The following is a 57671-nucleotide window of genomic DNA, read 5'->3' as shown; positions in this document are numbered from 1 at the left end:
GACGCCGGCAGCCAGTTCGAGCTTCATCAGCGCGTCCACGGTCTTGTCATTCGGGTCAACGATATCGAGCACGCGCTTGTGCGTGCGGGTCTCGTACTGGTCACGCGCGTCCTTGTCGACGTGCGGGGAGACGAGGATGGTGTAACGCTCGATCTTGGTCGGCAGCGGGATCGGGCCACGCACTTGCGCGCCGGTCCGCTTGGCCGTCTCAACGATCTCGCTGGCCGAACGGTCGATCAGACGATGATCGAACGCTTTCAGCCGGATCCGGATCTTTTGGTCCGCCATGGCGGTAGGTTCCTTCGTTAAAAGAGCGACAGACAAAGCCTCTGGGTTGCTTTGCCCCATGAAATCCCTGAATGCAGACGGCCCGCACTCCCGCAGGCCGACAAGGTCAATCCGTAGACCCCAAAAACGTAGGCAGACCCGTTACCCAGGCCTGCCCAGACGGAGAAGCATAATGGCACGCAAGGCAGCTGTCAACAGTCTCCTGTTGACGCCGCCTGAATGGCATTGACCCTTCCTGGTCCGGGGAACACAAGGTACATCCTGTACCTACTTTCCCGTTTTGATACGCCCCGATGCCCTACCCAGGCAACATCGGGGCGCAGAGTCTAGCAGATTACTCGAGGATGGTGGCAACCACGCCAGCACCGACGGTACGGCCGCCTTCGCGGATCGCGAAGCGCAGGCCGGCGTCCATGGCGACCGGGTTGATCAGGGTGACAACCATCTTGATGTTGTCGCCCGGCATCACCATCTCGACACCTTCCGGCAGCTCGACCGCACCGGTGATATCGGTGGTACGGAAGTAGAACTGCGGACGGTAGCCCTTGAAGAACGGGGTGTGACGGCCGCCCTCGTCCTTCGACAGCACGTACACTTCGGCGTCGAACTTGGTGTGCGGCTTGATCGAACCCGGCTTGGCCAGGACCTGGCCACGCTCGACGTCGTCACGCTTGGTGCCGCGCAGCAGCAGACCGGCGTTGTCGCCTGCCTGACCCTGGTCGAGCAGCTTGCGGAACATTTCCACGCCGGTCACGGTGGTCTTCTGCACCGGACGGATGCCGACGATTTCGATTTCTTCGCCGACCTTGATCACGCCGCGCTCGATACGACCGGTCACCACGGTGCCGCGGCCCGAGATCGAGAACACGTCTTCGACCGGCATCAGGAATGCCTTGTCGACGTCACGCTCCGGGGTCGGGATCCAGGTGTCCAGCGCCTCGACCAGCTTGATGACAGCCGGCACGCCGATGTCGCTCTGGTCGCCTTCCAGCGCCAGGCGGGCCGAACCCGAGATGATCGGGGTGTCGTCGCCCGGGAAGTCGTACTTGCTCAGCAGCTCACGGACTTCCATTTCGACCAGTTCCAGCAGCTCGGCATCGTCAACCATGTCGGCCTTGTTCAGGAACACGACGATGTACGGCACGCCGACCTGACGCGACAGCAGGATGTGCTCGCGGGTCTGCGGCATCGGGCCATCAGCGGCCGAGCACACCAGGATCGCGCCGTCCATCTGGGCAGCACCGGTGATCATGTTCTTGACGTAGTCAGCATGGCCCGGGCAATCGACGTGAGCGTAGTGACGAACGGTGGATTCGTATTCGACGTGCGCGGTCGAGATCGTGATGCCACGCGCCTTTTCTTCCGGCGCGGCGTCGATCGCGGAGTAATCCTTGAACTCGCCACCGAAGCGCTCTGCACCGATCTTGGTCAGTGCAGCGGTCAGCGTGGTCTTGCCGTGATCGACGTGACCGATGGTGCCGACGTTGACGTGCGGCTTGGTGCGCTCGAACTTACCCTTTGCCATTTCGTTCTACCTTTTAGTTCGTAAGTGGTTTGGAGGACCTGAGCGTTACGCTCAGGCCTTCTTCATGACTTCGTCGGCGATGTTGTTCGGCGCCGGCTCGTAGTGGTCGAATTCCATCGTGAAGGTGGCGCGGCCCTGGGTCTGCGAACGCAGCGAGGTCGCGTAGCCAAACATTTCGCCCAGCGGGATCATCGCGTTGATGATGCTGGCCGAACCGTCACCGGTGGTATCAGAACCCTGCAGAACGCCGCGACGACGGCTGACGTCGCCCATCACGTCACCCTGGTAATCCTCCGGGGTCACGATCTCGACCTTCATGATTGGCTCCAGCAGGACCGGCTTGGCCTTGCGGAAGCCTTCCTTGAAGGCCATCGAGGAAGCGAGCTTGAACGCCATTTCCGAGGAGTCGACGTCGTGGTACGAGCCGAACACCAGCTTCACCTTGACGTCCACGACCGGGAAGCCAGCCAGCGGACCGCTGGTGATGGTTTCGCGCAGGCCCTTTTCGATCGACGGAATGAATTCCTTCGGAATCACGCCACCGGTGATGTCGTTGATGAACAGGAAGTCATCCTTGATGCCCGGGGCGATCTTCGGATCCGCACGATCGGCATCGGTGATCGGCGACAGCTCGATCACGACGTGACCGTACTGACCCTTACCACCGGACTGCTTGGCGTGCTTGTAGTCCGACTTCACGTCGGCCAGGGTGATCGTTTCGCGGTAAGCCACCTGCGGCTTGCCCACGTTGGCTTCAACGTTGAACTCGCGCTTCATGCGGTCAACGATGATGTCCAGGTGCAGCTCACCCATGCCCGAGATGATGGTCTGGCCGGATTCTTCGTCGGTCTTGACGCGGAACGACGGATCTTCCTGCGCCAGACGGCCCAGTGCCAGACCCATCTTTTCCTGGTCGGACTTGGTCTTCGGCTCGACGGCCATCGAGATGACCGGCTCCGGGAACACCATGCGCTCGAGGATGATCGGCTGATCCATGGAGCACAGGGTGTCACCAGTGGTGGTGTCCTTCAGGCCCACGGCGGCAGCGATATCGCCCGCCAGCACTTCCTTGATTTCTTCGCGGTTGTTGGAGTGCATCTGCAGGATGCGGCCGATGCGCTCCTTCTTGCCCTTCACCGAGTTCAGCAGCTGGTCGCCAGCATTCAACGTGCCCGAGTAGACACGGAAGAAGGTCAGCGCGCCGACGAACGGATCGGTGATGATCTTGAAGGCCAGGGCCGAGAAGGGAGCCTTGTCGTCGGACTTGCGGCTCATTTCCACGGTTTCGTCGTCAACGTCGGTACCGGTCACGTCCGGCACGTCGATCGGCGACGGCAGCAGCTGGATCACGCCGTCCAGCATGGCCTGCACGCCCTTGTTCTTGAACGCCGAGCCGCAGTACATCGGCACGATGTCAGTGGCCAGGGTGCGCACGCGCAGGGCTTCGATGATCTCGGCCTCGGTCAGCTCATCGCCGCCCAGGTACTTGTCCATCAGCTCTTCGCTGGCTTCGGCAGCCGCTTCGATCATGAAGGTACGGGCTTCGGTCGCTTCGGCGAGCAGGTCGGCCGGCACATCGCTGTACTCGAACTTCATGCCCTGCGAGGCTTCATCCCAATGGATGGCCTTCATCTTCAGCAGATCGACGACGCCCTTGAAGCCTTCCTCAGCGCCGATCGGCAGCTGCATCGGGACGGCCTTGGCACCCAGCTTCGCCTTCAGCTGGCCGACAACCTTGGTGAAGTTGGCGCCGGTGCGGTCCATCTTGTTGACGAACGCGATGCGCGGCACCTTGTAACGGTTGGCCTGGCGCCACACGGTTTCCGACTGCGGCTGCACGCCACCGACGGCACACAGCACGAACACCGCACCGTCGAGCACGCGCAGCGAGCGCTCCACTTCGATGGTGAAGTCGACGTGCCCGGGGGTGTCGATGATGTTGAAGCGGTGCTCCGGCAGGGACTTGTCCATGCCCTTCCAGAACGCGGTGGTCGCAGCGGACTGGATCGTGATGCCACGCTCCTGCTCCTGCTCCATCCAGTCCATGGTGGCGGCGCCATCATGCACTTCACCGATCTTGTGGCTCTTGCCGGTGTAGAACAGGATGCGCTCGGACGTGGTGGTCTTGCCGGCATCGATGTGAGCCATGATGCCGAAGTTGCGGTAACGCTCGATGGGAGTGGAACGGGCCACGGGGAGCCTCTCAGATTTCTTGGATTTCGGATGGCCGAACGCCGCCTTTCGGCGGCCTTCGGATTGGCGCAGCCCTTCTGGGGCCGCGAGGCAGCACCGAGATGGTGCTGCCCTGCCTGTTTTACAAGGCCGTCAAACTCACCAGCGGTAGTGGGCGAATGCCTTGTTGGCTTCGGCCATGCGGTGGGTTTCTTCGCGCTTCTTGATGGCGCCGCCACGGTTTTCCGAGGCATCGATCAGTTCAGCAGCCAGCTTCTTCGGCATGGTGTTCTCACCACGCTTGCGCGCGGAGTCGATCAGCCAACGCATGGCCAGGGCCATCTTGCGCGATGCACGCACTTCGACCGGCACCTGGTAGGTGGCGCCGCCGACGCGACGCGACTTGACTTCGACCGACGGAGCCACGTTTTCCAGAGCCTTCTGAACCAGCTCGACGGAATTCGGGTTCTTCTCACCGATCACGTCCATGGCGCCATAGACGATCTTTTCAGCGACCGACTTCTTGCCGCTCAGCATCACCATGTTGATGAAACGGGCGATGGTTTCGCTTCCGTGCTTCGGATCCGGCAGGACTGCGCGCTGCGGCGTATTACCTTTACGAGACATGTGTACTTTTCCTTAGCTCTTCGGACGCTTGGCGCCGTACTTGGAACGGCCCTGGCGACGCTTGGCAACGCCCGAGGCGTCCAGCGAACCACGAACGGTGTGGTAACGCACACCCGGCAGATCCTTGACGCGACCGCCACGGATCAGGACCACGGAGTGCTCCTGCAGGTTGTGGCCTTCACCGCCGATGTAGGAAATCACTTCTTCCTGGTTGGTCAGGCGAACCTTGGCAACCTTGCGAAGCGCGGAGTTCGGCTTCTTCGGAGTAGTGGTGTACACGCGCGTGCAGACGCCACGGCGCTGGGGGCACTTTTCGAGAGCCGGCGAGGCGCTCTTATAAGTGGTTGCCTGCCGCGGCTTGCGGACAAGCTGATTGATCGTCGCCATCAGTATGTTCTTCTGAGAGAGGCCGAAAAAACCGGCCATGAATGCGGATATGTGCGAGCAGGCGAAAAACCGGCCTGCTGAGACAGACGATTGTAGCAACTTGACGAAAACGCGGTCAAATGCGCACGCGCCAAGCCAGCCCTGATCCTGGGCCGTTACAGGGGAGCCTTCTCCATGCCCCCCGTTCAGGTTGTCGTCCGACCCATTGCTGGGCCGGGCGGCATCCTACCTCATCGAGGGCGAACAGGCCAGCGGCCCGTGCCTCGATCGCAGAAGCCAGCGAACCCGCTGGCCCCTGCCCGACCAGGTCCGGCCTGCGGCCGGACCCGTCGATCACTCGTCGGCCTGCTCGGCCTCGGTCGACTCCACCACCACTTCCGGTGCCGCAACGGCGGCGACCGGGGTGCCCGCCAGCGTCTGCATTTCCGAGTCGGTCAGACCCGAAGCGCCACGACGACGGTTGCTGTGGTACGACAGACCGGTACCGGCCGGGATCAGGCGGCCGACGATCACGTTTTCCTTCAGGCCACGCAGGTTGTCCTTGGTGCCGCGGACGGCAGCCTCGGTCAGCACGCGGGTGGTCTCCTGGAACGACGCCGCCGAGATGAACGACTCGGTTGCCAGCGAAGCCTTGGTGATGCCCAGCAGGACCGGATCGAAGCGGGCGATCAGCTCGTTGCGTGCCACCAGGCGCGCATTTTCCTCGATCACGCGCTGGCGTTCGACCTGCTCACCGTTCAGGAACTTGCTGCTGCCCTGATCGGTGATCTCGACCTTGCGCAGCATCTGGCGGGTGATCACCTCGATGTGCTTGTCGTTGATCTTCACGCCCTGCAGGCGGTACACGTCCTGGATTTCCTTGACCAGGTAGGCGGCCAGCGGCTCGACACCCAGCAGACGCAGGATGTCCTGCGGGCTCGGCTCGCCGTCGACGATGGTTTCGCCCTTGGTCACGTGCTCGCCTTCGAAGACGATCACCTGGCGGTACTTCGGGATCAGCTCTTCGTGTTCCGAACCATCGGTGTCCTTGATGATCAGGCGCTGCTTGCCCTTGGTGTCCTTGCCGAAGCTGATGATGCCCGAACGCTCGGCCAGCACCGCCGGATCCTTCGGCTTGCGCGCTTCGAACAGATCGGCAACGCGCGGCAGACCACCGGTGATGTCACGGGTCTTGGACGCTTCCTGCGGGATCTTGGCGACGACGTCGCCCACGCCGACAGCGGCGCCATCCTGCAGGTTGACGATCGAACGCGGCGGCAGCAGGTACTGCGCCGGCAGATCGGTACCCGGAATCGTCAGGTCGTTGCCCTTGGCATCGACGATGCGGACGATCGGGCGCAGATCCTTGGCCTGGGCGCCGCGGCGCTTCGGGTCGGTGATCTCGCGCGACGCCAGGCCGGTCAGCTCATCGGTCTTCTCGATGACGGTGACGCCGTCGATGAAGTCGATGAAGCGGATGAAGCCGGCCACTTCCGAAACGATCGGGTGGTTATGCGGATCCCAGTTGGCCACGGTCTGGCCAGCCTTCACTGCATCGCCGTCCTTGGAGGCAATCATCGAGCCGTACGGCAGCTTGTAGCGCTCACGCTCACGGCCGTGTGCGTCGAGCACCGAGATTTCGCCCGAGCGCGACACTGCCACCAGCGAGCCATTGGCATGCTCGACCGACTTGAGGTTGCTGAACTTGACCGAGCCGGTGGTCTTGACGGTGATGTTGTCGACCGCAGCCGCACGCGACGCCGCACCACCGATGTGGAACGTACGCATGGTCAGCTGGGTACCCGGCTCACCGATGGACTGTGCGGCGATGACGCCGACCGCTTCACCGATGTTGACGATGTGGCCACGGGCCAGATCGCGACCGTAGCAGCGACCGCAGACGCCGAAGGCCGATTCGCAGGAGATCGTCGAACGGACCTTGATGGTCTGCACGCCGGCATCTTCCAGCTTGGCCACCCAGGCTTCGTCGAGCAGGGTGTTGCGGGTGACGATGGGATCTTCGTCGTTGCCCGGCAGGAACACGTCCTCGGCAACCACGCGACCCAGCACACGATCCTTCAACGGCTCGACCACGTCGCCGCCTTCAACGATCGGAGTCATGATCAGGCCTTCGGTGGTACCGCAATCCACCTCGGTGATCACCACGTCCTGCGCCACGTCGACCAGACGACGGGTCAGGTAACCCGAGTTCGCGGTCTTCAGTGCGGTATCGGCCAGACCCTTACGGGCACCGTGGGTGGAGTTGAAGTACTCCTGCACGTTCAGGCCTTCGCGGAAGTTCGCCTTGATGGGCGTCTCGATGATCGAGCCATCGGGACGTGCCATCAGGCCGCGCATACCGGCCAGCTGACGGATCTGCGCCTGGCTACCACGGGCACCAGAGTCGGCCATGATGTACAGCGAGTTCATCGACTTCTGGTCGATGGTCTCGCCCTTGGCATTGATGACCTTCTCGGTACCGATGGTGTCCATCATCGCCTTGGCGATGCGTTCATTGGTACGCGACCAGATGTCGACCACCTTGTTGTAGCGCTCGCCGGCGGTGACCAGGCCCGACTGGTACTGCTCCTGGATTTCCAGCACTTCGGCTTCCGCCTCGGTGAGGATGCCCTTCTTCTCATCCGGGATCAGCATGTCATCGATGCCGATGGAGACGCCGGCGCGGGTCGCGTAGGCGAAGCCGGTGTACATCAGCTTGTCGGCGAACACGACCGTGTCCTTCAGACCCAGCTGGCGGTAGCTGGAGTTGATCAGGCGGCTGATGTTCTTCTTGGTCAGTTCGGTGTTGGCCAGCGCGAACGGCAGGCCTTCCGGCAGGATTTCAGCCAGCAGGGCGCGACCGATCGTGGTGTCCACGATCGAGGTCTTGTTCTGCTTGTTGCCTTCCTCGTCGGTCACCACCTCGGTGATGCGGACCTTGACGCGCGCGTGCAGTTCCACCACGCGGTTGTCGTAGGCACGCTTGACTTCGGCGATGTTGGCGAAGGCCATGCCCTCGCCCTTCTTGTTTTCCAGCGAGCGGGTCATGTAGTACAGACCCAGCACGACGTCCTGCGACGGCACGATGATCGGCTCGCCGTTGGCCGGCGACAGGATGTTGTTGGTCGACATCATCAGCGCACGCGCTTCCAGCTGGGCTTCCAGCGAGAGCGGCACGTGGACGGCCATCTGGTCACCGTCGAAGTCGGCGTTGAACGCGGTGCAGACCAGCGGGTGCAGCTGGATGGCCTTGCCTTCGATCAGCACCGGCTCGAACGCCTGGATGCCCAGGCGGTGCAGGGTCGGCGCACGGTTCAGCATCACCGGATGCTCGCGGATGACCTCTTCCAGGATGTCCCAGACTTCGGCTTCTTCGCGCTCGACCAGCTTCTTGGCGGCCTTGATGGTGGTGGCCAGGCCACGACGCTGCAGCTTGGCGAACACGAACGGCTTGAACAGTTCGAGTGCCATCTTCTTCGGCAGGCCGCACTGGTGCAGGCGCAGGTACGGACCGACCACGATGACCGAACGGCCCGAGTAGTCGACGCGCTTGCCGAGCAGGTTCTGACGGAAGCGACCCTGCTTGCCCTTGATCATGTCGGCCAGCGACTTCAGCGGGCGCTTGTTGGTGCCGGTGATGGCACGGCCGCGACGGCCGTTGTCCAGCAGCGCATCGACCGATTCCTGCAGCATGCGCTTTTCATTGCGCACGATGATGTCCGGCGCGCTCAGTTCGAGCAGGCGGCGCAGGCGGTTGTTGCGGTTGATGACGCGGCGGTACAGGTCGTTCAGGTCGGAGGTCGCAAAGCGGCCGCCATCCAGCGGGACCAGCGGACGCAGGTCCGGCGGCAGCACCGGCAGCACGGTCATGACCATCCATTCCGGACGGTTGCCCGATTCCAGGAAGGCTTCGATCAGCTTGATGCGCTTGGTGAGGCGCTTGAGCTTGGTTTCCGAGCCGGTGCTGGCGATCTCTTCGCGCAGACGGGTCATTTCCGACTGCAGGTCGATGGTGCGCAGCAGCTCGTACACGGCCTCGGCGCCCATGGCGGCGTCGAAGTCGTCACCGTGCTCCTGGCGGGCCTGCAGGTACTGTTCTTCGGTCAGCAGCTGGCGGCGCTCCAGGGCGGTCAGGCCCGGCTCGGTCACCACGTAGGCTTCGAAGTACAGCACGCGCTCGATGTCGCGCAGGGTCATGTCCAGCATCAGGCCGATGCGCGACGGCAGCGACTTCAGGAACCAGATGTGCGCGACCGGCGATGCCAGGTCGATGTGGCCCATGCGCTCGCGACGCACCTTGGCCAGGGTCACTTCGGTGCCGCACTTCTCGCACACGACACCACGGTGCTTCATGCGCTTGTACTTGCCGCACAGGCACTCGTAGTCCTTCACCGGGCCGAAGATGGCGGCGCAGAACAGGCCGTCACGTTCCGGCTTGAAGGTACGGTAGTTGATGGTTTCCGGCTTCTTCACTTCGCCGAAGGACCACGAACGGATCAGGTCCGGCGAGGCCAGCGCGATCTTGATCGCGTCGAAGTCCAGCGTCTGGCGCTGCTGGTTGAAGAGGTTGAGCAGGTCTTTCATGGTGTTCTCCAGAAGGAGGAATGCTGTGTCGATGGGCTTTCAGTTGACTGCCAGCGGCGCGGTGGCATTGACCGCAGCGCCGGCATGGATCAGTTGTCTTCCAGTTCCATGTTGATGGCCAGCGAGCGGATTTCCTTCACAAGGACGTTGAAGGATTCCGGCATACCCGCGACCATCTCGTGCTCACCGTCGACGATGTTCTTGTACATCTGGTTGCGGCCCTGCACGTCATCGGACTTCACCGTCAGCATTTCCTGCAGGGTGTAGGCCGCGCCGTAGGCTTCCAGCGCCCAGACTTCCATTTCACCGAAGCGCTGGCCGCCGAACTGCGCCTTGCCGCCCAGCGGCTGCTGGGTGACGAGCGAGTACGGACCAGTCGAACGGGCGTGCATCTTGTCGTCGACCAGGTGGTTCAGCTTCAGGTAGTGCATGTAGCCAACGGTGGTGTGGCGATCGAACGCTTCACCGGTGCGGCCGTCGTACAGCTGGGTCTGGCCACTGCTCGGCAGGTCGGCCAGTTCCAGCATGCGCTTGATTTCCGCTTCGGTGGCGCCGTCGAACACCGGGGTGGCCATCGGCACGCCGTCGAACAGGTTGCGGGCCAGGCGCAGCAGTTCCTCGTCGCTGAACTGCGACAGGTCGACACGGTTGGCCACGTTGGTATCGTCGTGGTTGTAGATGTCGTCCAGGAACTTGCGCAGGTCGGCAACCGCGGCCTGGGCTTCCAGCATCGCCTGGATCTTGCGACCCAGGCCCTTGGCTGCCCAGCCCAGGTGCACTTCCAGGATCTGGCCGATGTTCATACGCGACGGCACGCCCAGCGGGTTCAGCACGATGTCCACGGTTTCGCCCGAGGCCATGTACGGCATGTCCTCGACCGGCACCACGTTGGACACCACACCCTTGTTGCCGTGGCGGCCTGCCATCTTGTCGCCCGGCTGGATGCGGCGCTTCACGGCCAGGAACACCTTGACCATCTTCAGCACGCCCGGGGCGAGGTCGTCGCCAGCGGTGATCTTGCCGCGCTTGTCGGCGAAACGACGCTCGAATTCCTTCTCGTGCGCCTGGATCTGCTTCTGGGCGCGTTCGATGGCTTCGGCAGCGTCCTCGTCCTTCATGCGCAGCACGAACCAGTCAGCCTTCTTCAGGCCGTCCAGGTAGGCGTCGGTGATGGTGTCGCCCTTCTTCAGGTTGGCACCACCATTGACCACCTTGCCCACGATCTGCGAACGCAGACGCATGTAGATGGCCGCTTCCAGGATGCGGAACTGATCGTCGAAGTCCTTCTTGACGCGCTTGATTTCAGACTCTTCGATCTGACGGGCGCGCTTGTCCTTCTCGATGCCGTCGCGGGTGAAGACCTGCACGTCGATGACGGTGCCGTCCATGCCCGGCGGCACGCGCAGCGAGCTGTCCTTCACGTCCGAAGCCTTCTCGCCGAAGATCGCGCGCAGCAGCTTCTCTTCCGGAGTCAGCTGGCTTTCGCCCTTCGGGGTGACCTTGCCGACCATGATGTCGCCGGCGCGGACTTCGGCACCGATGTACACCACGCCGCTCTCGTCAAGGCGGTTCAGCGCCTGCTCGGAGACGTTCGGGATGTCAGCGGAGATTTCCTCCGGCCCCAGCTTGGTGTCACGTGCGACGCAGGTCAGCTCTTCGATGTGGATCGTGGTGTAACGATCCTCTTCCACCACGCGCTCGGAGAGCAGGATGGAGTCTTCGAAGTTGTAGCCGTTCCACGGCATGAACGCGATCAGCATGTTCTGGCCCAGGGCCAGTTCGCCGATGTCGGTGGACGGACCATCAGCCAGCACGTCGCCACGCGCCACCACGTTGCCCACTTCCACCAGCGGACGCTGGTTGATGCAGGTGTTCTGGTTGGAGCGGGTGTACTTGATCAGGTTGTAGATGTCGACGCCGGCGTCGGTCGCGTCGGTGATCTCGGCCTCGTTGACCTTGACCACGATGCGGGCGGCATCGATCTGCACGATCTCGCCACCACGACGGGCGTTCACGGTCACACCCGAGTCACGCGCCACGGCGCGTTCGATACCGGTACCCACCAGCGGCTTCTGTGCACGCAGGGTCGGCACGGCCTGGCGCTGCATGTTCGCGCCCATCAGTGCGCGGTTTGCGTCATCGTGCTCCAGGAACGGAACCAGCGCAGCCGCGATCGACACGGTCTGCATCGGCGAGACGTCCATGAAGTGGACTTCCGCCGGCGGCTTCAGCAGCGATTCGCCCTGGTAACGGCAGGGAACGAACTGCTCGGTCAGCACGCTGTTGGCATCGGTCAGGGCGTTGGCCTGGGCGATGACGTACTCGTTTTCTTCGATGGCCGACAGGAACTCGACTTCGTCGAAGACCTTGCCGTCCACGACCTTGCGGTACGGGGTCTCGAGGAAACCGTACTGGTTGGTGCGGGCGTACACGGCCAGCGAGTTGATCAGGCCGATGTTCGGGCCTTCCGGCGTTTCGATGGTGCAGACGCGGCCGTAATGGGTCGGGTGCACGTCGCGCACTTCGAAGCCGGCGCGCTCACGGGTCAGGCCGCCCGGGCCCAGGGCCGAGACGCGACGCTTGTGGGTCACTTCCGACAGCGGGTTGTTCTGATCCATGAACTGCGACAGCTGCGAGGAGCCGAAGAATTCCTTGATCGCCGCAGCCACCGGCTTGGCGTTGATCAGTTCCTGCGGGGTCAGGCCTTCCGACTCTGCCATCGACAGGCGTTCCTTGACCGCGCGCTCGACGCGGACCAGGCCGACGCGGAACACGTTCTCGGCCATTTCACCGACCGAACGCACGCGACGGTTGCCCAGGTGATCGATGTCATCGACCACGCCACGACCATTGCGGATCTCGGTCAGGACCTTGATCACGTCCAGGATGTCGGAGCTGTCGCCGTGGGCGGCGACCAGGCGCTTGGACTCTTCGTCGTTGCGCTCACCGTAGTACTTGCGGTCGTACAGCACCGCTTCACCGGTGGTTTCCTTGCGGCCCACGCGACGGTTGAACTTCATGCGGCCGACCGCGGACAGGTCGTAGCGCTCGAAGGTGAAGAACAGGTTGTGGAACAGGTTCTGCGCGGCATCCTTGGTCGGCGGCTCGCCCGGACGCATCATGCGGTAGATCTCGACCAGGGCTTCCAGCTGGGTCTTGGTCGGATCGATGCGCAGGGTGTTGGACAGGTACGGGCCACGATCCAGGTCGTTCACCCACAGGGTGCCCACTGCATCGACGCCGGCCTTGCGGAAGTTCTGCAGCTGCTCGTCGCTGATTTCGTCGTTGGCCTGGGCCAGCAGTTCGCCGGTCGAGGCATCGACCACGTCGTGCGACAGGATGCGGCCGACGATGTAGTCGTCCGGCACGGCCAGGGCGGCAATGCCCGAGGCTTCCAGCTGCTTGATGTGGCGCGCGGTGATGCGCTTGCCGGCTTCCACGATGACCTTGTCGCCGTCGGCGAGGTCGAAGCCCAGGGTTTCGCCACGCAGGCGCTCGGGCACCAGCTCCAGCTGGACGCCTTCATCCGGGTTGATGTGGAAGGTATTGATCTCGAAGAACTCGGCCAGCATCTCTTCGTTGCTGTAGCCAAGCGCGCGCAGCAGGATCGACACCGGCAGCTTGCGGCGACGGTCGATACGGGTGAACAGCGCGTCCTTCGGATCGAACTCGAAGTCCAGCCAGGAACCGCGGTAAGGAATGATGCGGGCGCTGTACAGCAGCTTGCCCGAGCTGTGGGTCTTGCCACGGTCGTGGTCGAAGAACACGCCCGGCGAGCGGTGCAGCTGCGAGACGATGACGCGCTCGGTGCCGTTGACGATGAAGGTGCCGTTGTCGGTCATCAGCGGGATTTCGCCCAGATAGACCTCCTGCTCCTTCACGTACTTGATGGCCTTGGTCGACGACTCGCGGTCGTAGATCACCAGGCGCACGGTCACGCGCAGCGGCGCGCCGTAGCTCATGCCGCGCTGGCGGCACTCACGCTCGTCGAAGACCGGATCGCCCAGCTTGTAGCCGACGTATTCCAGGGCGGCATTGCCGCTGTAGCTGGCGATCGGGAAGACCGACTTCAGCGCGGCATGCAGGCCGTGGTCCGTGCGCTTGGCCGGATCGACATTTTCCTGCAGGAATTCACGGTAGGAATCCACCTGGATGGCGAGCAGGAACGGCACTTCGAGAATCGAACGCTGCTTGCCGAAATCCTTGCGGATACGCTTTTTTTCGGTGAACGAATAGGACGTCATGAGGTCTTCCACCTTGTTGTGCGAGTCGTGCGCCCACGACCCGAAGGGAACTTGAAATTGTCAGTTGGAAGTCGCTGGTATTGCCGGCACCAGCACGCCTTCTTTTGCTACTTCCAACTGCCAACTCGTCTGCATCCACTCCCCCGCCGCCGCGCGAAGCGCTGGCCGGCCAGGGTTTGACCGCAGCCCGTGTTGGGCTTTTTTCACATACGTCATCCAGGCATGGCCCGGATTTACGACAACCGCATGAAACGACCAAAGGCCGGGGGCTTACGCCCCCAGCCTTGGCTGCATCGCCGGGTATCGATGGCGACGCAAAGGAAGTGCTTACTTGACTTCGACAGTCGCGCCAGCAGCTTCCAGGTCCTTCTTCATCTTCTCGGCTTCGTCCTTCGAAGCGTTGTCCTTCAGGACGCCGCCGGCTTCGGCCAGGTCCTTCGCTTCCTTCAGGCCCAGGCCGGTGATGGCGCGGACGGCCTTGATGACTTCAACCTTCTTGTCGCCAGCGGTCTTCAGGGTGACGACGAATTCGGTCTGCTCTTCGACCGGAGCGGCCGGGCCGGCCGGGCCAGCGATGGCAACCGGAGCAGCGGCGGAGACGCCGAACTTCTCTTCGATGGCCTTGACCAGCTCCATCACTTCCATCAGGGACTTCTCGGCGATGGCGTCGACGATCTGTTCGTTGGTAAGGGACATGATAATTACCTTTGGATGTTTTTCTGGATTGAGGTTCCGTCAGGAACCACGATTAGTCGAAACTCAGGCGGTCTCGGCGGCCGGTTCAGCAGCGTCAGCGGCGACGTCGCCACCATTCTGCTTGTCACCGATTGCCTTGATGGCGCGGGCGAACATCGTGACCGGCTCGGTCAGGACGCGGGCCAGCATTGCCAGAGCCTGGTCACGGGTCGGCAGCGAGGCCAACACGTCGACATGGCTTGCCGGGAACACTTCGCCACCGATGGCGACGACCTTGGCCTGCAGCTTGTCGTTGCCCTTGGCGGCATCCTTGATCAGGCGACCGGCTGCGCCGGGCTCCTCAAGCGAGAACGCATACAGCAGCGGACCAACCAGCTTGTCCTGCGCACATGCGAACTCGGTGCCTTCAACGGCACGCGAAGCCAGGGTGTTCTTGACAACTTTCAAGAAAACGCCGGTTTCACGCGCCTGCTTACGCATCGCGGTCATCTGGGCGACCGTGGTGCCAGCGTATTCGGCTGCGATCAAGGAGTGTGCCTTGCCAGCAATTTCTGCCAGCTCCGCGACTACTTCTTGCTTCTGGGACAGATTGAGAGCCATTGCACTCCTCCAATTGAACTCCGCTTACGGCTCCTGCCGTGTGCGGTCCTGTGCGGCATCCGTCCTGGACGCCGGGAACATCGGAATGATGTTCCGGGGGTGGGCCGTTCCAGACCTGGAGTGCAATCGGGGAAAACCCAGACATGCGTGAACCAGAAAAACTCCAGAAGGGCACCATCTACGCAGGGTGATTCCGGGGAATCGATTAAGCACTCATGGCTGCTTCGGCGGCGACTCCCTGCCAATTCGAGCTTCCGTGCCCGTCGCCGACATGCCATGACCGCACCTGCGGTCTTTGACGGCTACCACCGGCGATGGGTTGCCGGTGATGCCTTCAAATTTCGCGACGACCGGACCCGAAGGACCGGAGGCCGCTTGAAACAATTACTTCAGGCTCAGCGACGACTGGTCGACGGTGACGCCCGGGCCCATCGTCGAGCTGACCGAAACCTTCTGCAGGTACAGGCCCTTCGAGGTAGCCGGCTTGGCCTTGATCAGGTCCAGCAGCAGAGCGGTCAGGTTCGACTTCAGCGCGTCTTCGGCGAAGTCGGCCTTGCCGATGGTGCAGTGGATGATGCCGGCCTTGTCGGTGCGGTAACGCACCTGACCCGACTTGGCATTCTTCACAGCCTCACCCGGGTTCGGGGAGACGGTGCCGACCTTCGGGTTCGGCATCAGGCCGCGCGGGCCCAGCACGGTGCCGAGCTTACCGACAACGCGCATGGCGTCCGGGGTCGCGATCACGACGTCGTAGTTCAGGTCGCCGGCCTGCATCTTCTCGGCCAGGTCGTCCATACCGACGGCTTCGGCGCCTGCAGCCAGGGCTTCATCAGCCTTGGCACCGGCCGGAGCGAAGACAGCGACGCGGACCGACTTGCCGGTACCTGCCGGCAGCACGGTGGAGCCACGGACCTGCTGGTCGGACTTCTTCGCGTCGACGCCCAGGCGCACAGCAACGTCGATCGACTCGACGAACTTGGCCTTGGTGGCGGTCTTCAGGATGTTGATTGCGTCCTCGAAGGCGTACGACTTGCCCGGGACAACGGCGGCCTTGATGGCCTTCTCACGCTTGTTCTGTGCCATCTGATTAACCCTCCACCACGAGGCCCATGGAACGGGCAGAGCCAGCGATGGTACGCACGGCGGCGTCCAGATCGGCGGCAGTCAGATCCGGTTCCTTCGCCTTGGCGATCTCTTCCAGCTGCTTACGGGTGACCTTGCCGACCTTCTCGGTGTTCGGGCGCTTGGAGCCCGACGAGATGCCAGCGGCCTTCTTCAGCAGGGTGGTGGCCGGGGTGCTCTTGGTGATGAAGGTGAACGTACGGTCCGAATAGGCCGTGATGATCACCGGAACCGGCAGACCCGGCTCGAGCTTCTGCGTGGCGGCATTGAAGGCCTTGCAGAATTCCATGATGTTCAGGCCGCGCTGACCCAGCGCAGGACCGACCGGCGGCGAGGGGTTGGCCTGACCGGCCTTCACCTGCAGCTTGATATAACCGACAACTTTCTTTGCCATGAGTATGCTCTCCGGGTGCTAGCGCCTTGCGACAACAGGCTCCCCATCGGACCGGGAATCACGCGTCCCGGCATCGCGTTTTGAAATCATGCCGAAGGCCACCTTTCGGCGGCTTCGTCCTGCTGGCTTCCCAGCGGGGAGCCGCGCACTATATCAGGTTTTTTCTTCACATGCCTGAAGCGGCATATAAACGAAGGAAACCGGGCTGAGCCCGGTTTCTGGTCCTGCAGCGGTCGAGCCTGCTCGACCCTGCAGACAGATCAGACGGCCTTTTCGACCTGGCCGAACTCGAGCTCGACCGGGGTGGCACGACCGAAGATCAGCACCGAGACGCGCAGACGGCTCTTCTCGTAGTTGACCTCTTCGACGACGCCATTGAAGTCGTTGAACGGACCGTCGGTGACGCGGACCATCTGGCCCGGCTCGAACAGGACCTTCGGACGCGGCTTCTCGACGCCTTCCTGGACACGGTTGAGGATGGCTTCGGCTTCGGAATCGGCAATCGGCAGCGGGCGGTCGGCAGTTCCGCCGATGAAACCCATCACGCGCGGGGTTTCCTTGACCAGATGCCAGCTTTCGTTGTCGATGCGCGGAATGCCGGCTTCCTCGTGGGTCTCGATCTGGACCAGCACGTAACCCGGGAAGAACTTGCGCTCGGAACGGCGCTTCTGGCCGGCGCGCATCTCGATCACTTCCTCGGTCGGAACCAGGACGTCGCCGAAGCGCTCTTCCATGCCGTCACGGACGATGCGATCGCGCAGAGCCTGCGCCACCGACTTCTCGAAGCCCGAATAGGCGTGAACGACGTACCAACGCTTCATGCATTTCTCCTTAGCGGCTCAGGAACCACTGAGTCAGTTTCTGGATGAAGAAGTCGAACCCACCCAGCAGCAGGCTGAGAATGAGAACAACGACGATCACCACCCAGGTCATGCGAATGGCTTCCTGACGGGTCGGCCAAACTACCTTGCGCAGTTCGAAACGCGACTCGGACAGGAATTCGCGGGTATCGCGCCCCTTGCCGGTCAACATGAACACGCCAATGCCGCCAACCAGGCCAACCACCACCGCCAACGCACGCAACTGACCCGTCCACGAACCCAGCTGGGTTGCGCGACCGGAATCAGCGGAGAACCAGAACCAGACGAACAGTCCAGCCAGCACCAGCAGCGATGCAAGGACGTACTTGACGATATCCCCGCCTTGCGCGGAGGTGTCCTTGGAATGTTCGATCTTGCTATTCATCAGGCTGTGTCTGCTTTAGCGGCAAGGCCGCTGGATAAGGTGGGCAGATGGCACGCCAGGAGGGACTCGAACCCCCAACCTGCGGTTTTGGAGACCGCTGCTCTGCCAATTGAGCTACTGGCGTACGTAGAAAACTTGCCTTCCCTTAGACGGCGAAGGCGGACCGAGGTTCCCGGCCCGCCACTCGCCCGACCGGCAGCGCTATGCGACCGCCGGCATGCAGGCTTACTCGAGGATGGTGGCAACCACGCCAGCACCGACGGTACGGCCGCCTTCGCGGATCGCGAAGCGCAGGCCGGCGTCCATGGCGACCGGGTTGATCAGGGTGACAACCATCTTGATGTTGTCGCCCGGCATCACCATCTCGACACCTTCCGGCAGCTCGACCGCACCGGTGATATCGGTGGTACGGAAGTAGAACTGCGGACGGTAGCCCTTGAAGAACGGGGTGTGACGGCCGCCCTCGTCCTTCGACAGCACGTACACTTCGGCGTCGAACTTGGTGTGCGGCTTGATCGAACCCGGCTTGGCCAGGACCTGGCCACGCTCGACGTCGTCACGCTTGGTGCCGCGCAGCAGCAGACCGGCGTTGTCGCCTGCCTGACCCTGGTCGAGCAGCTTGCGGAACATTTCCACGCCGGTCACGGTGGTCTTCTGCACCGGACGGATGCCGACGATTTCGATTTCTTCGCCGACCTTGATCACGCCGCGCTCGATACGACCGGTCACCACGGTGCCGCGGCCCGAGATCGAGAACACGTCTTCGACCGGCATCAGGAATGCCTTGTCGACGTCACGCTCCGGGGTCGGGATCCAGGTGTCCAGCGCCTCGACCAGCTTGATGACAGCCGGCACGCCGATGTCGCTCTGGTCGCCTTCCAGCGCCAGGCGGGCCGAACCCGAGATGATCGGGGTGTCGTCGCCCGGGAAGTCGTACTTGCTCAGCAGCTCACGGACTTCCATTTCGACCAGTTCCAGCAGCTCGGCATCGTCAACCATGTCGGCCTTGTTCAGGAACACGACGATGTACGGCACGCCGACCTGACGCGACAGCAGGATGTGCTCGCGGGTCTGCGGCATCGGGCCATCAGCGGCCGAGCACACCAGGATCGCGCCGTCCATCTGGGCAGCACCGGTGATCATGTTCTTGACGTAGTCAGCATGACCCGGGCAATCGACGTGAGCGTAGTGACGAACGGTGGATTCGTATTCGACGTGCGCGGTCGAGATCGTGATGCCACGCGCCTTTTCTTCCGGCGCAGCGTCGATCGCGGAGTAATCCTTGAACTCGCCACCGAAGCGCTCTGCACCGATCTTGGTCAGTGCGGCGGTCAGCGTGGTCTTGCCGTGGTCGACGTGACCGATGGTGCCGACGTTGACGTGCGGCTTGGTGCGCTCGAACTTACCCTTGGCCATGGCTGCTTATCTCGAATTCGTCTGGTGTGGTGCTGAAGATGGTGCTCACAAAAGGAATCGAACCTTCGACCTCTTCCTTACCAAGGAAGTGCTCTACCGACTGAGCTATGTGAGCGAGTTTTGCATTATGGCATGAACTCGATAATATTCAAAGTTCACTCAATGGAGCGGGAGACGGGGATCGAACCCGCACCATCAGCTTGGAAGGCTGAGGTTCTACCATTGAACTACTCCCGCACCGGGAATGTGCCACAACGTGAAGCTGGTGGAGGGAGGTGGATTCGAACCACCGAAGGCGTAAGCCAGCAGATTTACAGTCTGCCCCCGTTGGCCGCTTGGGTATCCCTCCTTACCACCCCATTCCGTGCCGCCGAAGCGTTGCGGTGTGTGGTGGTGAGCCCGCAATTCTGGAGATGAAGCGGGGGTCTGTCAACGCTTTTTTTCACTTTTTTTCACATGCGTCGCAAACCCCTTGATACGAAAGGCTATCGCTCCGGCAGTGCCAGTGGCTCGTCAGCGAAGATGGCTACGTGGGCCACGCCATCGGCACCAATCCAGCCCCGGTACATGCCCTGGGTGTTGAACGGGGTGGCCGCTTTTCCGTCTGCCGAGAGCACGATCGCCCCGCCGTCGCCGCCCATCTGCGGGATCGCCTCATTGATGACGCCCTTGCCGGCCTGCTCCGGCGACTGCCCCAGATAGCGCATGCGCGCGCAGATCTCGTGCGCTGCGGCGGTACGTATGTAGTACTCGCCCCAGCCGGTGCCTGATACCGCGCAGCGCGCATCGGCCCAGGTGCCGGCGCCGATGATCGGCGAATCGCCGACGCGGCCGTAACGCTTGTTGGTCATGCCACCGGTGGAGGTGCCGGCAGCCAGATGTCCCTGCGCATCGAGCGCCACCGCGCCGACGGTGCCGAAGTGCTTTGCGGTTTCCAGGTCGGCATGTGCCTGGCCACTGGCTTCTTCCTTCAGCGCGCGTTGCAGCTGCTGCCAGCGCTTGTCGGTGCGGAACCAGGACGGGTCGACCAGGGAGATGCCCTGCTCCACCGCGAAGGCCTCGGCGCCCTGCCCGACCATCATCACGTGCCTGGACTTCTGCATCACCGTCTGCGCGAGCAGGATGGGATTGCGCACCCGCTGCACGCCGGCCACTGCGCCTGCGGCCTGGGTAGCGCCATCCATGACCGCTGCATCGAGCTCGTTGCGGCCGTCATGGGTGAAGACCGCGCCCCTGCCGGCATTGAAGGTCGGGTCATCCTCAAGCACGGTGATGGCTGCGGTGACCGCCGCCAGTGCCGGGCGCCCGGCCGCCAGTTCGGCGTGCCCCTTCAGCAGCGCGGCCTTCAATGCGTCGCGGGCTGCCTTCTCTTCGGCCGCCGTCAGATCCTTGCGCTCGACCCCGGCGCCGCCGTGGATGACCAGCAGCGGTGACGTGGAGGGGGCGGCCTGCGCGAGCAGGGGCAGCGACAGCAGCGCAGACAGCGCCAGACGCAGTTTCATCGGGTGGATCTCCAGGGAAATACGAAAAGGGGGAAGCCGGTAGCGCGGGGCCACGCCCGGCGCGCGCAGCGCGGCAAGGCCGGAGGGCGTTGCCCGACACTAGCGGGTCAGCTCGATCTGGCCGTCATCGATATCGGCCATTGCCTGGTAGGCGGCGTCGGCCTGCAGGTCATCCAGCCGCATGCGGCTGCCGCTGGCGACCACGGTGACCGGCACCGCATGGAATCGTAGCGGCTCGCCTTCCACCAGCCGGTCGGCATCGCGGCCGGGGCTGACCACCCAGACCTTGCCCTCGCCGTCGGCGCTGTAGACCTGGGCCTGGCCATCGGGTTCCACGCACAGGGCGGTGTCCTCATCGATGCCGATACCGACCATGTCCGTGTCACCACTGTCCTGTGCGGCGCGGGCAACGAACACGATCAGGCGACCGAGACGGTCGCGCTTGTCGAAATGGGTATCGGTGACCACCCGCTGCAGGAAGGGCAGCTGCAGGAAGCCGCGGTCCAGGGTGACGGCCGCGCCCATCGGGTCGGCCATCGCACTGGCCGAATCGATGCTGCCACCATCGAGCGCGCCATAGGCGTAGCCGCCGAGGATGGCCAGGCCGGCGCTGGTGCCGGCAATCGGCTTGCCGGCGCGCACATGGGCATTGAGCGCCCGATTGAGCGCGGTGCCCTTCCAGAAGCGGATGTAGCGCGACTGGTCGCCGCCGGCAATGAAGATGGCGTCGGCAGCAGCCACCACGCGCAGCACGGCCGGATCATCGGCACCGCGGCGGTTGTCGAACACCAGGGTCTGCACGGCGGTGGTGCCACCGATGTCGCGGTACAGGCGCTCCTGCAGCTCGTCGGTACCGGAGGCACGCAGGATCAGCACCCGGCCATTGCCGGCCTGCCGCAACCACCACTGGAAGGCTTCAGGCACCCACTCGCCGCCGCCCATCAGCATCATCGCCGGTGCGCGCGGCCCGGGCCGTGGCGCGTCCAGATCACCCACTTCGTAGTACGCGAAGCCGGGCTCCATCAGCGCCTGCGCGGGGGCGGCCAGCGGCCAGCCAAGAACCAGCAGGGCCAAGGCCATGAGCGGGGCGCGCAGCATGTGATGAAGGCGTCGCATCTTGATCTCCCTGAACGAAATCGACTTGCAACCGTTTTCACTCTTTGCCAGACCTGTCACCAGTAGTCAAGGACATAAAAAAGGCGTTAAATGCGCGCGCCCGTTCCGGAAATGTGAATGGGGGACAGGGCCCCTCCTCTGCGGGCCGGCATCATTTCGAGAATTTCTCATGCGTAGACAGGCGATGGCATGGTCGATCCAGCTGGCGTTGATGGGTGTTGCTGCTTCGGCGGCGGCACAGGCTCCGGCTTCCTCTCCGGTGCAACAGCTCGATTCGGTACAGGTGACCGGCTCGCGCATCCCGCGCGCCCAGGTTGAAGGTCCCGCCCCGATCACCGTGATCAACGCAGACCAGATCCGCTCGAGCGGCTTCACCACCGTGCCGGACGTGCTGCGCGCGATGACCCAGAACGGCGGTGAGACGCAGAGCCAGCAGTCCTCCGGGGGTGCCGACTTCTCGCCGGGTGCGCAGCAGGTCGACCTGCGTGGCCTGGGGCCGAACCACACCCTGGTGCTGGTCAACGGCCGCCGCATCGCCGACTTCCCGATGCCGTTCAAGGGCCGCAGCAACTTCACCGACGTGTCCAACATCCCGCTGGGCATGATCGAGCGCATCGAAGTGCTGACCGGCAGTGCATCGGCCATCTACGGTTCGGACGCGATCGCCGGCGTGGTCAACTTCATCCTGAAGAAGAAGGCCGATGGCACCACCGTCGACATGCGCATGGGCACCACCACCGAAGGCGGTGGCGAGTCGTTCGACATGAGCCTGTCCAGTGGCTTCAGCCGCGGCAACTTCAATGCGGTGTACAGCGTCGAGCTGCAGTCGCAGGCTCCGCTGTGGGCCTATGAGCGCGAGCTGCAGGATTCGACCCAGGACGGTCCTACCGAAGGCTCGCGCATTGCGCGCCGCGCCTACCTGCGCACCGATTACAACGACGATTACCTGGACCCGGGCGCAGCCACCTGCGAGGCGCTGGCCGGGCAGAACCAGGGCAGCACCTACCGCGCCTTCCGTCCGCGCTACGGCTACTACTGCGGCAGCGACAGCTCGATCGCCTACGGCACCATCCTCAGCAAGCGCCGCGGCGCCAACGGCTATGCCTCGCTGAGCTACGACTTCGACAACGGCCAGCAGTGGTTTGCCGACGTGCAGCTGGGCTACCACACGATGGCGCTGATGCGCGATGTCACCTCGTGGGGACGCATGGCCGCCGACGGCGACGAGTCGGGCTACTTCAACAACGAAGCCACCGGCGAGATCGAGTTCTGGCAGCGGCAGTTCTCGCCCGAGGAAATGGGCGGGCTGGACAATGCGATGGTGCGCAGCACGCAGAAGACCTTCAGCGTGACCACCGGCTTCAAGGGCAACCTGACCGGCAACTGGGACTACGAGGCTGCACTGAGCCATTCGCAGTATCAGTCGCGGATCAGCTGGGCACAGATCATCGCATCCAAGGCCAACGATCTGTTCCTGGGCCCGCAGCTGGGTGAGGACGAGGACGGTTTCCCGATCTACAACGCCGATCCGTCGCGCCTGTACCGGCCGCTGACCCGCGCCGAGTACGATTCGATCGCCGCACGCACCACCTACACCCCGAAGTCGCGTACCGAGACGGCGGCGCTGACCCTGACCAACGGTTCGCTGTTCACCCTGCCCGGTGGTGACGCCGGCTTCGCTGCAACGGTGGAAGTGGGCCAGCAGGCGTATTCGCTGAATCCCGATCCGCTGGCGACGCAGTACTACTACTACAGCTGGAAGGATTCGAACGGCAAGGGCTCGCGCAACCGCTGGGCCACTGCCGCCGAGCTGCGCATGCCGCTGCACGAGACGGTCAACCTGAGCGTGGCCGGCCGCTACGACCAGTACCGCTACTCGGGCCACACCATCGGCAAGGCCACCTGGAGCGGCGGCCTGGAATGGCGTCCGATCGACAGCCTGCTGGTGCGCGGCTCCTATGGCACCGCGTTCCGCGCACCGGACCTGCACTATGTGTTCGCCGGCCCCGGCAACGACGAGACCAGTGCCGAGGACCTGTACAACTGCCGCGCCGATGCGGCCGAGGACTGCGCCGATTACGAGCGCAACGTGATCCGCAGCCGCAGCGGCAACCGCCAGCTTGAGCCGGAAACCAGCACCTCGTGGAGTGCCGGCTTCGTGTGGTCGCCGGCAGCGGGCCTGGACCTGTCGGTGGACTGGTTCGACATCGACATGCGCGACCAGGTGCAGGACATGGACGTGCGTTCGATCCTGGCCGATGAGGCGAACTGCCGCCTCGGCGATGCCGACGTCAGCTCGCCGACCTGCGTGGATGCGCTGGCGCGCGTCACCCGCACCGACGATGGCCGCCTGTACGGCGTGCACGTGAATCCGATCAACGTGGCCCGCGAGTCCACCTCGGGCATCGACGTGGGCCTGCGTTACCGTCTGCAGACCGGCATCGGCGACTTCATCTTCAATGGCACCCACACCTGGGTGAAGAAGCATGATTTCCAGCGTTATGCCGGCGACCCGACCGAAGACCAGTTCGCGGTCAACAGCGGCTTCGACATCCCGCGCACCAAGACCGGCCTGAGCGTGACCTGGGAGAAGGCTGCCTGGTCGGCAACGGTTTACGGTTCGCGGCTGGGCAAGCTGCCGACCTCGGACAGCTACGACCAGGTGTTCGACTGGGACAGCGGCGACAGCCCTTACATCAAGGCGACCTACCGCTACAACGCCTCGCTGCAGTACCGCTTCGACGATCATTCGCGCCTGTCGCTGTCGGTGGTCAACGTGTTCAACAAGATGCCGCCGAAGGACAGGACCTATACGTCCTATCCGTACTACGACGTGTCCTGGTTCGACAGCGTGGGACGCACGGTCAACCTGCAGTACACGCACAAGTTCGGTGGTGGCGCGCTGTAACGCCGCCACGGGCAGCACACCGGTCACGGCCCCCGCTTCGGCGGGGGCTTTTTTTTTGCCAGCGCCTTCTGCCAGGCCCGCTGCCTGCCTGAACGGCAGCCACGCGCAGCATGCCGACGGATGTGGCCTGGCCGTTTTTTAGGACGCAGCTGATTCCGGCAGGGCGCAGGCCGTCCCTAGGATTGGGGCATGTTCCGGTTCCCACGCCCTTCCCTGCCCCTGGCCGCGCCGCCGACCACCGCCTCGATGCTGCTGCGCTGGCTGACGGTGTGCGTGTTCCTGTGCCTGATGGCGGCAACCGGCTTCTACCTGATGGCCGCGTTGACCGCGGACATTTCCACCCATCGCCGCGACATGAACGCCGCCGCGTACAGGGCGCAGATCTACTTCGACCAGCGCGAGGCCCTGCTGCGCTACCTGGGCGACTCGGTGGTGATCGGCGATCCGGCGGTTACCGCCAGTGAGGCGGTGCGGCAGCTGCCGCTGGACGGCCCCGGAGGCAGCGCCGGCCAGCGCCTGCTGCTGTCACCGCGTGCCGAACATACCCTGCAGGTGCTGCAGACCCATCTGCTGCTGGTCGATGCCAGCGGCACGCACTGGCTGGCCGGCGGCCAGGCCGACGTGGACATCGCCGGCCTGCCCTCGCTGCGGGACCTGCAGGCACGTAGTGGCACGCTGCCTGGCAAGGATCCGGTGTACTGGCTGCGCCCCGGCGATACCGGCGTCGCCCTGGCGCAACCGGTGCACGCCGGCGCGCGCCCTGCGCAGTGGCTGCTACTGCTGCTGGACAGCGCCGCAGCGGCCGGGATGATTGATGGCCAGGGCATCGGCGGCTACGCGCTGCTCGACCGTGACGGGCAACCCGCGCTGTCCAGCCTCGCACCGCGCCTGGACAACGCCGGCTGGAAGACCCTGCAGCACCGGCAGGACGACAGCTTCGGTGCGTTGTGGAGCGCCGGACTTCCGCGTGGCGTGGCACTGGTGAAGAGTGTCGGCAATGATGGCTGGCGGCTGGTCTACCACCTGCCGCCGCGCCTGCTGCTGGGCGACCTTGCGATGCCGCTGCTGACCGGCAGCCTGCTGCTGATACTTGCCGGACTTGCGTTGCGCCTGCTGCGCCAGCGCGTGGACCGGCAGTTGATCCAACCTGCACTGCTGCAGCATCGACGGCTGCTGGAGAGCCTGGATTTCAGCTCCACGGTGATCGATCTGGCGCCGGTCGGCATCTGCGTCCTGCGCCGCAGCGACCGCCAGCTGCTGTTGTCCAACCAGCTGCTGCGCGACTGGCTGGGCGAGGAGGAGCGGGAGGGCGATTGGCAGGCACCGTGGCGCGGCCACGCCGGCGAACGCGGACGCGGCCTGGAGTTCACCGCACGCGACGGCCGCCAGCTGCAGGTGCTGCATGCGGCCTGCCGTTACCAGGATGACGACGTGCTGCTGTGCGTGTTCCATGACATCTCACGCCATCGCCAGGCGCAGGCGGCGCTGTCCTCGGCGCGGCAGGCAGCCGACGCCGCCAACCAGGCCAAGAGCGCGTTCCTGGCGACCATGAGCCATGAGATCCGCACGCCGCTGTATGGCGTGCTGGGAACGCTGGAACTGCTCGGGCATACCGCGCTGGACCCCCGCCAGTCGCAGTACCTGCGCACCATCGAGAGCTCCTCGTCGGTGCTGTTGCAGCTGATCAGCGACGTGCTGGATGTGTCCAAGATCGAATCGGGCCAGCTGAGCCTGGAGCCGGCATCGTTCTCGCCGCGCGAGCTGACCGAGAGCGTGCTGCGCAGCTTCGCCGCTGCGGCGACGCGCAAGGGCCTGCAGGTACTGGTCTGCACCGATCCCCGGTTGCCGACACGGGTGCTCGGTGATGCCGACCGGATCCGCCAGGTGCTGGGCAACCTGCTCAGCAATGCCATCAAGTTCACCGACCATGGGCGGGTCGTGCTTCGGGTACGGCTGGTGCAGCGCGAAGGCGAATCGAGCGTGCTGGCCTGGCAGGTCACCGACACCGGTGCGGGCATCGCTGCAGAGGAACAGGCGCGCCTGTTCGAACCGTTCCGCCAGGTGCGCGGCACCGCCAGCGCGCAGGGCACCGGCCTGGGCCTGTCGATCAGCGACCGTCTGGTGCGGTTGATGAGCGGCGAACTGCGGGTGGTCAGCGAGCCGGGCCTGGGCAGCAGCTTCACCGTGCGCCTGCCGCTGCCGGTGGTGGCCGCCGCCGAGGACGGCCCGGCGCTGCTGCCCGAGCCGCTGGTGTATGTGCGTGGCCGCGACCGCGAACTGGTCGACAGCGCCTGCGGTTGGTTGCGGCGCTGGGGCGGCAGTGCGCAGCCATTGCAGGGCGACCCGCGCCTGCTCGACCAGGCCGGTGCCATCCTGATGGATGGCGAAGCGGAACTGCCGCTGGCATGGGACGGGCCGCGGGTGCTGGCCTCGATCGATGGCGGCGATCAACCTGCACCGACGGCCGATGGTGCCCTGCTGGTCACCCTGCACGGGATGACCGCGATCGGCCTGGCCATTGCCCGCCAGCAGCAGCGCGGCACGCTGCTGCCGGTGTCCGCGCGCGATGTGCAACCGGTCCCGTTGGGGCTGCGGGTGCTGGCCGTGGAGGACAATCCGATCAACCGGGTGATCCTGGCCGAACAGCTGCAGTCGCTGGGCTGCGAGGTGGAACTGGCGCAGGACGGCATCGAAGCGCTGCAGTGCTGCCAGAGCCACGACTTCGACCTGATCGTGACCGACATCAACATGCCCCGCATGGATGGCCACGCGCTGGCCCGACGCCTGCGCGCCGATGGCATTTCCCTGCCCGTGATCGGCGCCACCGCAAACGCTACCGCCGAGGAACGCGAGCGCTGCCTGGCCAGCGGCATGCAGGGCTACCTGAGCAAGCCCATCGACATCGCACGCCTGCGCCAGGCGCTTTCCGCCGTTCGCCAAGGAGACCCCGCATGACCCAGCGCGTCCTGATCCTGGAAGACCAGCCGTTCCAACGTGGCTACCTCGTCAATCTGTTCAGCGCGCGCGCCGACGTGCAGGTCGATGCCTGCGAGGACGTCGATGCGGCGATCGCGCTGTGTGCCTGCCAGGTCTACGACCTGGTGGTGAGCGACCTGCTGATGCCTGGCCAGGATGGCATCCAGTTCATCCAGGCCCTGGCCGCACAGCCGCGACCACCACGACTGGCGGTGGTCAGCGCGGCTTCACGGCGGATGATGAGTTCGGCGCGGTTGATGGCCGAATCACTGGGGCTTGAAGTGGTCGGCCTGCTGTCCAAGCCGGTCGCTGCCAGCGATGTTGACGCGCTGTTCGGCGTGCTGGCCCAGGCGCGCCCGGCGCCGCGTGCGTGCCCGACGGCCGTGGCCCCCGAACCGGACCAAGCACAACTGCGCCAGGCACTGGCCGATGGCAGCCTGACCGCCTGGTTCCAGCCCAAGAAGTCGCTGCAGACCGGCCGCGTGGTGGCCGCCGAAGCACTGGTGCGCTGGCGCCACCCACACCTGGGTACGCTGGCGCCGGGCAGCTTCCTGCCGGCACTGTGCCGCCACGGACTGGAGGGCGAGCTGCTGCGCACGATGCTCAAGGCAAGCATCCAGGCACAGGCACGCTGGCGTTCGCAGGGCTTCCGCGTACCGGTGTCGATCAACCTGCCGCCGCATCTGCTGGAGCAGTCCGACCTGCCCGACGAACTGCTGGCGTTGACGCTCGCTGCAGGCGGGCAGCCCGGCGACCTGTGCTTTGAACTGATGGAAAACAGCACCACCCGCCATGTCAGCGACTTCTACGCCGGTGCATGCCGGTTGCGGATGAAAGGCTTCGGCCTGGCCCAGGATGATTTCGGCCAGGGCCTGAGCTCGGTGCACAACCTGGTCAATACCCCTTTTACCGAGGTCAAGATCGATCGCGCACTGGTCAGCGGTTGCGCACGCGACCCCGCGCTGCACCTGACCTTGTCCACGGTGATCGCATTGGCCAACCAGCTCGGCCTGACCATCGTTGCCGAGGGCGTGGAAAGTGATGCCGACCTGGCCGCGCTGCGTCAGCTGGGCTGCAACCAGGTGCAGGGCTTCCTGATCTCGCAGGCGCTGCCGTCGGATGATTTCACCCGATTGCTGGATGAAGACCTCGCCCATCCGCTCGGCGCCGGTGCCCGCGCCGCATCGCGCTGACACACCAGGCGGAAAAGCTTCACAGTCCCGTCAAGAGGCATTGACGATTCTGTCTTTGCAGCCGCCCGCGCTGCACTCCGGGGCTTCCACCCGCCATCGACGACTCCTGCTCCGAGACCTGCCATGCCGGCCGAGGCCGCCCCCGTACGCCGACTCGCCCGCCGTTCCCTGCGCGTACATGCCCTGCTGATCGGCGTGGTGGTGCTGGCAACGCTGCAGGCCGGGCTGCTGCTCTCTACCGGCAGCCAGCTGTTCAACGAAGAACAGAGCAAGATCCGCTATCACTTCCGCCGGCTCGACGGCACCTTGCAGGAGCAGGAACGTTTCCTGCGGCAGTGGCGGCTTCACGACGTGGGTAGCCGTGGGCAGCCGGTAGCCGACAGCAGTACGCCGCAACGTGGCCCGCTGTTCGCCAATTTCGCGCAGATCGGCACAGACGACACCGCAAGCGCGGCGCCGGCCGAGCTGGGGGACCGCTTCCTGCGCTTCCATGGCACGTTCTGGGCCGCATCGCGCTTCCCACCACCGCAATGCCTGCTGGTTGACGGCCAGGGCAAACGTGGCCTGCTTGCCCCGCTGCAGACCTCGGCCAGCGATGCCGGCCAGAGCAGCCCGCACCACCTGCAGCCGGCGCTGGCCGCCATCCACCAGGTGATGCGCGAACGTCCGGCATTGCGACGCGGCAACATCGTGTGGGCGCCGGTCGCCTGGCGCGATGGGCAGACCCGTCTGCTGGCCATCGCGCATGCGCCGCAGGATGCACGGCTGTGGGGCGAGCGCAGCGAAGACTCGCTGGCCGCACTGGCCTGCCTGCTCGACCCGGGCCGCGTCGACGATTACCGGCAGGTGATGGGAACGGCGGTGTTCGAGCGCCTGTCGCTGTTCGACGGCAATGGCCGCCTGCTGCTGGGCGACGCCGAGGATGGCGCCCGCAGCGGCCCGGCCTGGCAGATGGGTCGCGATGGCCTGGTGTTCCGCATGTACAGCGAGCGTGGCTGGCTGGCGGTGTATCACGTTGGCTGGCAGCAGGTGTTCCAGCATCCGCGTGGCCCCCTGCTCGGCAGCGTGCTGGTGGCACTGCTGCTGGCCATCGGCGGCGTGCTCATCCTTCGTGCCTACCGGCGTTCGGTGATCGAGCCGTTACGCAGCAACCATGCGCGCCTGCTGGAAAGCGAGGCATTCAGCCGCACCATTCTCGACAACGCGCCCATTGGCCTGTGCCTGCTGCGGCGCACCGACGGGCGCGTGCTGCTGGACAACGCGCTGGCCCGGCGCTGGCTGGGCGAAGACCACGACGAAGGGGGCTGGCATGGCCCATGGCGGCGCAGCGTGCTTGCTGCAGGCCGTACACCGGTTGGTGATGGACTGGCCTACACCACGCCGGACAACCGCCACCTGCTGATCACGGCCACGGCGGCGCGCTATCGCGGCGAGCCTGCCGTGCTGTGCCTGTTCATCGATCTCAGCAGCCAGCACGAGGCAGAGCAGGTGCTGCAACAGGCGCGACGTGCGGCCGACCAGGCCAACCGGGCCAAGAGCCAGTTCCTGGCCACCATGAGCCACGAGATCCGCACACCGCTGTACGGCGTGCTCGGCACGCTGGAGCTGCTCGGCCTGACACCGCTGGATGCGCGCCAGCAGGATTACCTGGGCACGATCCAGCGCTCATCGTCGACGCTGATGCAGCTGATCAGCGACATCCTGGACGTCAGCAAGGCCGAAGCCGGCCAACTGAGCCTGGAACCGGGGCCGTTCGATCCGGTGCGTCTGACCGAGGACGCGCTCGATTCCTACGCTGCCGCAGCGGCGCACAAGGGCCTGCAGTTCTACGCGTGCATCGACGCGGATGTGCCATCGGCCGTCAGCGGCGATGCGGCCCGCATCCGCCAGATCCTCAACAACCTGATCAGCAACGCGCTGAAGTTCACCGACAGCGGGCGCGTGGTCGTGCGCCTTGCCCTGCAGGATGCCGAGGGACACGGCGGCCTGCGCTGGCAGGTTGCCGATACCGGCATCGGCATTGCCAGTGAACACCAGGCGCATCTGTTCGAACCGTTCTTCCAGGCCAACCCGGGCACCGATGCGATGCGCGGCACCGGACTGGGGCTGGCCATCTGCGCGCATCTGGTGGCACTGATGCAGGGCCAGCTGCGGGTGGTCAGTGAAAGTGGCCTGGGCAGCAGCTTCAGCGTTGAACTGCCCCTGCCGGCGGCGACGCCGGATCCGTTGCAGGCGCCGGTGCCACGGTTGCCGACGGCGGTGTCGGTACAGGTCCGCGGCAGCGTCCGCGAGTTCGCCCAGTCGGTGTGCGAGCGACTGCAGCAACGCGGTGCGCAGGCCAGCCTTCATCGCGAGGACGCGGTGGGGCTTTCCGACCCGGCGGCGGTGATGCTCGATCTGATACTGGATGAGGGAGTGCCCACCTGGGACGGCCCACAGGTGGTTGCCTGCCGCGAAGGCGGAATGCAGCCGCTGCAGGTGCAGGGCCACTGGCAGGTTGGCCTGCACCGGCTGGATGCCATCGTGGCCGCGCTGGCCGCTGCCAGCGGACAAACTCTCCCGGCGCATGCCGGCGGACACCTGCCGACGCCGCGCAGGTTCGGCCTGCATGTACTGGTGGCCGAAGACAATCCGATCAACCAGGCGATCCTGCGCGGCCAGCTCGAGCAGCTCGGCTGCCACGCCGTGGTCGCCAGTGACGGCAACGAAGCGCTCGGCTACTGGCAGCAGCGGCCCTTCGCGCTGGTACTGACCGATCTGAACATGCCCGGGCTGGATGGCTATGGACTGGCCCGCGCGCTGCGCGCACGTGGCGTGGGCGTACCGATCCATGGCGCCACGGCCAACGCCGACCCGGCCGAGCGGCAGCGCTGTTTCGAGGCGGGCATGCAGGGCGTGCTGGTCAAGCCGATCACGCTGGAAGCGCTGCAGCGCCTGCTGGCGCAGGTGGCCGCGTCCGCACAGGTGCACCCCTCCAGCGAACAGGCCCGCGACGAAATCGATGGCCCGCTGCGGGTGCCGGACAAGATGCAGACCCTGTTCCTGCAGACGATGCAGGCTGACCTGGACAGCCTGCAGCGTGCGATCGACGACGGTGCGCCCGAGCGCGTGGCACAGGTGCTGCACCGCATCCGCGGCGCGCTGGTGATTGTCGATGCCTCGGCGCTGGTGGCCTGCGGCGAGCGGATCGAACAGCGCATTGCCGACGGCGAACGCCTGCCCACCCTCGCAACCGCACTGGCTGGCTTCAGGCAGCGCCTGCAGAGACTGCTTGAACCGCTGGCCCAGGCCGGATCCTCTTCTCCCCGCACCCCGACATCGCCATGACCACCCGCATCCTCATCGCTGACGACCACCCGATCGTGCTTGCCGGCATCCGCGATGTCCTGGCCGGCGAACTGGACCTGGAGATCGTCGGCGAAGCCGCAGATCCGGCCACGCTGGTGGAGCTGATGGCCAGCACCCGGCCACACGCAGTGATCACCGACTACAGCATGCCCGGCGCTGACAGCTTCGGCGATGGCATCAAGCTGATCTCGTTCCTGCGCCGCAGTTTTCCCGATGCCCATGTGCTGGTGCTGACGATGGTGTCCAATCCTTCACTGGTGGCGGCGATGTACGCGGCCGGTGCCGGTGGCGTGGTGCTCAAGAGCCACGGCCTGGGCAGCCTGGTACAGGCACTGCGCACCGTGCTGGCCGATCGCACCTATCGGCCGCCCGGCCTGATGCCGGTGGCGGCGGCCGAACCTGCCGATGCCGCCACGGTGCTCGAACGCCTGTCGCCGCGGGAGCTGGAAGTGATCCGCCTGTTCACCGGCGGCATGAGCGTGGGGGACATCGCCCGCCAGCTGCAGCGCAGTGCCAAGACGGTCAGCACGCAGAAGATCAGCGCGATGCGCAAGCTGGGCGTGGACAGCGACCAGGCCCTGATCGAGTACTGCCTGCAGGCCTCGTTGTTCGCATGAAGCCGACCCGGGACTGAACGCTGCATGCCCCGGGCATGCAGCATCACAGCCTTTAGGAAGCGTCTGATTCCATCGGACGATGCTGATTTCTAGTCTGGACGCACCACCACGGTGCGCCTGTCAGCGGTCGCCGCGCAGTCGTGGCGGGACGGACATCCGATGACGCCGGCAAGCGGCCGTCAGCAGGGTGATCCGCAGCGACGCGGCCCGGCCGCGCCAGATCGCGCAGCCGTGCTGCGCACTGCCACAGGAATCCAACAGCATGAACGCCTTCCCCCCACGGCGCCGCCGTGTGTCCGCCTGCGCGCGCGTGACGCGCCATCCCCTGATTCCCAGCCTGCTGGCCAGCGCGCTGTGGGCGGTATTGCCAGCCCAGGCCAGCGAACTGCAGGGCCCGCTGAAGGTCGTCGATGGCGGCTCACTGCAACTGGAAGCTGCCGACACGCTGCTGCATTCGGGCAGCGGCTTCGCACTGGAGGTGAGCGGCGCAGGAAGCACGGCCAACCTCGATGGAAGCCGTATCGAGATCACCGGCGGAGGTAGCGGAGTCAAGGCCTCCGCAGGTGGCAACGTGCTGATCGAAGGCGGCCACATCCAACTCGGCAATGGCAGCGAAAGCGTCGGCTATGCGTTGAATGCCAGTGGTGCCGGCAGCGAGATCCGCGCCAGCAACCTGGTCATCGACGCCTATCGCAATGGCTCCGGTTACGGCACGGTCAATGCCACCGGCGGTGGCAGGATCTGGCTGCAGGGTGGCAGCGTAAGCAGCGGCGGGCATGCACTGTATGCCACCGGGCGTGGCAGCGAACTGCATGTGACCGGCACTACCATCAGCAACGGTGCCAACAGCGCCGCGTACGCCGAAGGCGGTGCGCTGCTGTCGCTGGAATCGCTGACGATGACCTTCGCCGAAGCCACCAGCGGCAACAGCGGACGCCTGTCTTCCAGTGGTACTGGCAGCGTGCTCGCGCTGCGCGATGTGGACGTGGTCAACGGCTACTTCGACATCGGCAACGGCGGTACGTTGCGCACCGTGGGCGGCAGCGCCAGCAGCAACGGCAGCAGCATCCGCCTGCTCGGCAACAGTGCGAACAAGGTGTACTCCAGCGCTGACATCAGCGGCGGCCGCTTCGAGACCCTCGGCGGGTACGCGGTCAACGTCAACAGCTGGGGCCAACTGACCGCCAACGGTGCCCACTTCACCGTGCGCGATGGCTTTTCGGGCATCTGGCTGTCCGGCGCGGACTCGCTGGCCGACCTGACCGATACGAAGATCAGCACCTTCGGCGACAACGGTTACGGCCACGGCCTGGACGTCTGGGGCGGTACCGCAACGATCAGCGGTGGCAGCATCGATACCCATGGCGATGGGGTGTATGGGCTGCGTGCCTCGGGCAGCAATCCGCCCACACCCTACTCGCGCATCCGCGCCAGGGATCTGGACATCATCACCTACGGCAGCGGAGGCGGTGGTGTATTCCTGGGTGGCAGCACCGCCGACATACAGCTCGATGGCGGCTCGATCACCACGCGGGGCAGCGCTTCGTTCGGCATCGTGCAGATGAACACTGCCAAGCTCAGCGCCGATAACCTGCGCATCCACGCGCAGGGCCAGAATTCGGGCGCCTACCGTTCCTACATCACCGTGTTCGGCCCGTACTGGGACCGCCTGGTGTTCAACAACAGCCAGCTGCAGACCGAAGATGGTCCGGCATTGTGGCTGCAGGGCAGCAACCACGAACTGGCGCTCAACAACACCGAGGTCGTCGCGCGGCAGTCGGGCAGCCTGGACGGTGGCCGCCTGCTGCGGGTCAGCGATACCGTGTTCACCGACGGAAGTTCGGTTGCCACCTCAGACATCCTGTTCAGCGCTGACAACAGCCGCCTGAGCGGCGACGTGGTGGTCGACAGTGCCACCGCCAACGTGCAGATGAGCCTGCGCAACGGCACCCTGTTCAACGGTGCGCTACGCGCTGACTCGGGCTACCAGGTGGCAACGCTGGCGCTGGATGGCAGCAGCCAGTGGAACGTGCGCGGCGACTCCAGCGTCGGCACGCTGGATCATGCCGGCACCATCGCCTTCGTCGCGCCCACGGCGGACGACTTCAAGACCCTGACCGTGACCGGCGACTACGTCGGTAACGGTGGCAGCTGGGTATTCAACCGCGCACTGGGCGATGACGCCTCGCGCGGTGACCAGCTGGTGATCCAGGGCAACAGCAGTGGCAACGCCAGCATCAGCGTGCGCAACGCCGGTGGCGCCGGCGCGTTGACCAGCGAAGGCATCCGTCTGATCAGCGTGGCCGGCCAGTCCGACGCAGCCTTCAGCCTGCAGGGACGCGCGGTGGCCGGTGCCTATGACTACTTCCTGTTCAAGGGCGGTGTCTCCACCCCGGACGACGGCAACTGGTACCTGCGTTCGGAGTACGTGCCGCCGGTGGACCCGCCGGTGGATCCGCCGACCCCGCCGGTGCCGCCGGTCGACCCGCCGATCGATCCGCCGACCCCGCCGTTGCCGCCGGTCGATCCGCCGATCGACCCACCGCTGCCGCCTGCACCGCCGCAGGTGGAACGCCCCGAACCGGCCGTGTACCAGGCCAACCAGAGCACCGCACGCGGCATGTTCCGGCACAGCCTGTACGACCGCGCCGGCGACCCGGCCAACAGCGCCGACGGCAGCAGCGATGCAATCGCCTGGGCACACGTGCGCAGCGGTCAGCCGGACAGCCGTGGCGCGCAGGTGCGGGTGGACAGTGACTTCAACAGCGTGTTGTTGGGTGTCGGCCGGCGCTTCAGCGCCAATCCGGGCGGCCAGCTGCAGGCCGGCGTGATGGCCGGCCAGGGCCGCGCGCGCAATGACAGCCGTTCACAGCTGACCGGCTACAGCGCACACGGCGTGGTCGATGGCACCAGCCTGGGCCTGTATGCGACCTGGTTGCAGGATGCACGGATGGAGCGTGGCGCCTATGTGGATGGCTGGCTGCAGTACGGCCGCTTCCGCAACAGCGTGCAGGGCGAGGGTCTGCAGAAGGAGCGCTACCGCTCACGCAGCTGGACCGGTTCGGCCGAGGCCGGCTACGTGCTGCCGCTGCACCACACCGCGCAGCACGCACTCTACCTGGAGCCGCAGCTGCAGGTGATCCACGGCCGCTACGACGCCGACCGCGTGGTCGAGGCCAACGGCACCGTGGTCGAAAGTCGCGACAAGGACAGCACCACCACGCGCCTGGGCGTGCGCGTATACACCCGTTCGTTGACGCAGCAACAGGGACAGGTACAGCCGTTCGTTGCAGTGAACTGGTGGTCCGGTGGCAACGATGCTGCCATTGCCGTGGACGGTGAACGCCTGCGCCGGCAACTGCCGCGCGACATCTACGAAGCTGCGGCCGGTGTGCAGGTGAACCTGTCCGGTGGCTGGCGCGGCTGGGGCCAGCTCAGCCGGCAGAGCGGCGGGATGGGCTTCAGCGATGTCAGTGGCCAGCTGGGCCTGTCGTACAGCTGGTGATGCACGAAGCGCCCGGCAATGGAGTGCCGGGCTGTTTTCCACACGTGGCGTGGAAAGCGATGGGGGTTTGGTGTGGACAAGTGCCTGCGAGCGCCGCACTGCAACGGCTTCAGGACATGGCGTTTTTTTATCCACGTCGCCCGGGAGTTCTCCACACCACCCGTGGAGAGTGGATGGGATTTGATGTGGACAAGTGGCCGCGAGTATTGCGCTGCAGGCGTTTCGGAGCGTGGTGAAATTTTGTCCACGCTGCATGAGCACGTTCTGTAGAGCCGAGCATGGGCGCGGCTCCACAGGGGCGTCTGCGGTTTTCCACACCATGCGTGGAAAGCGATGGGAGTTTGCTGTGGACAAGTGGCGGCAAGCGCCTCCCTGCAAGCGATTGGCAGCATGGTGATTTTTTATCCATGCCTGCAGCAGTGCACTGCCACAAACGCGAACGCCCCGCACAGGGCGGGGCGTTCGCTGTGATCCGCTGGCGCGGGATCAGACGTTGAAGCGGAAGTGCAGGATGTCGCCTTCCTGCACGCGGTATTCCTTGCCTTCCAGGCGCAGGCGACCGGCTTCCTTGGCGCCGGCTTCGCCCTTGTACTTGATGAAGTCGTCATACGCGATGGTTTCAGCGCGGATGAAGCCCTTCTCGAAGTCGGTGTGGATGACCGCGGCAGCCTGCGGGGCGGTGGCGCCCTTGCGCACGGTCCACGCACGGACTTCCTTCACGCCAGCGGTGAAGTAGGTCTGCAGGCCCAGCAGGCTGTAGGCCGCATTGATCACGCGGTTCAGGCCCGGCTCGCTCAGGCCGAGGTCGGCCAGGAAGGTGTCGCGGTCTTCATCGTCCAGCTGCGACAGCTCTTCTTCGATTGCCGCCGACACCGGCACCACCTGCGCACCTTCTTCAGCAGCGCGCGCGCGCACCGCATCCAGGTGCGGGTTGTTCTCGAAGCCGTCTTCCAGCACGTTGGCGATGTACATCACCGGCTTCAGGGTCAGCAGGAACAGATCGCGCACCAGCGCCTTCTCTTCCTCGTCCAGGCCGGCAGAACGACCGGCCTTGCCGTCGGCCAGCGCAGCCTGCAGCTTGGCCAGCACCGGCTTGCGTGCCGCCGCGTCCTTGTCGCCGCCCTTGGCCGCGCGCTCGGCACGGTTCAGCGCCTTCTCGACGCTGTCCAGGTCGGCCAGCGCCAGTTCGGTATCGATGGTGTCGATGTCCGAGATCGGGTCAACCTTGTTGTTGACGTGGATGACATCGGCGTTCTCGAAGCAGCGCACCACGTGGGTGATCGCATCGACTTCGCGGATGTGCGCCAGGAACTTGTTGCCCAGGCCTTCACCGCTGGCGGCTCCGGCCACCAGGCCGGCGATGTCGACGAACTCAACCGCCGTCGGGATGACCTTCTGCGGATTGATGATCGCTGCCAGTTCGTTCAGGCGCGGGTCCGGCACCGGTACGATGCCGACGTTCGGTTCGATGGTGCAGAACGGGAAGTTGGCCGCGGCGATGCCCGCCTTGGTCAGCGCGTTGAACAAGGTCGACTTGCCGACGTTGGGCAGGCCGACGATGCCGCATTTGATACCCATGTTTGACAGCTCTCTGGGGTGAAAGTGATTGGGGAAACAGCGACATAGGCGCTGCTTTTCCAATCATTCTCCGTACCGACCAACGGTCGGTACCTACCGCGCCAATTATTTCGGGGTGTGCAGCCGCTTCATCGCTTCGCTGAAATCGCCCTGCACCGCCAGCGGCAGCACGTCGATCGCATCATCGATGGCACGCGAAATCAGCAGCTCGTCGTCCTTGGACGGTCGACCGAGCACCCAGCCCACCACGCGGTCCTTGTGGCCGGGATGGCCGATACCCACGCGCAGGCGGTGGAACTTGCCATGGCCCAGCAGGCGGATGGTGTCACGCAGGCCGTTCTGGCCACCGTGGCCACCGTCGAACTTCAGCCGTGCCACGCCGGGCGCCAGGTCCAGTTCGTCGTGGGCCAGCAGGGTTTCTTCAGGTTCGATCTTCCAGAACCGCTGTGCGGCGGTGACCGACTTGCCACTGAGGTTCATGAAGGTGGCGGGCTTGAGCAGCCACACCGTCTGCCCGGCGATCTCGACCTTGGCGGTCTCGCCGAACAGCTTGCTGTCCACGTTCCAGCGCGCACCGGCTTTCTCGGCCAGGGCCTCAACGAAATGAAACCCGGCATTGTGCCGGGTCCGGGCGTGCTCCGATCCGGGGTTGCCCAGACCGACGATCAGTCGCAATCCTGCCATTGCATCTTCCTGGTACATGCCAGTACGGCGCCTGCCCGAAGGCAGGCTCCGCGAAGGCATTACTCGGCAGCCGCTGCTTCTTCAGCGTCGGCAGCTTCGCCCTTGCCGTGCTTGGCAGTGACGATCGCGTCGTCGTGGTCCTTGCCCTGCGCCAGCGCCGGGATTTCCACGCCCTTCGGCAGCTTGATGTCCGACAGGTAGATGATGTCACCGGCCTTCAGCTCGCCCAGGTCGACTTCGATCGACTCCGGCAGGTCCTTCGGCAGGCAGGTGATCGACACTTCCTTCAGTTCGTGGGCGACCACGACGTCGGCAGCCTTGCCAGCCGGCGAGGTGTCTTCGTTGATGAAGTGCAGCGGAACCGAAGCGGTCAGCTTCTCGTTCTCGTTCACGCGCAGGAAGTCCAGGTGCATGATCAGCTGCTTGTACGGATGGCGCTGCATGTCACGCAGCAGCACCTTCTGCACCTGGCCGTCCAGGTTCAGGTCCAGGATCGAGGCATAGAACCACTCGTTCTGCTGGGCCAGCCAGATTTCGTTGTGGTCCAGGCTGATGGCGACCGGCTCGGCGTTGCCGCCGTACACGATCGCCGGGATCACACCAGCGTGACGCAGGCGGCGGCTCGCACCCTTACGCTGCAGTTCACGCTTGGTGACCTTGATTTCATGGGTCTTCGACATTTTCGACTACTCAGGTTGTTGCCTTGCCTTGCGGCTTGGCGGTTGAAGGCACTTCCGCGACCAGAAGCGCCCGGTGTGTCCCTGCCGTTGCCGGCGGGGACGAAAAATCAATCGACGTACAGCGAGCTGACCGACTCGCCGAAGGCGATGCGGCGCATCGTTTCGGCCAGCATTTCCGCCACGCTCAGCTGGCGGATCTTGCTGCACACCCGCGCGGCGTCCTTCAGCGGGATGGTGTCGGTCACCACCAGTTCGTCGAGCTGGGAATTGGTGATGTTGTCCACTGCCGGGCCCGACAGCACCGCGTGGGTGCAGTAGGCAGCGACCTTGAGCGCTCCGCGCGCCTTGAGGGCAGCAGCAGCGGCGCACAGGGTGCCGGCGGTGTCGACGATGTCATCGACCATGACGCAGGTCTTGCCTTCGACGTCACCGATGATGTTCATCACGGTGGAGACGTTGGCGCGCGGGCGGCGCTTGTCGATGATCGCCAGGTCGGCGTCATCCAGGCGCTTGGCCACCGCACGGGCGCGGACCACGCCACCCACGTCCGGCGAAACCACGATCAGGTTCTCGGTGCCGTAGGCGCGCCAGATGTCGGCCAGCAGCAGCGGAGACGCATACACGTTGTCCACCGGGATATCGAAGAAGCCCTGGATCTGGTCGGCGTGCAGGTCGACGGTCAGCACGCGATCAGCGCCGGCGGTGCTGAACATCTTCGCCGCCAGCTTGGCGGTGATCGGCACGCGCGAGGAACGCATGCGGCGATCCTGGCGCGAGTAACCGAAGTACGGCACCACGGCGGTCACGCTGGCCACCGATGCGCGCTTGAGCGCGTCGATCAGCACCAGCAGTTCCATCAGGTTCTCCGCGCTCGGCGCCGAGGTCGGCTGGATCACGAATACGTCCTGCTTGCGGACGTTCTCTTCGATTTCCACCTGCACTTCACCATCGGAGAAGTGCGAGACCAGCGCCTTGCCCGGGCGGACTCCCAGTTCCTTGCAGATGTTCTGCGCCAGACGTTTGTTGGCGTTGCCGGAAAAGACCAGCAGGTTCGGGGACTCTTGCATCATGATTGTCTCGGGCGGGGACGAGTGGCGGGGATCCGGTAGCGGCAAGGACCACTTCGGCCCCTGCTGCTGACAACACCGCGGCTGTTCCCACGTCCCGCGCAGATGATGCGCTGGAAGGCGCGGACGCAGCCGCATTGGCAGGGGCGGGAGGATTCGAACCTCCGAATGCCAGGATCAAAACCTGGTGCCTTGGGCCTCTTGGCGACGCCCCTGCATTGATGAATCAGTGTTGCTCGAGTGCATCCAGCAGTGGCGAACGTGCAACGCCCGCAGCCACCCTTGCCCGCAACTCCTTCGACAACTTCGCTCGTCCCTGCTCGGCGGCAGCCTGCGAATCGAACTCGACGAAACAACCACTTCCCGAACCGGTCAGACGTGCCCTGCCGATGCCGCTCAACGCAGCGAGCGCGGCCTCGACGGCAGGCTCACGGCGGCGCAGCACCGGTTCAAACACGTTCCCGACCAGCGAGCCGGAAGCGAAGTCGCCTATTTTCGCCTGTGGGCTGTCGCGCGTCAAATGCGGATCTGCAAAAAGCGCGGGGGTCGGTACATGAACGCCGGGTTCGACGATCACATACCAGGCCGGCGGGAGGGTGATCGGCCGCAGGCATTCCCCCACGCCCTCGGCCCAGGCATTGTGACCGCGCACGAAAACCGGCACGTCCGCGCCCAAGCGAAGCCCCAGTGCGGCCAGCGCATCTTCATCCAGACCTGTGCCCCACAGCCGGTTCAACACCACCAGCACGGTGGCTGCATCGGACGATCCACCGCCAAATCCGCCACCGGCAGGAATGTTTTTTTCGACGACGATGTCGACACCCTGACTGACGTTCGCTTCTTTTTTCAGCAGGACAGCGGCACGCACCGCGAGGTCGTCGGCCTCGGCAACACCGGCCAGGCCTTGCCCCTGTCGGCATACCCGACCGTCTTCACGCAGGCGCAGGCCGATCCGGTCACCCCAGTCCAGCAGGCGGAATACGGTCTGCAACTGGTGATAGCCATCGGCGCGGCGGCCGGTGATATGCAGGAACAGGTTCAGCTTGGCCGGGGCCGGCCACCAGGACCAGCCCCCAACCTCAACATCGGCGCTCATGGCGCGCCCTGCCCCCACTGATCGACCAGCAGGCGCACCTTGGCGTCACCGTTGACCGCTTCCACCCGTCGCGGGAGTGCCGGACGCCCTGCTTCAGCCGGATACCAGTCCAGATACTGGATCACCCAGCCCATCTGCTGGATACGCCGTGGCCGGCCGTCTGCGTCACGCTCGATCTTTTCCGGCCCGGCGCTGTCACCGGCGGTCAGGCCACGCACCCATTCGGGCAGCTGGTTGACCGGGATATCCCATCCCGTGGTCTGCAACAGCAGTGCCTGCGCGTCTTCGCCTTCACGCGGACCGCCGGCCAGACCTTCCAGGCGCCCGCCCTCGTGGTGGCTGTCGCCGGTCAGCTTCCAGCTCTGGCGGGTGACCGGCGCACTCAACTCCACCACATACCGTGGGCCTTCCTGCTTCCAGTCGATACGGCCGCTGCCGCCCTCCTTGCCTTTGCTGACGGCCACCCGGCCCTGGAAATTCCAGTCCGCTGCCGATCGCAACGCCGCCACGCGCGCGGCTTCGGCCGCGGTGGCTTCGGCCGAAACCGTGGTGACCACCTCTGGTGCCGGGGTCTTCTGGCGGCCAACGGTGGTACAGGCACTCATCGCCAGGGTCACGGCCACCAGCAACAACGGCCGGATCAGGGAAACACTCATGGATTGAATTTCTCGCGGGCGCGCTGCAGCGCGCGGTTTTCAGGATCAAGCCGGGCCGCCTCTTCAAAGAAGTGGCGGGCCTCGTCATGTTTGCCCAGCACCCACAGCACCTCACCCACGTGGGCTGCGATCTCCGGGTCCTTGGCCAGGGTCCAGGCGCGACGCAGCTGCACCAGCGCATCGGCGTTGCGCCCCAGGCGATACAACACCCAGCCATAGCTGTCGACGATGGCCGCGTTGTCCGGCTCGGCCACGCGCGCGCGGTCGATCAACTCAAGCGCCTCCTGGTAACGACCGGTGCGGTCGGCCAGGGTGTAGCCCAGCGCGTTCAGCGCCGGCACGTTCTCCGGTTCGGTCACCAGGATCTTGCGCAGGTCAGCCTCGGCGCGGGCGACGTCATCGCGGCGCTCCCACGCCAGTGCGCGCGCATACAGCAGCCCGTTCTCATCGGGATACGCCGCCAGGCCACGGGCCAGCGCGTCCAGTTCGCCGGGCAGGTCGTCGGCACGCTGGCGCAGTTCGGCCTCCAGCAGGTAGGCATCGCGTCGCACATCGTCATCCACGCCGGCGTCGGACTGGATCGCATGCACTTCCTGCAGCGCCAGCGACTGGCGCCCCGCCAACCCCTGGGCATTGGCCGCGCGCAGGCGCGCTTCACTCAGTTCATCGCCGCCGGGCACGCTGTGATACCAGTTCACCGCCTCCGGATACCGCTTGAGGTACTCGGCGATCTTGCCCAGCAGCAGCCGCTGCGCCGGGTCGGGCTTGGCCGCCTGGCGCGACAGCTCGTTGTACAGGCCTGACAGCGCGGCATTGTCGCCCTGCTTGGCCAGCAGCGAAGCACGCATGCCCCAGGTCTGCACGTTCTGCGGCCCAACCGCCAGCACACGCTCAGCTGCGGCCGGCTGGCCCAGGCTGTCATAGGCAATCGCCACCGCGTTGCGCAGGTCCGGATCCTGCCGGGTCCTGGGCTCCACCTCGCGCAGCAGCGACAGCGCCTGGTCGGTCTGCCCGGCCTGCTGCAGCTGGCTGGCACGCAACAGGGCCACACGTGGCTCCTCGGGGAAGCGCTTGACCACTTCGTCGATCATGCGCCGTGCCAGCTCGGGCTTTTCCATGCGCAGGGCCAGCCGTCCGAACTCCTGCCAGGCCTCGATCTTCTGCGGGATGGCATTGGCATCGACCAGCTCGCCCAGTACCTGCGCGGGTATGGCCGGGTCGCGGCCGCCACCGATCAGGGCACCCAGGGCGAATTTCCAGCCTTCGTCGCCAGGCTCCTGCAACAACGCCTGGAGTTCGCGGCGCGCGGTCTTCACATCGCCCTGGCGCATCGCCAGCGCACCGGCGGCGCTGCGCATCGACTGCGAGCGCGGCGCGCGCTGTTGCCACAGGGCCAGCCCCTTGGCGGCGGCGGAATCCTCGTTGGCCAGCATCGCGATGCGGGTCGCGCGTTCGGCCAGGCCCGCATCGCCGTCGGTCTGCTCGGCGGCCTGCAGGTACCAGCGCGCAGCGTCGGCCAGTTTGCCGGCCTGCAGGGCGAATTCGCCGGCCATCACCGGTTCCAGGGCCAGTTGTTCGGTCGCCACGGGCCTTGCCGGGGCCTTGATCGGCGCCGCCGACAGGGCCTGGGCACAGGCCAGGGACAGCAACAGAACACTGGGGATGCGAATCAATGCGGGCATCGTCGGCATCGGGGCCTTAAAATGTCGTCCAATGGCCAGCAGCTTATCGCAAGCAACTGAACAATGACCCTGTGGGTGCTCGGACTGAATCACCAGACCGCACCGGTGGAACTGCGCGAACGCGCAGCCTTCGCCGGTGACGCGTTACCGCGCGCGCTCGGTTCGCTGCGCGATACCCCGCAGATCGCCGAGGCCGTGCTGCTGTCCACCTGCAACCGCACCGAGCTGTATGCGGTGGCCGATTCGGCGCAGGCGCTGGACCAGTGGCTGCATGCCCAGGCCGGCGACCTGCAGGGCTATCTGTACCAGCACGCCGGTGCCGAGGCCGTGCGCCACCTGTTCCGGGTGGCCACCGGGCTGGATTCGATGGTGCTGGGCGAGCCGCAGATCCTGGGCCAGGTGAAGGATGCCTGGTCGACCGCGCGCGACCACGGCCTGCTGGGGCAACGCCTTGACCGGCTGTTCCAGCAGACCTTCTCGGTGGCCAAGCGCGCACGCACCGACACCCAGGTCGGCGCCAACCCGGTATCGGTGGCCTCGGCCGCCGTGCGCCTGGCGCAGAACGCGTTCGCGCGCCTGGATGATTCCACCGTGCTGCTGGTCGGTGCCGGCGAGACCATCGAGCTGGCTGCGCGGCACCTGAGCGAAGGCAAGGTGCGGCGCCTGCTGATCGCCAACCGCACCCTGGCCCATGCGCAGGAACTGGCCAGCCGCCATGGCGGCGTGGCCCTGCCGCTGACCGAACTGGAGCGCCACCTGGCCGAGGCCGACGTGGTGTTCTCGGCCACCGCCGCGCGCGAACCGGTGATCCGCCGCGCCGCCGTGGCCGATGCGCTGCGCACGCGCAGGCACAAGCCGATGCTGCTGTTCGATCTGGCCGTGCCGCGCGACATCGAAGCCGAGGTCGGCACGCTCAACGATGCGTTCCTGTACACCGTGGACGATCTCGAGCGCGCGGTGGAAGACAACCGCCGTGGCCGCCGCGAGGCTGCCGCCGAAGCCGAAGCGATCATCGACCTGCAGGTTTCGCGCTTCGTGGAAACCCTGCAGGCCAGTGCCCACCAGGCACCGTTGCGGCAGCTGCGTGCTTTCGGCGAGGCCACCCGTGCCGAACTGCTGGAACGCGCGCGGCAGCAGCTGGCCAACGGCAAGCCCACCGATGAAGTGCTGGAACTGCTTGCCCACGGATTGACCAATCGCCTGCTGCATCCGCCGACCGCCGCGCTGCGCGCGGCCGCACTCAGTGGCGATGCCGACCTGACCCGCGCCGCCGAGCGCCTGTTCCCGGCTGTGCCGGGTTACCGCCACCCACCTGTGAGAACCGATGACGCCGACCCTGCGCCGTAAGTTGGAAGCGCTGGCCGAGCGCCGCGAAGAACTGGAACGCCTGCTTGCCGAACCGGAGGTGGTCGCCAACAACGCGCGCTTCCGCGATCTTTCGCGTGAGTTTTCCCAGCTCGAACCGATCGCTGCCGCACTGGCCGATGAAGTGCGCGCCAAGGCCGACCTGGCCGCTGCCGAGAGCATGCGTGCGGACCCGGACCTGCGCGAGCTGGCCGACGAGGAAATCGACGCTGCACAGGCGCGCCTGCAGGAGCTGGAGCAGGAACTGGCGCTGCTGCTGGTGCCACGCGACCCGCGCGATGAAGGCAACCTGTTCCTGGAAGTGCGTGCCGGCACCGGCGGCGACGAAGCCGCGATCTTCGCCGGCGACCTGTTCCGCATGTACGCCCGCTACGCCGAGCGCCAGGGTTGGAAGGTCGAGATCGAATCTGACAGCCCCGGTGAACACGGCGGTTACAAGGAGGTGGTGGCGCGGGTGGTTGGCCGCGGCGCGTTCTCGCGCCTGAAGTTCGAATCGGGCACCCATCGCGTGCAGCGCGTGCCGGCGACCGAATCGCAGGGCCGCATCCATACCTCCGCGGCGACCGTCGCGATCATTCCCGAAGCCGACGAAGTCGATGAGATCGTCATCAACCCGGCTGACCTGAAGGTCGACACCTTCCGCTCTTCCGGCGCCGGCGGCCAGCACGTCAACAAGACCGAATCGGCAATCCGCATCACCCACGTACCCTCCGGCGTGGTGGTGGAATGCCAGACCGAACGCAGCCAGCACGCCAACCGCGACAAGGCGATGAAGCGCCTGAAGGCGCAGCTGCTGGATGCCGAGCGCCAGCGCCACGACGCCGCACAGGCCGAATCGCGGCGCCTGCAGGTCGGCAGCGGTGACCGCAGCCAGCGCATCCGCACCTACAACTTCCCGCAGGGCCGGATCACCGACCACCGCGTGGAAGGGCTGACCCTGTACGACCTGCCCAATGTGCTGGCCGGTGACCTGGATCCGTTGCTGCAGCGCCTGAGCCACGAACACCAGGTCGACGCGCTGGCCCAGCTCTCGGCGGGCTGAGCCGATGTCGGCCTGGCAGCAGCGGCAGCACCTGCAGCAGGCGATAGCCCGCCAGCCCGGCGACTTCGTTGCCTGGGTGATGCTGGCCGACCTGGAACTGGAAGCCGGCGATATCGCCGCGGGCGAACAGGCGGCGCGGCGCGCGCTGCAGCTGCGGCCGAACCATCCTGAAGCACTGGCCCGGCTCGGTCGCGTGGCCTGGATGGCCGGTGCGCATGCCGATGCGGCCACCTTGCTGCGGCAGGCGTCAGCGATGGTGCCTGAACATCCGGGCATTGCGCTGTGGCTGGGCCATGCGCTGGAAGATGCCAACGACGCCGAAGGTGCAGCGGCGGCCTATCGCCGCGCGCATGCGCTGCTGCCCGATGAACCTTACGTTGCCGCGCAGCGCCTTGCCTGGCAACGGCGCCTGTGCGACTGGCAGGACGTGGATGCGCTGGCCGCGCAGGTGCGCGGCGCGCTCGCCTCCGGCCAGGGTGTGGTCGAGCCCTTTGCATTCCTGAGTGAAGACGCCAGTGCGGCCGAACAGCTGACCTGCGCGCGTGCGCGCGCGGCCGCCGTCGCCGCATCGGTACGCGTGTTGCCGGCGACGCGGGTACGCGGGCGCGGACCACTGCGGATCGGTTTCCTGTCCAACGGTTTCGGTGCCCATCCCACCGGGCTGCTGACCGTTGCCCTGTTCGAGCAGTTGCGCACCGACCCGGCGCTGCAGCTGCATCTGTTCGCGCTCAATGGCGATGATGGCAGCCGCATCCGCCAGCGCCTGCAGGCCGCCACGCAGCTGCATGACGTGGCCGCACTGCGCCACGCCGATACGGCCGCGCGCATCCGCGCGCAGGGCATCGACCTGCTGTTCGATCTGCGCGGCTGGGGCGGCGGCGGCACGCCGGAAGTACTGGCGATGCGCCCTGCCCCGCTGCAGCTGAACTGGCTGGCCTACCCCGGCACGTCCGGCGCGCCATGGCTGGACGCGGTGATCGGCGACGACTTCGCACTGCCGCCGGCGCTGGAACCGCACTACAGCGAGCGCGTGCTGCGCCTGCCGCGTGCGTTCCAGCCCTCCGACAACACCCGTGTACTGGAACCGGCGCCGACCCGCGCAGGCTGCGGCCTGCCGGAACAGGGGGTGGTGTTCTGCTGCTTCAACAACAGTTACAAGCTCAACCCGCGCAGCATGGGCCGTGCCTTCGCGGTGCTGCAGGCGGTGCCCGGCAGCGTGCTGTGGCTGCTGTCCGGCCCCGGCCAGGCCGATGCACGGCTGCGTGCCGCCGCACAGTCTGCCGGCCTTGATCCGATGCGGCTGGTATTCATGGCCAAGCTGCCGCATCCACAGTACCTGGCACGGTACCGGCTGGCCGACCTGTTCCTGGACACCACCCCGTACAACGCCCATACCACCGCATCGGATGCGCTGTGGGCCGGCTGCCCGGTACTGACCTGCCCCGGCGAGGCCTTCGCCGCGCGCGTGGCCGGCAGCCTCAACCATCACCTGGGGCTGGCGCGGATGAACGTCGCCGATGATGCCGCGTTCATCGCCACCGCCACTGCGCTTGGCAACGATCCGGCGGCGTTGGCCGCACTGCGCTCCGAGCTGGCACGCGCGCGTGAACACAGCAGCCTGTTCGACATGGCCGGGTTTGCCGTTGACTTGTCTGCGTTGCTGCAGCAGCTGGCTGCCGAGCATGGCTGGCAGGGCGCAGCGGAGCCGACGGCGTAGCGTCGACCGCTGGTCGAGCATGGGGCGCAGCGCGGGGGGCAGTTTCCTGCCGATGCGAATCGACATCCGCTGGCACCCAGCTGCGCTACCCTCGGGGTTCCTTCAAGCGTGGTGCACCGATGGGCAAGCTCAAGCGCAAGGACTACGACGAACTGCTGCAGCCCCTGCAGCTGGAACTGACGGCGATGGCACGCTGGGTGCAGCACAGCGGGCAACGCCTGCTGGTGCTGTTCGAAGGACGCGACACCGCCGGCAAGGGCGGCGCGATCCAGGCCATCAGCCAGCACCTCAACCCGCGCCAGTGCCGGGTGGTGGCGTTACCGAAGCCTACCGACCGCGAAGCCACGCAATGGTATTTCCAGCGCTATGCGAACCACCTGCCCGCGGCCGGCGAGATCGTGCTGATGGACCGCAGCTGGTACAACCGCGCCGGCGTCGAGCGGGTGATGGGCTACTGCAGCGAAGCGGAATACCAGCAGTTCCTGCGCCAGGCGCCGGTGTTCGAACAGCTGCTGGTGGATGACGGCATCCTGCTGTTCAAGTACTGGTTGTGCGTGGACCAGGAGCAGCAGGAGAAGCGTTTCGCCGAGCGCCATGTCGACCCGTTGAAGGGCTGGAAGCTGTCGCCGGTGGATCTGAAATCGCGCAGCAAGTACAGCGCCTATACCGAAGCACGCGAGGCGATGCTGCGCGCCACCCATCGTGACGGCGCGCCGTGGACGCTGGTGGATTTCAACGACCAGCGGCTGGGCCGCTTGACGCTGGTACGCAATCTGCTGGACCGCCTGCCGGATACACGGGTGGATGCACCGCTGCCCGAGTTGCCGAAGCTGAAGGGCAAGCTGCATCGCGAGCACTACGATGTACTGAAGCCGATCGAGGATTTCCTGGTCGAGGAATAGGGTGGTTCTCGGCAGGGCTGCGCCCTGCACCTGCCGAAGCCAGAGCAACAGCAACGGCAACGGCAACAGCGGGTATTCCGTGGGATGGCGGGGCGGTGTCGGAGTGCGGGGACGCCGCAAGTACGTCCCTGTAGGCTTGGCAGCCGCTTGCTCGTGTGCGCGTTCCTGCGCACACGGCAAGACCGGGGTTGGGCGTCCTGCCCAACCCGCCCGCGGCCTGCCTCGGGCCCATGCGGCTGACACCCCGCACTCCGACACCGCCCCACCTCTGACAGATTCCGATGGCTGTTGGTAGGTGTCGACCTTGGTCGACACGGTAGATCCACGCCATGCGTGGATGCTTTTCGTTTCCCATTCGAAACATTCGATTCCGATGGAGATTCATCCACGCATGGCGTGGATCTACTGCAGATCGCGGAAAACTGTCGAAGGCGGGGTGGGTCCGGTTGAAGGGGTGTGAGCGGCATGGATGCCGCGACCAAGCCCCCATGGGTGAGGGCGCTTTGCTTGCGAAGCACTGCTTCGCAAGCGCCCGAACGCACAGCCGCCAGCGGCTGGGCCGGACCGCGGAGCGGAGTTTACGGCGTCCCCTTCAACCGGACCCACCCCGCCTACCCACAGGAAACCCGCTTTTGACGTTGACGTTGACGTTGACGTTGCATTGAGCAGGTGCAGGGCCGCAGGCCCTGCCGACCAACCCACTACTTGGCAGCAGCGATCTGCTTTTCGATGTCGGCGGCAGTCACCGGCCCGAGGAAGCTGTGCGCCAGCTTGCCCTGCGGATCGATCAGATGGGTCATCGGCAGCCCGCGCGGCGTGGCGAAGTCGGCCGGCGGATCGAACGGATCCACGATCACGATCGGGTAAGTCACCGGATGCTTGACCAGGAACGTCTGCATTTCCTTCGCCTCGATATCCTCGTAGGCCAGCCCGACCACTTCGATGTTGCTGCGCATCGCATGCAGCGCCGACAGTTCCGGCATTTCCTTGCGGCAGGGGGCACACCAGGTCGCCCAGAAATTCACCACCACCCACTTGCCACGATGCGCGGCCAGGTCGTAGTCGCTGCCATCGACCGCCTTCATCTTCAGCGTCGGGAACTCAGCGGTCACGCGCTCGGCAGGCGTCTCCTCGACCGGCGCCGGCACGGTCGGCGTCGGCGCCTGCGCCGGTGGCTGGCTGCTGGCCGGGGTGGGTTCCTGCGCGGGTTTGCAGGCGGCCAGCACCAGCAGCACGGCCAGCAGCAACGGGGTCTTGCGGATCATGGGGCATCTCCGGATTCGGGATAGATATCGCTGACGCGACGCTTGAGGCGTTCACGCATCGGCAGGCGCAACTCGTCCAGTGCTGCAAGCGCAGCGCGGCCAAGGCTGTCGTCGCGGTACGGCAGGTGCTGCTCGGCCACCGGAATACGCAGCTGGGTGCATTCGTACAGATCGCCCAGGCTGACCTGGTCCAGGTCGCGGGCCAGCAGCCACTCGCCACGTTCGTCGCGGCGCAGCAGGCCGATGCCCTCCAGATTGCAGGCCAGGTCCTGCAGCAGCGAATCGGTCAGCATCGGTTCCAGCCGCAGGATCTCGTCATCGGCCAGTCCCTTGCCCTTGGCGCGGGCCTGCTGGAAGCGGCCGAGCAGCCGCAGCAGGCCGTAGAACTCGTAGCCCTGCGGCAGGCGCAGTTCCACCGGCTGATAGCGGAAGGCCGCCATCGACGAAGCCAGCGACGCGCCCAGCAGCACCGCCACCCAGCACAGGTAGATCCACAGCAGCAGGATCGGCACGAAGGCCACCGTGCCATACAGCTTCTGGTAGGACTGGAAGCTGCCCAGATAGGCACCGATGCCCCACTTCACCAGTTCCAGGATCACCGCCGCGAGGATCGCACCCGGGATCGCATGCCGCCACTTCACCGTGTGGTGTGGCACCACCCGGAACATCAGGGTGATGCACACGAATTCGATCAGGATCGGCGCCAGCCGCAACGCAAGATCGGCCAACCAACGCCCTTCCTGGGTGCCGAACAGCGGCATGGCAAAGACCCGCGCCGACACCGCCAGCGATGCAGCGGCGAGCATCGCGCCCAGGGTGAGCACGGTCCAGTACACCAGGAAGCGGGTCAGCCGAGGTCGGCTGCTGCCCACCCGCCAGATCTGGTTGAAGGTCTCTTCGACACTGTTGAGCGTGATCAGCAGCGAGATGACCAGCGCGATGAAACCGGCGGCCGTCAGCTGCCCCGCACTGGCCGAGAACTGCCGCAGATAGCCTTCAGCGGCACGGGCGGCATTGGGCACGAAATTGGAGAAGACGTAGTCGCTGAGCTGATCGCTCCAGCGATCGAAGACAGGGAAGGCCGAGAGCACGCCAAATACAACGATTGCCAACGGCACCAGCGCGAACACCGTGGTGTAGGCCAGGGCAGCGGCGGCCTGGAACAGGCGGTCGTCGAGGAAGCGGCGCCACAGGAAGCGGCCGAAGCTGGCGGCGCGTGCGCGATCCCGCGCGCGCTCCATCCACAAATTGAGCGTATCCAAAGGTTCCATCGGCGCAAGGGTACCCGATGCGGAATCGATGCAGGATAGCCATACTGGTGTCCACACGATGAGGAGAGCTGGGCGCGATGGGCGAAATCCTGGTGCTGTACTACAGCCGCGGCGGTTCGGTGGCACGGCTGGCGCGCCAGATCGCGCGGGGCATCGGCGAGGTGCCGGGCATGTCCGCGCGGCTGCGCACGGTGCCGCCGGTCGCCGCCGTCACCCAGACCGCGCAGCCGCCGGTGCCCGATGACGGCGCCCCCTACGTGAGCGTGCAGGATCTCGTCGAGTGCCAGGGCCTGCTGCTGGGCAGCCCTACCCGCTTCGGCAACATGGCCGCACCGGTCAAGCATTTCCTGGATGGTCTGGGTGCCGAATGGGTGAATGGCACGCTGGCGGGCAAGCCGGCTGGCGTGTTCACTTCCACTGCCTCGATGCATGGCGGCCAGGAGTCGACCCTGCTGTCGATGCAGGTACCCCTGCTGCACCACGGCTGCGTGATCGTCGGCATCCCGTTCACCGAACCGGCACTCAGCCATACCACCAGCGGCGGCACCCCCTATGGCGCCAGCCACGTGGCCGGCGCCGCCGACGACCCGCAGCCGACCGACGACGAAGCGGTGCTGGCACGTGCACTGGGCCGGCGGGTGGCCGACATCGCCCAGCGGCTGGCCCGATGAGCGCCGCGCCGCGCACGGTGCTGCTGCTGGCGCTGATGGCACTGGCGGCGCTGTACGCGGGCTGGTTCATCAATGACAAGCACTGGCTGGCCACCCAGCTGGTGTTCACCGCGCCGCCACTGGCGCTGGCCATCGCGCTGCGACTGGGCTGGCGCAAGGCCGGCTTCTGGTCGGCCGTGCTGGCCCTGGGCTGGTTCAGCCACGGCGTAATGAGTGCCTGGAGCCACCCCGAAACACGCTGGCTGGCGCTGCTCGAAATCGTGCTGGCGCTGCTGGTCATCTTCTCGGCCAGCCTGCCCGGCCTGCGCGCCCGATTCGGGCGCAGGCGCTGACGCTGCGCCCGGCGGGCCGTATCATCTGCATTCCCGGCCCCGCGCCGCTGTACCGCCCTGGTTTCGCGCATGCACATGATGGAAGAACTCCTGGTCGTCACCACCGGTGGCACGATCGACAAGATCTACTTCGACGACAAGTCGGATTACCAGATCGGCGACCCGCAGATCGGCATGATCCTGCGCGAGCTGGGGGTGACCTTTCGTTTCAACGTGATTCCGATCCTGCGCAAGGATTCGCTGCACATCAACGATGACGACCGCGAGCTGATCCGGGCGACCATCGCCGCGCAGCCGACCCGCCACGTGCTGGTGACCCACGGCACCGATTCGATGGTGCAGACCGGCAAGGTGCTGGCCACCATCCCCGACAAGACCATCGTGATGACCGGTGCGCTGAGCCCGGCACGTTTCCGGGGTTCGGATGCGGAGTTCAACATCGGCTGTGCGATCGGTGCGGTGCAGTCGCTGCCGACCGGTGTGTTCATTGCAATGAACGGCCGCATCTTCGATCCGCAGCATGTGCGCAAGAACGTGGCGGCAAACCGCTTCGAGTCGGTCTGAGAAACAGCAGCCGAGCGCAGCACCAAGGTCCGCAGCCGGAACAAGGCGTACCGACCAAGGTCGGCACCTACCTGAAACAGAACGCCCCGGCCGGAGCCGGGGCGTGCCCATGGAGAGGGACTTGGGCTCAGTACTGGGCGTTGACGGTTACGCCCGAGAAGGTGCTGTAGGCCTTCACCCGTACGTGCCAGACGCCGGCCGCCGGGCTGTTGACGGTGCAGGTCTCGGCGTTGCCGCTCAGGTACGGGCGGCAGGTGTACACGGTGTCGGTCGGTGCGCTGCCCTGGCGCAGGTACAGGTCCGCATCGCCGCTGCCGCCGCTGATCGCCACGCGCAGCTGGCTGCTGCCGGCCGGCACGTTGACGGTGTAGCTCAGCGACGCGCCACTGGCCGCGCCCAGGCCGGTCACCGGCACATTGTTCTGCAGCACGGTGCCACCCGGGTTGGGCGTGGTGCCGTTGATCGCTGCAGCCACCGCCGCATCGGCATCGATGATGCCTGCACCACACCCACCCGAGCAGGCGCCAGGCAGCGGCCGTGCGGTGCTCTTGATGATGCTTTCCACCTGCGCCGGGCTGAGCGGGCTCGGTGCCACCGACTGCATCAACGCGACCACACCGGCCACATGCGGCGCCGCCATCGAGGTGCCGTTGTAGGAGGCATAGCTGGCGCTGCCCGGGGTGGTGGTGCCGGTGTTGAGGGTGGACAGGATGCCCTGGCCCGGCGCGGAGATATCGATGCCGGTGCCGTAGTTGGAGAAGCTGGCACGCGCACCGGCCGAGGTGGTGGCCGCCACTGCCACCACGTTGGCGCAGTTGGCCGGCACCGACGAGGACACATTGGTGTTGCTGTTGCCGGCCGCCACCACCACCGTGGTGCCACGGCCGACCGCACCGTTGATCGCGTTCTGGTAGGTGGTCGAGCAGCTGCCACCACCGCCCAGCGACATGTTGATGACCTCGGCCGGATTGGCATTGGCCGGTACGCCGCTGACGGTGCCACCGGAGGCCCAGACGATCGCGTCGGCAATGTCGGAGGTGTAGCCGCCGCACTTGCCGAGCACGCGCACCGGCACGACCTTGGCATTGAACGCAGTACCGGCCACGCCGGTGCTGTTGTTGGTCACCGCCGCAACGGTGCCGGCCACATGGGTGCCGTGCCAGCTGGAGTTGGAGGCCGGATAGCCGGCGCCGCACTCGTTGGCACCGTACCAGTCGCCTTCATCGTTCGGGTTGTTGTCACGGCCGCCACCATCGCGCGCCATTGCCGCGTCGCTGATGAAATCGTAGCCGGGCAGAATGTTGGCGTTGAGATCGGGATGGTTGGTGATGCCGGTGTCGATCACCGCCACGACCACGCCGGTGCCGGTGGCCTTGTCCCACGCCGGGCGCACGTTGATCGAGGCATTGGAGGTGCCAAAGCCCCACTGCTCGCTGAAACGGGTGTCGTTGGGAGTCAACGTCGCACGCATGATCTGGTCGACTTCGACGTATTCCACGTTCGGGTCGGCAGCAAGCTTGCGCATCAGCAACTCCGCTTCTGCCGGGTCCAGCGCCCGATCGGTCCTGACCAGGGTCGGGCCGACGGCGAGCTTGCGGACCTCCTGCAGGCCCAGCGCGCGGCCCTGGCTGCTGGCAAGGCCGGCAGCGGCGGTCTTCAGCGAAGAGGCCAGCGCGGTGGTGTTGGCCACCGGCGCACTGCCGTCGCGGAATTTCACGATGAAGCGCTGGTGGGTCGGCGCGGACTGCAGACCACTGAGCTGGACATCACCGGCCAGCGCAGGCGTGGCCAGCAGCAGCGATGACAGGACAGACGCACCAAGGACCACCCACACACGACGCACACGCGTTTGCGTAACCTGGGACATCGGATTTCCCTTCTAATGGTAGGAATGCCGGAATCGGCAGAAGCACCGGCCTGAACCGTTGGCTGGCTTGCAATGGCGAGGTTCGGGTCCGGCGAGTCAGCGGATTCCCCTGTCGATCCGCCGTGCTTGTGACGCTAGTGGCTGAAACCGGACACCACAAGATTTTCAGCGTCTTTTCAGCAAGATGAAATGTTGGATCTGAGACTTTCCGGGTCGAAGGTTTGTGAAGGTGAAGGAACTTTCGCGTCACCTGCACGGACCTGACTGCGTTTTGTCTTGTCCCTGGATGTCTTTGCTGACATCGGCGCCTGTGTCGCCGGGCATGGCCCCAGAACGCAGAAAGCCCGTCACAAGGACGGGCTTTCAGGAACAGCGCCGGGCATAGCCCGGCGCTACCGGTTCAACGCGGGCGATCAGCCCAGCTTGACCAGCCAGTTGTGACGGTCCGGCAGGCGGCCGTACTGGATGTCGGTCAGCTCCTTGCGCAGCGACATGGTCACTTCGCCGGCCGGTGCGTTGATGTCGCCCACCGAGAAGCCCTCGCCCTTGAGCTGGCCGATCGGGGTGACCACCGCGGCGGTGCCGCAGGCGAACACTTCGGCGATCTCGCCCGAGGTCACGCCCTGCTTCCACTCGTCGATGGTGACCTTGCGCTCTTCGACCTTCATGCCACGGTCGCGTGCCAGCTGCAGGATGCTCTCGCGGGTGATGCCCTCAAGGATGCTGCCCGACAGCTGCGGGGTGACCAGGGTGCCGTCCTTGTAGACCAGGAACACATTCATGCCACCCAGTTCTTCCAGGTACTTGCCCTCAACCGGATCCAGGAACAGCACCTGCGAGCAGCCCTGCGCCTGCGCCTTCTGCTGCGGCAGCAGCGAGGCGGCGTAGTTGCCACCACACTTGGCCGCGCCGGTGCCGCCCTTGGCTGCACGCGCATACTCGGTGGACAGCCAGATCGACACCGGGGCCACGCCCTTGGCGAAGTACGGGCCGGCCGGGCTGGCGATCACGTAGTAACCGGCCTTGTGCGCGCCGCGCACGCCGAGGAAGGCTTCGTCGCCGATCATGAACGGACGGAAGTACAGGCTCGACTCATCGGCCGACGGCACCCAGGCGCTGTCGACGGCGATCATCTGCTTGAGCGATTCGACGAAAATCTCCACCGGCAGTTCCGGCAGCGCCAGGCGCTGCGCCGAACGCTGCAGGCGACGGCCGTTGGCATCGGGGCGGAAGGTCCAGATCGAGCCGTCGGCATGGCGGTAGGCCTTGATGCCTTCGAAGATTTCCTGGCCGTAATGCAGCACCGCGGCGGCCGGGTCCAGCTGCAGCGGGCCGTAGGCACGCACGTTGGCGTTGTGCCAGCCGGTGTCCTTGTCCCAGCGCACTTCCACCATGTGGTCGGTGAAGTGCAGGCCGAAGCCCGGCTTCTCCAGGATCTGGGCGCGCTCTTCAGCGCTGCGCGGGTGGTCCGAACGGGTGACGGCGAAGCTGGGAATGGACTGGGACACCGGAGATTTCCTGTTCTGGTTGCGGGTAATGCCGGGCCCGCGTCGCTGCGGGCCGTGGGTCAAAGCATGCCGGTTTCGAGCCGGGCGGCCTCGGACATCATGTGCTGGTTCCATGGCGGATCGAACACCAGCTCGACGTCGGCCTCGGCCACCGTCGGGATCATTTCAAGCTTGCTGCGCACGTCATCGACAAGGATGTCGCCCATGCCGCAGGCAGGCGCGGTCAGGGTCATCTTCACATCGATCTCGCGCTGGCCCGCGTCCAGGTGCTTGATCTCCACCTCGTAGACCAGGCCCAGTTCGACGATGTTGACCGGGATCTCCGGATCGAAGCAGGTGCGCAGCTGCTGCCACACCAGCTGTTCGACCTGCTCGTCGCTGGCATCGTCGGGCAGCTCCAGCGGTGCCGGCGCCTCCTTGCCGATGGCATCGCCATCCTTGCCGGCGATCCGGAACAGGTTGCCCTCGACGAACACCGAATAGCTGCCGCCCAGCGCCTGGGTGATGTACCCATAGCTGCCTGCCGGCAAGGTCACGGTATCGCCCTGCGGGACCATCACGGCCTCGCAATCGCGTTCGAAGTGGACAGGTTCGCTGCTACGGGAATACATGGGGACCGATATGGGGCCGTGGCCGCAGCCACGCAAGACGGCATTCTAGCCCAGCGGCCCGGGCCCCGCCGGTGCACTGCGGCAAACCACAGTATCCTGTGGACGACCTTCAGGAAGCTTCGATGTCCTCCAATGCCGCACCTGCCAGGACCGTAACCTGGCTCTGGCCCATCATGTTGTTGCTGGCGCTGGCCACCGCCCCTCTCGCCTGGATGCTGATCGCGCTGTTCACCGGCCGCCCTGCGGGCTGGATGGCGGTGCTGACCGCGCTGGAACTGGTGTTCATGCTGCGTCTGGGCACGCTGGGGCCCGGCAGGCTGCGTATCGCGCTGGTCGTGCTGGGCACGCTGCTGGTGACGGCAGTCTCGAACTGGGCCATCGCCAGCGCCTGGATGGGCGGTTCGATGGGATTGAACCCCTGGGACGCTTCGCTGCGCATGGGCCCGCACCTGGCCTGGACGCTGATCACCCTGGCCAATGGCGTGGTGGAATGGCTGTGGCTGGCGGTGGGCGTGGTCGTGGGCGCCTGGCTGGCGCGCTGATCGGGTAGAGCCGCGGGGGGGGGGGGCCGCCCGCCCCACACGCCGCCCACGAGAGACCCCCCCCCCCCCCCCCCCCCGCCCCCCGCCCCCCCCCCCCCAACACAGCCCCCCCCCCCACCCGCCCACC

At 65.6% G+C, this 57671-nt stretch carries 42 protein-coding genes and 5 tRNA genes (1 of these 47 running past the window's edge); 14 read left to right on the top strand and 33 right to left on the bottom strand.

Features of this window, described 5'->3' with window-relative positions:
- From rpsJ to ACVOLJ_RS10555, 20 genes are all read right to left on the bottom strand, one after another.
- On the bottom strand, nucleotides 1-288 hold the 5' portion of the coding sequence (rpsJ, locus tag ACVOLJ_RS10650; RefSeq protein ID WP_010341589.1) for a 30S ribosomal protein S10. 24 nt of this gene lie to the left of the window's left edge; 288 of the gene's 312 nt are visible here — the first part of the coding sequence; it begins with the start codon at nucleotides 286-288; the stop codon falls past the left edge of the window.
- A 334-nt stretch (nucleotides 289-622) separates the two neighbouring features.
- Nucleotides 623-1813: an elongation factor Tu gene (tuf, locus tag ACVOLJ_RS10645; RefSeq protein WP_089238985.1), complete on the bottom strand. Its 1191-nt coding sequence runs from the start codon at nucleotides 1811-1813 to the stop codon at nucleotides 623-625.
- 51 nt (nucleotides 1814-1864) lie between these two features.
- Complete coding sequence (fusA, locus tag ACVOLJ_RS10640) at nucleotides 1865-4006, bottom strand: elongation factor G (RefSeq protein ID WP_475281277.1); 2142 nt, start codon at nucleotides 4004-4006, stop codon at nucleotides 1865-1867.
- 138 nt (nucleotides 4007-4144) lie between these two features.
- On the bottom strand, nucleotides 4145-4612 hold the full coding sequence (gene rpsG, locus ACVOLJ_RS10635; protein ID WP_025879343.1) for a 30S ribosomal protein S7: 468 nt from the start codon (nucleotides 4610-4612) through the stop codon (nucleotides 4145-4147).
- A gap of 12 nt (nucleotides 4613-4624) precedes the next feature.
- Entirely contained in the window at nucleotides 4625-4999 is a 375-nt protein-coding gene (rpsL, locus tag ACVOLJ_RS10630) for a 30S ribosomal protein S12 (protein WP_025879344.1), read from the bottom strand.
- 333 nt (nucleotides 5000-5332) lie between these two features.
- Entirely contained in the window at nucleotides 5333-9562 is a 4230-nt protein-coding gene (gene rpoC / locus ACVOLJ_RS10625) for a DNA-directed RNA polymerase subunit beta' (protein ID WP_475281276.1), read from the bottom strand.
- Nucleotides 9563-9651: 89 nt separating this feature from the next.
- Complete coding sequence (rpoB, locus tag ACVOLJ_RS10620; protein ID WP_481564103.1) at nucleotides 9652-13806, bottom strand: DNA-directed RNA polymerase subunit beta; 4155 nt, start codon at nucleotides 13804-13806, stop codon at nucleotides 9652-9654.
- A 327-nt stretch (nucleotides 13807-14133) separates the two neighbouring features.
- Nucleotides 14134-14502, bottom strand: coding sequence for a 50S ribosomal protein L7/L12 (gene rplL / locus ACVOLJ_RS10615; RefSeq protein ID WP_475281274.1), 369 nt, complete (start codon nucleotides 14500-14502; stop codon nucleotides 14134-14136).
- Between the two features lie 63 nt (nucleotides 14503-14565).
- Entirely contained in the window at nucleotides 14566-15102 is a 537-nt protein-coding gene (gene rplJ, locus ACVOLJ_RS10610; protein ID WP_033830430.1) for a 50S ribosomal protein L10, read from the bottom strand.
- A 384-nt stretch (nucleotides 15103-15486) separates the two neighbouring features.
- Entirely contained in the window at nucleotides 15487-16185 is a 699-nt protein-coding gene (gene rplA, locus ACVOLJ_RS10605) for a 50S ribosomal protein L1 (protein ID WP_475281273.1), read from the bottom strand.
- A gap of 4 nt (nucleotides 16186-16189) precedes the next feature.
- Nucleotides 16190-16618, bottom strand: coding sequence for a 50S ribosomal protein L11 (gene rplK, locus ACVOLJ_RS10600; protein WP_004145248.1), 429 nt, complete (start codon nucleotides 16616-16618; stop codon nucleotides 16190-16192).
- A gap of 260 nt (nucleotides 16619-16878) precedes the next feature.
- A complete protein-coding gene (gene nusG, locus ACVOLJ_RS10595; protein ID WP_004145203.1) occupies nucleotides 16879-17439 on the bottom strand; it encodes a transcription termination/antitermination protein NusG in 561 nt (186 codons plus the stop codon).
- A 10-nt stretch (nucleotides 17440-17449) separates the two neighbouring features.
- Nucleotides 17450-17863: a preprotein translocase subunit SecE gene (gene secE, locus ACVOLJ_RS10590; RefSeq protein WP_475281272.1), complete on the bottom strand. Its 414-nt coding sequence runs from the start codon at nucleotides 17861-17863 to the stop codon at nucleotides 17450-17452.
- A gap of 48 nt (nucleotides 17864-17911) precedes the next feature.
- A tRNA-Trp gene (locus ACVOLJ_RS10585) sits at nucleotides 17912-17987 on the bottom strand.
- 101 nt (nucleotides 17988-18088) lie between these two features.
- Entirely contained in the window at nucleotides 18089-19279 is a 1191-nt protein-coding gene (gene tuf, locus ACVOLJ_RS10580; RefSeq protein WP_089238985.1) for an elongation factor Tu, read from the bottom strand.
- A gap of 39 nt (nucleotides 19280-19318) precedes the next feature.
- Nucleotides 19319-19394, bottom strand: a tRNA-Thr gene (locus ACVOLJ_RS10575).
- A gap of 48 nt (nucleotides 19395-19442) precedes the next feature.
- A tRNA-Gly gene (locus ACVOLJ_RS10570) sits at nucleotides 19443-19516 on the bottom strand.
- A 26-nt stretch (nucleotides 19517-19542) separates the two neighbouring features.
- A tRNA-Tyr gene (locus tag ACVOLJ_RS10565) sits at nucleotides 19543-19628 on the bottom strand.
- Between the two features lie 136 nt (nucleotides 19629-19764).
- The gene (locus tag ACVOLJ_RS10560) at nucleotides 19765-20781 is read right to left on the bottom strand and encodes an isoaspartyl peptidase/L-asparaginase family protein (protein ID WP_481564102.1); all 1017 of its coding nucleotides are present in this window, start codon (nucleotides 20779-20781) and stop codon (nucleotides 19765-19767) included.
- 99 nt (nucleotides 20782-20880) lie between these two features.
- A complete protein-coding gene (locus ACVOLJ_RS10555; RefSeq protein WP_481564101.1) occupies nucleotides 20881-21897 on the bottom strand; it encodes a cyanophycinase in 1017 nt (338 codons plus the stop codon).
- A 169-nt stretch (nucleotides 21898-22066) separates the two neighbouring features.
- Here ACVOLJ_RS10555 and ACVOLJ_RS10550 point away from each other — a divergent pair, with 169 nt between their 5' ends.
- The 6 genes from ACVOLJ_RS10550 to ACVOLJ_RS10525 all read left to right on the top strand — a co-directional run bounded on the left by ACVOLJ_RS10550 (nucleotide 22067) and on the right by ACVOLJ_RS10525 (nucleotide 36444).
- On the top strand, nucleotides 22067-24805 hold the full coding sequence (locus ACVOLJ_RS10550; RefSeq protein ID WP_475281269.1) for a TonB-dependent receptor plug domain-containing protein: 2739 nt from the start codon (nucleotides 22067-22069) through the stop codon (nucleotides 24803-24805).
- 189 nt (nucleotides 24806-24994) lie between these two features.
- Complete coding sequence (locus ACVOLJ_RS10545; protein WP_481564100.1) at nucleotides 24995-27760, top strand: response regulator; 2766 nt, start codon at nucleotides 24995-24997, stop codon at nucleotides 27758-27760.
- Nucleotides 27757-28974, top strand: a complete 1218-nt coding sequence (locus tag ACVOLJ_RS10540; protein WP_475281267.1) for an EAL domain-containing response regulator — start codon at nucleotides 27757-27759, stop codon at nucleotides 28972-28974. The genes ACVOLJ_RS10545 and ACVOLJ_RS10540 overlap by 4 nt, the downstream gene beginning before the upstream one ends.
- 123 nt (nucleotides 28975-29097) lie before the next feature.
- Nucleotides 29098-32301: a hybrid sensor histidine kinase/response regulator gene (locus ACVOLJ_RS10535; protein WP_481564099.1), complete on the top strand. Its 3204-nt coding sequence runs from the start codon at nucleotides 29098-29100 to the stop codon at nucleotides 32299-32301.
- Nucleotides 32298-32939 carry a response regulator gene (locus ACVOLJ_RS10530; RefSeq protein WP_475281265.1) on the top strand — a complete coding sequence of 214 codons (642 nt, stop codon included), beginning with the start codon at nucleotides 32298-32300 and terminating at the stop codon, nucleotides 32937-32939. Before ACVOLJ_RS10535 ends, ACVOLJ_RS10530 begins: the two co-directional genes overlap by 4 nt.
- 262 nt (nucleotides 32940-33201) lie before the next feature.
- A complete protein-coding gene (locus ACVOLJ_RS10525) occupies nucleotides 33202-36444 on the top strand; it encodes an autotransporter family protein (protein WP_481564098.1) in 3243 nt (1080 codons plus the stop codon).
- Nucleotides 36445-36930: 486 nt separating this feature from the next.
- Here the strand turns inward: ACVOLJ_RS10525 and ychF are convergent, their stop codons facing one another.
- The 8 genes from ychF to ACVOLJ_RS10485 all read right to left on the bottom strand — a co-directional run bounded on the left by ychF (nucleotide 36931) and on the right by ACVOLJ_RS10485 (nucleotide 43887).
- Nucleotides 36931-38022, bottom strand: a complete 1092-nt coding sequence (gene ychF, locus ACVOLJ_RS10520; RefSeq protein WP_089238969.1) for a redox-regulated ATPase YchF — start codon at nucleotides 38020-38022, stop codon at nucleotides 36931-36933.
- 105 nt (nucleotides 38023-38127) lie between these two features.
- Nucleotides 38128-38706 carry an aminoacyl-tRNA hydrolase gene (gene pth / locus ACVOLJ_RS10515; RefSeq protein WP_475281346.1) on the bottom strand — a complete coding sequence of 193 codons (579 nt, stop codon included), beginning with the start codon at nucleotides 38704-38706 and terminating at the stop codon, nucleotides 38128-38130.
- A 59-nt stretch (nucleotides 38707-38765) separates the two neighbouring features.
- Entirely contained in the window at nucleotides 38766-39386 is a 621-nt protein-coding gene (locus ACVOLJ_RS10510; RefSeq protein ID WP_475281345.1) for a 50S ribosomal protein L25/general stress protein Ctc, read from the bottom strand.
- A gap of 107 nt (nucleotides 39387-39493) precedes the next feature.
- Nucleotides 39494-40453, bottom strand: coding sequence for a ribose-phosphate diphosphokinase (locus ACVOLJ_RS10505; protein WP_025879147.1), 960 nt, complete (start codon nucleotides 40451-40453; stop codon nucleotides 39494-39496).
- Nucleotides 40454-40591: 138 nt separating this feature from the next.
- Nucleotides 40592-40668 (bottom strand) — tRNA-Gln (locus ACVOLJ_RS10500).
- An 11-nt stretch (nucleotides 40669-40679) separates the two neighbouring features.
- On the bottom strand, nucleotides 40680-41549 hold the full coding sequence (gene ispE, locus ACVOLJ_RS10495) for a 4-(cytidine 5'-diphospho)-2-C-methyl-D-erythritol kinase (protein WP_475281344.1): 870 nt from the start codon (nucleotides 41547-41549) through the stop codon (nucleotides 40680-40682).
- Nucleotides 41546-42205 (bottom strand): lipoprotein insertase outer membrane protein LolB, encoded by a 660-nt coding sequence (lolB, locus tag ACVOLJ_RS10490; RefSeq protein WP_475281343.1) that lies wholly within the window; start codon nucleotides 42203-42205, stop codon nucleotides 41546-41548. The genes ispE and lolB overlap by 4 nt, the downstream gene beginning before the upstream one ends.
- Nucleotides 42202-43887 (bottom strand): tetratricopeptide repeat protein, encoded by a 1686-nt coding sequence (locus ACVOLJ_RS10485; protein WP_475281342.1) that lies wholly within the window; start codon nucleotides 43885-43887, stop codon nucleotides 42202-42204. Before ACVOLJ_RS10485 ends, lolB begins: the two co-directional genes overlap by 4 nt.
- 63 nt (nucleotides 43888-43950) lie before the next feature.
- Between ACVOLJ_RS10485 and hemA the strand changes: the two genes are divergently transcribed.
- From hemA to ppk2, 4 genes are all read left to right on the top strand, one after another.
- On the top strand, nucleotides 43951-45234 hold the full coding sequence (gene hemA / locus ACVOLJ_RS10480) for a glutamyl-tRNA reductase (protein ID WP_481564097.1): 1284 nt from the start codon (nucleotides 43951-43953) through the stop codon (nucleotides 45232-45234).
- Entirely contained in the window at nucleotides 45212-46294 is a 1083-nt protein-coding gene (gene prfA, locus ACVOLJ_RS10475) for a peptide chain release factor 1 (RefSeq protein WP_475281340.1), read from the top strand. Before hemA ends, prfA begins: the two co-directional genes overlap by 23 nt.
- Nucleotides 46295-46298: 4 nt before the next feature.
- On the top strand, nucleotides 46299-48011 hold the full coding sequence (locus ACVOLJ_RS10470) for an O-linked N-acetylglucosamine transferase, SPINDLY family protein (RefSeq protein WP_481564096.1): 1713 nt from the start codon (nucleotides 46299-46301) through the stop codon (nucleotides 48009-48011).
- 119 nt (nucleotides 48012-48130) lie between these two features.
- A complete protein-coding gene (gene ppk2, locus ACVOLJ_RS10465; RefSeq protein WP_481564095.1) occupies nucleotides 48131-48913 on the top strand; it encodes a polyphosphate kinase 2 in 783 nt (260 codons plus the stop codon).
- A 701-nt stretch (nucleotides 48914-49614) separates the two neighbouring features.
- Here the strand turns inward: ppk2 and ACVOLJ_RS10460 are convergent.
- The gene (locus ACVOLJ_RS10460; protein ID WP_475281347.1) at nucleotides 49615-50178 is read right to left on the bottom strand and encodes a TlpA family protein disulfide reductase; all 564 of its coding nucleotides are present in this window, start codon (nucleotides 50176-50178) and stop codon (nucleotides 49615-49617) included.
- Nucleotides 50175-51449: a YihY family inner membrane protein gene (locus ACVOLJ_RS10455; RefSeq protein ID WP_475281348.1), complete on the bottom strand. Its 1275-nt coding sequence runs from the start codon at nucleotides 51447-51449 to the stop codon at nucleotides 50175-50177. The genes ACVOLJ_RS10460 and ACVOLJ_RS10455 overlap by 4 nt, the downstream gene beginning before the upstream one ends.
- 77 nt (nucleotides 51450-51526) lie before the next feature.
- On the opposite strand from ACVOLJ_RS10455, the gene wrbA reads away from it, so the two are divergent.
- From wrbA to ACVOLJ_RS10440, 3 genes are all read left to right on the top strand, one after another.
- The gene (gene wrbA / locus ACVOLJ_RS10450; protein ID WP_475281349.1) at nucleotides 51527-52120 is read left to right on the top strand and encodes an NAD(P)H:quinone oxidoreductase; all 594 of its coding nucleotides are present in this window, start codon (nucleotides 51527-51529) and stop codon (nucleotides 52118-52120) included.
- Nucleotides 52117-52452, top strand: a complete 336-nt coding sequence (locus ACVOLJ_RS10445) for a DUF2069 domain-containing protein (protein ID WP_475281350.1) — start codon at nucleotides 52117-52119, stop codon at nucleotides 52450-52452. Before wrbA ends, ACVOLJ_RS10445 begins: the two co-directional genes overlap by 4 nt.
- A 78-nt stretch (nucleotides 52453-52530) precedes the next feature.
- On the top strand, nucleotides 52531-53016 hold the full coding sequence (locus ACVOLJ_RS10440) for an asparaginase domain-containing protein (RefSeq protein ID WP_475281351.1): 486 nt from the start codon (nucleotides 52531-52533) through the stop codon (nucleotides 53014-53016).
- Nucleotides 53017-53143: 127 nt separating this feature from the next.
- Here the strand turns inward: ACVOLJ_RS10440 and ACVOLJ_RS10435 are convergent, their stop codons facing one another.
- The 3 genes from ACVOLJ_RS10435 to sufT all read right to left on the bottom strand — a co-directional run bounded on the left by ACVOLJ_RS10435 (nucleotide 53144) and on the right by sufT (nucleotide 57002).
- Nucleotides 53144-54883: a S8 family peptidase gene (locus ACVOLJ_RS10435; protein WP_475279147.1), complete on the bottom strand. Its 1740-nt coding sequence runs from the start codon at nucleotides 54881-54883 to the stop codon at nucleotides 53144-53146.
- Nucleotides 54884-55296: 413 nt separating this feature from the next.
- Nucleotides 55297-56391: a branched-chain amino acid aminotransferase gene (locus ACVOLJ_RS10430; RefSeq protein ID WP_135272408.1), complete on the bottom strand. Its 1095-nt coding sequence runs from the start codon at nucleotides 56389-56391 to the stop codon at nucleotides 55297-55299.
- Between the two features lie 59 nt (nucleotides 56392-56450).
- A complete protein-coding gene (sufT, locus tag ACVOLJ_RS10425) occupies nucleotides 56451-57002 on the bottom strand; it encodes a putative Fe-S cluster assembly protein SufT (protein ID WP_475279148.1) in 552 nt (183 codons plus the stop codon).
- A 122-nt stretch (nucleotides 57003-57124) separates the two neighbouring features.
- Between sufT and ACVOLJ_RS10420 the strand changes: the two genes are divergently transcribed.
- Nucleotides 57125-57544 carry a hypothetical protein gene (locus ACVOLJ_RS10420; protein WP_475279149.1) on the top strand — a complete coding sequence of 140 codons (420 nt, stop codon included), beginning with the start codon at nucleotides 57125-57127 and terminating at the stop codon, nucleotides 57542-57544.
- The last annotated feature ends 127 nt before the right edge of the window (nucleotides 57545-57671 follow it).

The organism is Stenotrophomonas sp. STEN046 (genome assembly GCF_056759755.1).
This window is presented reverse-complemented; position numbering and strand designations above follow the sequence as displayed.

Coding starts and splice junctions, on each gene's coding strand:
- ACVOLJ_RS10525 (WP_481564098.1), top strand. CDS start 33,202: ATGAACGCCTTCCCCCCACGGCGCCGCCGTGTGTCCGCCTGCGCGCGC.
- hemA (WP_481564097.1), top strand. CDS start 43,951: ATGACCCTGTGGGTGCTCGGACTGAATCACCAGACCGCACCGGTGGAA.
- ppk2 (WP_481564095.1), top strand. CDS start 48,131: ATGGGCAAGCTCAAGCGCAAGGACTACGACGAACTGCTGCAGCCCCTG.
- pth (WP_475281346.1), bottom strand. CDS start 38,706: ATGGCAGGATTGCGACTGATCGTCGGTCTGGGCAACCCCGGATCGGAG.
- tuf (WP_089238985.1), bottom strand. CDS start 19,279: ATGGCCAAGGGTAAGTTCGAGCGCACCAAGCCGCACGTCAACGTCGGC.
- ACVOLJ_RS10545 (WP_481564100.1), top strand. CDS start 24,995: ATGTTCCGGTTCCCACGCCCTTCCCTGCCCCTGGCCGCGCCGCCGACC.
- ACVOLJ_RS10530 (WP_475281265.1), top strand. CDS start 32,298: ATGACCACCCGCATCCTCATCGCTGACGACCACCCGATCGTGCTTGCC.
- ACVOLJ_RS10460 (WP_475281347.1), bottom strand. CDS start 50,178: ATGATCCGCAAGACCCCGTTGCTGCTGGCCGTGCTGCTGGTGCTGGCC.
- tuf (WP_089238985.1), bottom strand. CDS start 1,813: ATGGCAAAGGGTAAGTTCGAGCGCACCAAGCCGCACGTCAACGTCGGC.
- ACVOLJ_RS10540 (WP_475281267.1), top strand. CDS start 27,757: ATGACCCAGCGCGTCCTGATCCTGGAAGACCAGCCGTTCCAACGTGGC.
- ACVOLJ_RS10560 (WP_481564102.1), bottom strand. CDS start 20,781: ATGAAACTGCGTCTGGCGCTGTCTGCGCTGCTGTCGCTGCCCCTGCTC.
- rpsL (WP_025879344.1), bottom strand. CDS start 4,999: ATGGCGACGATCAATCAGCTTGTCCGCAAGCCGCGGCAGGCAACCACT.
- rplK (WP_004145248.1), bottom strand. CDS start 16,618: ATGGCAAAGAAAGTTGTCGGTTATATCAAGCTGCAGGTGAAGGCCGGT.
- ACVOLJ_RS10470 (WP_481564096.1), top strand. CDS start 46,299: ATGTCGGCCTGGCAGCAGCGGCAGCACCTGCAGCAGGCGATAGCCCGC.
- prfA (WP_475281340.1), top strand. CDS start 45,212: ATGACGCCGACCCTGCGCCGTAAGTTGGAAGCGCTGGCCGAGCGCCGC.
- rpsG (WP_025879343.1), bottom strand. CDS start 4,612: ATGTCTCGTAAAGGTAATACGCCGCAGCGCGCAGTCCTGCCGGATCCG.
- rpoB (WP_481564103.1), bottom strand. CDS start 13,806: ATGACGTCCTATTCGTTCACCGAAAAAAAGCGTATCCGCAAGGATTTC.
- wrbA (WP_475281349.1), top strand. CDS start 51,527: ATGGGCGAAATCCTGGTGCTGTACTACAGCCGCGGCGGTTCGGTGGCA.
- rplJ (WP_033830430.1), bottom strand. CDS start 15,102: ATGGCTCTCAATCTGTCCCAGAAGCAAGAAGTAGTCGCGGAGCTGGCA.
- ispE (WP_475281344.1), bottom strand. CDS start 41,549: ATGAGCGCCGATGTTGAGGTTGGGGGCTGGTCCTGGTGGCCGGCCCCG.
- secE (WP_475281272.1), bottom strand. CDS start 17,863: ATGAATAGCAAGATCGAACATTCCAAGGACACCTCCGCGCAAGGCGGG.
- rpoC (WP_475281276.1), bottom strand. CDS start 9,562: ATGAAAGACCTGCTCAACCTCTTCAACCAGCAGCGCCAGACGCTGGAC.
- rplL (WP_475281274.1), bottom strand. CDS start 14,502: ATGTCCCTTACCAACGAACAGATCGTCGACGCCATCGCCGAGAAGTCC.
- lolB (WP_475281343.1), bottom strand. CDS start 42,205: ATGAGTGTTTCCCTGATCCGGCCGTTGTTGCTGGTGGCCGTGACCCTG.
- ACVOLJ_RS10550 (WP_475281269.1), top strand. CDS start 22,067: ATGCGTAGACAGGCGATGGCATGGTCGATCCAGCTGGCGTTGATGGGT.
- sufT (WP_475279148.1), bottom strand. CDS start 57,002: ATGTATTCCCGTAGCAGCGAACCTGTCCACTTCGAACGCGATTGCGAG.
- ACVOLJ_RS10505 (WP_025879147.1), bottom strand. CDS start 40,453: ATGCAAGAGTCCCCGAACCTGCTGGTCTTTTCCGGCAACGCCAACAAA.
- ACVOLJ_RS10435 (WP_475279147.1), bottom strand. CDS start 54,883: ATGTCCCAGGTTACGCAAACGCGTGTGCGTCGTGTGTGGGTGGTCCTT.
- ACVOLJ_RS10485 (WP_475281342.1), bottom strand. CDS start 43,887: ATGCCCGCATTGATTCGCATCCCCAGTGTTCTGTTGCTGTCCCTGGCC.
- ACVOLJ_RS10440 (WP_475281351.1), top strand. CDS start 52,531: ATGGAAGAACTCCTGGTCGTCACCACCGGTGGCACGATCGACAAGATC.
- nusG (WP_004145203.1), bottom strand. CDS start 17,439: ATGAAGCGTTGGTACGTCGTTCACGCCTATTCGGGCTTCGAGAAGTCG.
- ACVOLJ_RS10420 (WP_475279149.1), top strand. CDS start 57,125: ATGTCCTCCAATGCCGCACCTGCCAGGACCGTAACCTGGCTCTGGCCC.
- ACVOLJ_RS10535 (WP_481564099.1), top strand. CDS start 29,098: ATGCCGGCCGAGGCCGCCCCCGTACGCCGACTCGCCCGCCGTTCCCTG.
- ACVOLJ_RS10555 (WP_481564101.1), bottom strand. CDS start 21,897: ATGCGACGCCTTCATCACATGCTGCGCGCCCCGCTCATGGCCTTGGCC.
- ACVOLJ_RS10510 (WP_475281345.1), bottom strand. CDS start 39,386: ATGTCGAAGACCCATGAAATCAAGGTCACCAAGCGTGAACTGCAGCGT.
- ACVOLJ_RS10455 (WP_475281348.1), bottom strand. CDS start 51,449: ATGGAACCTTTGGATACGCTCAATTTGTGGATGGAGCGCGCGCGGGAT.
- rplA (WP_475281273.1), bottom strand. CDS start 16,185: ATGGCACAGAACAAGCGTGAGAAGGCCATCAAGGCCGCCGTTGTCCCG.
- ACVOLJ_RS10445 (WP_475281350.1), top strand. CDS start 52,117: ATGAGCGCCGCGCCGCGCACGGTGCTGCTGCTGGCGCTGATGGCACTG.
- ychF (WP_089238969.1), bottom strand. CDS start 38,022: ATGGGTATCAAATGCGGCATCGTCGGCCTGCCCAACGTCGGCAAGTCG.